Origin of the sequence: Gemmobacter aquaticus, from assembly GCF_007859075.1 — a bacterium.
Taxonomy (GTDB): Bacteria; Pseudomonadota; Alphaproteobacteria; order Rhodobacterales; family Rhodobacteraceae; genus Gemmobacter; species Gemmobacter aquaticus.
The window spans coordinates 1-42,926 of sequence record NZ_VOAK01000006.1 but is presented as its reverse complement, the minus strand read 5'-3'; the positions used below and the strand labels follow the sequence as shown (position 1 = coordinate 42,926).

Annotated in this window: 33 protein-coding genes; 19 read left to right on the top strand and 14 right to left on the bottom strand. The window is 64.3% G+C overall.

Annotated features, from left to right (window positions below; genetic code table 11):
* Positions 1 to 238 precede the first annotated feature (238 nt).
* A complete protein-coding gene (locus FQU74_RS01730; RefSeq protein WP_146284729.1) occupies positions 239 to 1,360 on the top strand; it encodes a baeRF11 domain-containing protein in 1,122 nt (373 codons plus the stop codon).
* 176 nt (positions 1,361 to 1,536) lie between these two features.
* On the opposite strand, the gene FQU74_RS01725 is transcribed toward FQU74_RS01730, so the two are convergent.
* The 7 genes from FQU74_RS01725 to FQU74_RS01695 form a co-directional block, all read right to left on the bottom strand.
* The gene (locus tag FQU74_RS01725) at positions 1,537 to 2,595 is read right to left on the bottom strand and encodes a hypothetical protein (protein ID WP_146284728.1); all 1,059 of its coding nucleotides are present in this window, start codon (positions 2,593 to 2,595) and stop codon (positions 1,537 to 1,539) included.
* A gap of 810 nt (positions 2,596 to 3,405) precedes the next feature.
* Positions 3,406 to 4,785 (bottom strand): HlyD family type I secretion periplasmic adaptor subunit, encoded by a 1,380-nt coding sequence (locus FQU74_RS01720; protein WP_146284727.1) that lies wholly within the window; start codon positions 4,783 to 4,785, stop codon positions 3,406 to 3,408.
* Entirely contained in the window at positions 4,782 to 6,554 is a 1,773-nt protein-coding gene (locus FQU74_RS01715; RefSeq protein WP_146284726.1) for a type I secretion system permease/ATPase, read from the bottom strand. Before FQU74_RS01715 ends, FQU74_RS01720 begins: the two co-directional genes overlap by 4 nt.
* A 110-nt stretch (positions 6,555 to 6,664) precedes the next feature.
* Entirely contained in the window at positions 6,665 to 8,935 is a 2,271-nt protein-coding gene (locus FQU74_RS01710; RefSeq protein WP_146284725.1) for a calcium-binding protein, read from the bottom strand.
* 94 nt (positions 8,936 to 9,029) lie between these two features.
* Complete coding sequence (locus tag FQU74_RS01705; protein WP_146284724.1) at positions 9,030 to 9,569, bottom strand: hypothetical protein; 540 nt, start codon at positions 9,567 to 9,569, stop codon at positions 9,030 to 9,032.
* Positions 9,566 to 10,669, bottom strand: coding sequence for a helix-turn-helix transcriptional regulator (locus FQU74_RS01700; protein WP_146284723.1), 1,104 nt, complete (start codon positions 10,667 to 10,669; stop codon positions 9,566 to 9,568). The genes FQU74_RS01705 and FQU74_RS01700 overlap by 4 nt, the downstream gene beginning before the upstream one ends.
* Before the next feature lie 411 nt (positions 10,670 to 11,080).
* Entirely contained in the window at positions 11,081 to 11,977 is an 897-nt protein-coding gene (locus FQU74_RS01695) for a Crp/Fnr family transcriptional regulator (RefSeq protein ID WP_146284722.1), read from the bottom strand.
* 435 nt (positions 11,978 to 12,412) lie between these two features.
* Between FQU74_RS01695 and FQU74_RS01690 the strand changes: the two genes are divergently transcribed.
* From FQU74_RS01690 to FQU74_RS01680, 3 genes are all read left to right on the top strand, one after another.
* Entirely contained in the window at positions 12,413 to 13,147 is a 735-nt protein-coding gene (locus FQU74_RS01690) for a Crp/Fnr family transcriptional regulator (protein ID WP_146284721.1), read from the top strand.
* Positions 13,148 to 13,321: 174 nt separating this feature from the next.
* Positions 13,322 to 14,716 (top strand): phosphomannomutase, encoded by a 1,395-nt coding sequence (locus FQU74_RS01685; RefSeq protein ID WP_146284720.1) that lies wholly within the window; start codon positions 13,322 to 13,324, stop codon positions 14,714 to 14,716.
* On the top strand, positions 14,716 to 16,143 hold the full coding sequence (locus FQU74_RS01680; RefSeq protein ID WP_146284734.1) for a mannose-1-phosphate guanylyltransferase/mannose-6-phosphate isomerase: 1,428 nt from the start codon (positions 14,716 to 14,718) through the stop codon (positions 16,141 to 16,143). Before FQU74_RS01685 ends, FQU74_RS01680 begins: the two co-directional genes overlap by 1 nt.
* A 132-nt stretch (positions 16,144 to 16,275) precedes the next feature.
* Here FQU74_RS01680 and FQU74_RS01675 read toward each other — a convergent pair whose 3' ends face one another.
* Both FQU74_RS01675 and FQU74_RS01670 read right to left on the bottom strand, forming a co-directional pair.
* A complete protein-coding gene (locus FQU74_RS01675; RefSeq protein ID WP_146284719.1) occupies positions 16,276 to 17,253 on the bottom strand; it encodes an alginate O-acetyltransferase AlgX-related protein in 978 nt (325 codons plus the stop codon).
* 99 nt (positions 17,254 to 17,352) lie between these two features.
* Positions 17,353 to 18,516, bottom strand: a complete 1,164-nt coding sequence (locus FQU74_RS01670; protein ID WP_146284718.1) for a nucleotide sugar dehydrogenase — start codon at positions 18,514 to 18,516, stop codon at positions 17,353 to 17,355.
* A gap of 337 nt (positions 18,517 to 18,853) precedes the next feature.
* On the opposite strand from FQU74_RS01670, the gene cysD reads away from it, so the two are divergent.
* The 4 genes from cysD (at position 18,854) to FQU74_RS01650 (ending at position 23,955) form a co-directional block, all read left to right on the top strand.
* Positions 18,854 to 19,786 (top strand): sulfate adenylyltransferase subunit CysD, encoded by a 933-nt coding sequence (gene cysD, locus FQU74_RS01665; protein ID WP_146284717.1) that lies wholly within the window; start codon positions 18,854 to 18,856, stop codon positions 19,784 to 19,786.
* Positions 19,786 to 21,714 (top strand): sulfate adenylyltransferase subunit CysN, encoded by a 1,929-nt coding sequence (cysN, locus tag FQU74_RS01660; RefSeq protein WP_373289062.1) that lies wholly within the window; start codon positions 19,786 to 19,788, stop codon positions 21,712 to 21,714. The genes cysD and cysN overlap by 1 nt, the downstream gene beginning before the upstream one ends.
* A gap of 102 nt (positions 21,715 to 21,816) precedes the next feature.
* A complete protein-coding gene (locus FQU74_RS01655; protein ID WP_229704486.1) occupies positions 21,817 to 22,599 on the top strand; it encodes a sulfotransferase family 2 domain-containing protein in 783 nt (260 codons plus the stop codon).
* A gap of 24 nt (positions 22,600 to 22,623) precedes the next feature.
* Positions 22,624 to 23,955, top strand: coding sequence for a polysaccharide pyruvyl transferase family protein (locus FQU74_RS01650; protein ID WP_146284715.1), 1,332 nt, complete (start codon positions 22,624 to 22,626; stop codon positions 23,953 to 23,955).
* A gap of 6 nt (positions 23,956 to 23,961) precedes the next feature.
* On the opposite strand, the gene FQU74_RS01645 is transcribed toward FQU74_RS01650, so the two are convergent.
* Both FQU74_RS01645 and FQU74_RS01640 read right to left on the bottom strand, forming a co-directional pair.
* Positions 23,962 to 24,618 (bottom strand): ABC transporter ATP-binding protein, encoded by a 657-nt coding sequence (locus FQU74_RS01645; protein ID WP_146284714.1) that lies wholly within the window; start codon positions 24,616 to 24,618, stop codon positions 23,962 to 23,964.
* A gap of 19 nt (positions 24,619 to 24,637) precedes the next feature.
* The gene (locus FQU74_RS01640) at positions 24,638 to 25,909 is read right to left on the bottom strand and encodes a KpsE/RkpR family capsule polysaccharide export protein (protein ID WP_229704482.1); all 1,272 of its coding nucleotides are present in this window, start codon (positions 25,907 to 25,909) and stop codon (positions 24,638 to 24,640) included.
* Positions 25,910 to 25,992: 83 nt separating this feature from the next.
* Here FQU74_RS01640 and FQU74_RS01635 point away from each other — a divergent pair, with 83 nt between their 5' ends.
* The 5 genes from FQU74_RS01635 to rfbA all read left to right on the top strand — a co-directional run bounded on the left by FQU74_RS01635 (position 25,993) and on the right by rfbA (position 30,229).
* The gene (locus FQU74_RS01635) at positions 25,993 to 26,820 is read left to right on the top strand and encodes an ABC transporter permease (protein ID WP_146284713.1); all 828 of its coding nucleotides are present in this window, start codon (positions 25,993 to 25,995) and stop codon (positions 26,818 to 26,820) included.
* Between the two features lie 79 nt (positions 26,821 to 26,899).
* Entirely contained in the window at positions 26,900 to 27,454 is a 555-nt protein-coding gene (gene rfbC, locus FQU74_RS01630) for a dTDP-4-dehydrorhamnose 3,5-epimerase (RefSeq protein ID WP_146284712.1), read from the top strand.
* 3 nt (positions 27,455 to 27,457) lie between these two features.
* Entirely contained in the window at positions 27,458 to 28,507 is a 1,050-nt protein-coding gene (gene rfbB / locus FQU74_RS01625; protein ID WP_146284711.1) for a dTDP-glucose 4,6-dehydratase, read from the top strand.
* The gene (gene rfbD, locus FQU74_RS01620; protein ID WP_146284710.1) at positions 28,504 to 29,352 is read left to right on the top strand and encodes a dTDP-4-dehydrorhamnose reductase; all 849 of its coding nucleotides are present in this window, start codon (positions 28,504 to 28,506) and stop codon (positions 29,350 to 29,352) included. The genes rfbB and rfbD overlap by 4 nt, the downstream gene beginning before the upstream one ends.
* A 1-nt stretch (position 29,353) precedes the next feature.
* Positions 29,354 to 30,229: a glucose-1-phosphate thymidylyltransferase RfbA gene (rfbA, locus tag FQU74_RS01615; RefSeq protein WP_146284709.1), complete on the top strand. Its 876-nt coding sequence runs from the start codon at positions 29,354 to 29,356 to the stop codon at positions 30,227 to 30,229.
* Here rfbA and FQU74_RS19540 read toward each other — a convergent pair whose 3' ends face one another.
* Positions 30,230 to 31,471 (bottom strand): DUF2793 domain-containing protein, encoded by a 1,242-nt coding sequence (locus tag FQU74_RS19540; RefSeq protein WP_229704483.1) that lies wholly within the window; start codon positions 31,469 to 31,471, stop codon positions 30,230 to 30,232.
* Positions 31,472 to 31,550: 79 nt separating this feature from the next.
* Positions 31,551 to 32,609, bottom strand: coding sequence for a replication initiator protein A (locus FQU74_RS01605; RefSeq protein ID WP_146284708.1), 1,059 nt, complete (start codon positions 32,607 to 32,609; stop codon positions 31,551 to 31,553).
* Between the two features lie 425 nt (positions 32,610 to 33,034).
* On the opposite strand from FQU74_RS01605, the gene FQU74_RS01600 reads away from it, so the two are divergent.
* Positions 33,035 to 34,429, top strand: a complete 1,395-nt coding sequence (locus FQU74_RS01600) for an AAA family ATPase (RefSeq protein ID WP_146284707.1) — start codon at positions 33,035 to 33,037, stop codon at positions 34,427 to 34,429.
* A gap of 131 nt (positions 34,430 to 34,560) precedes the next feature.
* Positions 34,561 to 35,616, top strand: coding sequence for a ParB/RepB/Spo0J family partition protein (locus tag FQU74_RS01595; RefSeq protein WP_146284706.1), 1,056 nt, complete (start codon positions 34,561 to 34,563; stop codon positions 35,614 to 35,616).
* Positions 35,617 to 35,778: 162 nt separating this feature from the next.
* On the opposite strand, the gene glf is transcribed toward FQU74_RS01595, so the two are convergent.
* On the bottom strand, positions 35,779 to 36,954 hold the full coding sequence (glf, locus tag FQU74_RS01590; protein ID WP_229704484.1) for a UDP-galactopyranose mutase: 1,176 nt from the start codon (positions 36,952 to 36,954) through the stop codon (positions 35,779 to 35,781).
* Positions 36,955 to 37,067: 113 nt separating this feature from the next.
* On the opposite strand from glf, the gene galE reads away from it, so the two are divergent.
* The 4 genes from galE to ilvD all read left to right on the top strand — a co-directional run bounded on the left by galE (position 37,068) and on the right by ilvD (position 42,648).
* Positions 37,068 to 38,054: a UDP-glucose 4-epimerase GalE gene (gene galE / locus FQU74_RS01585; protein ID WP_146284730.1), complete on the top strand. Its 987-nt coding sequence runs from the start codon at positions 37,068 to 37,070 to the stop codon at positions 38,052 to 38,054.
* Positions 38,055 to 38,146: 92 nt separating this feature from the next.
* The gene (locus FQU74_RS01580) at positions 38,147 to 39,778 is read left to right on the top strand and encodes a glycosyltransferase (protein ID WP_146284705.1); all 1,632 of its coding nucleotides are present in this window, start codon (positions 38,147 to 38,149) and stop codon (positions 39,776 to 39,778) included.
* Between the two features lie 6 nt (positions 39,779 to 39,784).
* Complete coding sequence (locus FQU74_RS01575) at positions 39,785 to 40,678, top strand: glycosyltransferase family 2 protein (RefSeq protein WP_146284704.1); 894 nt, start codon at positions 39,785 to 39,787, stop codon at positions 40,676 to 40,678.
* Positions 40,679 to 40,809: 131 nt separating this feature from the next.
* The gene (ilvD, locus tag FQU74_RS01570) at positions 40,810 to 42,648 is read left to right on the top strand and encodes a dihydroxy-acid dehydratase (protein ID WP_146284703.1); all 1,839 of its coding nucleotides are present in this window, start codon (positions 40,810 to 40,812) and stop codon (positions 42,646 to 42,648) included.
* The last annotated feature ends 278 nt before the right edge of the window (positions 42,649 to 42,926 follow it).

Genomic DNA, 42,926 nt, shown 5'->3' with positions numbered 1-42,926 from the left:
CGGTAGCTCGTCAGGCTCATAACCTGAAGGCCGCAGGTTCAAATCCTGCCCCCGCAACCAAAAAATGCAAAATGTATCAGCTACTTGCGCAGCGCCCTACGGGGCGCTTCCTGCATTTGCAGCGCCGGGGTCTTCCCAGACCTCTTGTCGCAGCCATCCCTTCCCGCTGGATCGAACCCAAAGGGCCAGCTAGCCTCGTGCCCGGGCCAACATCGCCCGGCGCCAGAGGAGAGCTGCCATGCTGCATATCGACCTGCCGACCCGATCCGAGATCCTGAAACTGCTGCAAACGCGAGGCGGGCCTTGCGTGTCCATCTATCTCGCCACACCCCCCCTCACGGAGGCCGCGCAGAAAGACAGGCTCGCCTTGCGCAGCCTCGCCAAAGAGGCCGTGGACCAGCTTTCGGCTGCAGGCGTCGAAAAGCGCAGCATCTGGCCCATTGAGGCCGCCGTGGCAGAGATCGAAGGGGATGATGCCTTCTGGGCCCATCAGGCAAACAGCCTGGCCTTGTTCCTGACCCCGGACAGCCTGCGCAGCTTCCGCCTGCCAAACCGTCTTACAAGCATGGTGGAGGTCTCTGACCGCTTCCACATCAAACCGCTCTTGCGCGCGCTCACCTTCCCGCAGGATGCCTATGTCCTTGCAATCGGCATGGGCGCCGTGCGGTTGATCGAGATCTCCCCTGACCTGCCTCCGCATCCGGTAATCGTCCCGGATCTGCCAAAAGACATGGCCAGCGCGCTCGGCCGGCGTAGCCATACAGAGCGCACAGGTGCAGGGCAAAGCGGTGAAAGCACAAGCGAACATGCCCTCATGACGCGATACGCCAGAAAAGTCGATCAGGCACTGCGCCCCGTGCTCTCGGGGCATGAGCGGCCGCTCATCATCGCAGCGGCCGAACCAATGGCCTCGGTCTACCGTGCGGTCTCGAGCTATCCCCATACGGCTGACGAAGTCATTGCGGGTTCAGCCGACCATACCCCTGATCACGAACTCGCCGCAGCGACCCGTGCTGTACTGGATCGTCTCTATACGGCCGAAATTGCGGCTTTTGCGGATCTGTATGCGGAACGTGAGGCTCAGGGCAGGGCAACTTCTGATATCGCCCAGGCTGCCCGCGCCGCAACCTTCGGCGCGGTGGACACGATGATTGTGGACATCGACGCGGTGATCCCGGGCACAGTGGCCGACAGCGACGGCGCGGTCAGCTTTGCCGAGGTCGCGGATGCCGGAAATTACGGCATCGTCGATGAAATCGCCGCCCGCGCCCTGAAATCTGGCGCACGTGTCATAGCCGCACGGCACGATGACATCCCCGGCGGCGGCGCCCTTGCTGTGGTCTTGCGCTATGCGATTTGAGTGAGACCCTGGAATGGATCGTCCCAGGACGACCCATTCCAATTCGTACCTATTGCGTGCAGAGAGCACGCTTGAACACAGACAGTGCCTGAGCCTGGGCCATTATACTATCTCCTGACAGAGATTAATGTTTTAGGAGACTCCAGAATCTGGCATTTCTGCCTTCCAGAAGGTCATCAACAGGCCGACATTGCAAGCTTGTATTCCTTGATCATTCGATCAAATCGGGCGTTGCGGATACACATGGCCAGCGTTCGATCGTCATCATATGATGCCACCTCGAGAAGATCAGCTATTATCTTTCTTGCGGTATCGTGGTTTGACATGTCTATCGGAGAATCCTGCCTTGAGAGCGCGGCATTGTAATCTATATCCAGTTCATTTTTGAAATTGTCGCCTCCAAGGATGCGATCAACTTCGATCGCATCGCTGACATGCGCCTCATAAAATTCTGAAGCCTTTGTTCTGTCTATTGTAAGCTTGGTGCGCTTGGCTGTTGGAATCGCTTTGTTATAAAGATACTCGAACTCATATCCAAGCGCGTGCCGGAGTGCGCGAAGCCTGCCAGTCAGATGAGACTGTAACGTTCGGACATACGTGGTTCCTTCTGCGCAAAGCGACGCATTGACTTGTGATGGAGATGACCAATTTGCGGGGATAGTGCCCAGTGTTGCTGTAAAAAAGTCTGCGACAACGTCCTGATTTACGAGTACATTCCTGGACATTATCCGTACGTTATAGGCTGGGCCGAATACGTCCCTCCATTTCTGGATCCTGCGCGCAGAATGGTATCGCTTTTCCTGAATGGCAGCATCCAGAAATTCAGGCAATGATAGATCTGTGGATCCTATCTTCACTTGCTCGGCATAGGCCGAGACCGCGCGGCCAAAATGTGGCCTTATATAGTGAATTATAGAGATCTCGGAAACAAGATCGCCAAAGCAATTCGATAGTGTGCGCTCTATTGATTCCGGAGGTATTGTCGAAAACCTTTCTGCAGAGATGACGCTTATATCTGCAGTCGAATGTTTCTTCATGGATCTACGAATCTTCTTGATTCTCAGGGCATCGGCGGTTGCCCCTGCACGGAATAGAGGTTCAAGAGAGTTATGGTTCAGGGAATCGCAGGGATAATGCAGTGTCAGTCCCGTTTTCGGTACCGTACCTGCGGCGAGTGCTGTCTGTATCGAGGTGCTTCCGGTCTTGATTTCCCCGATATGAACAACGAGCTTCATGGACTTCCCTTTGCTTTCCGTTCGCTGCCTCGCTGGTGTAAGGCGGGGCTGACTTGGTGGTCAGAATCTCATTTTACCCCTACGGTCGCAATGATCATTCCCCGCAACATCGTCATAAGGGTGCAGTAGGTGTTCTACGGGTAACGGTTGCGACGATAGGATTCTTCCCTATCTTCGCGTGGAGACGCGGTGATCTGGCCTCTTCCTGGCGCCATGTATCATGGTGGCGCTCAGTGTCAGATATCAGGCGGGAATTTCTGTTCCACACTTTGACTGCCGCGCCGGGACTGGCGCTCCACCCATGAAAGGGGCCGCCCTGGGGCGACCCCTTTCACTTGGCGCCGGTTGTGCGCCGTCCTGCATCGGGCCTGATGCGGCTCCCCTGCGGCGGATCGTTCAACCCTGTGGCGCATCCCGGATCGCCCGGGGCAGAGAAGCGCATGTCCGCAGTGTGGTGGCCCTGACTGGTGGGTGGCTGTGAATCGGGGGCAGGCGGTCGCGCTTCATCTATTGTTGACGCTATCGCAGCAAGTCCGGGGCGGCATTGATGCTTCTCATCGAATACGGAAACAATGTGGGAGGTGAAGGGGCGATCGGCGTGGATCTGCCGATGACCGGCCTATGAAGGGTGGTGCCGACGGAACCAGCGCAGGGGCGATTGCGCGGCTCCGTCGACACCGGCCTGGCGAGGGGGCTGGTCAACGGCGGGGTTTCCGGAATGGAACGAGGGCACCATGGAACCGGATTCCGTCGGGCTCGGACGCCAGGCTTTGCGGGGGCGGGCGCCCATGAGGCGCGCGCCGGATCCCGTCATTCGTTCTCGCTCAGCGCGACCTCGATGCCCCCCAAAACCGGGCGCAGCAGATAGTCGGCCAACGTCTGCTCTCCCGTGGCAATCATCACCTGCGCCGGCATTCCGGCCAGCATCTCGACGCCGGGCAGGTGGGTCATCTCGGCGGCATCCAGCGTGATCTCGGCCCGGTAGAAGGGGGCGCCGGTCTTGGGATCGCTGAAGATATCGGGCGAGACATGGGTAAGCCATCCGCGCACCATGGGCGTTGTGCGATAGTTGTAGGCCGTCAGCCGCACCCGGGCCTCGCCACCCTGATGCACCTGATTGATGTCGGCCGGGCTGACCTTGACCTCGACCACCAGCGGGCTGTCGGCAGGGACGATCCCGGCCAGAACCTGCCCCTCACCCAGAACGGCGCCAGGGGTGTTGACCTGCAGCCCCATCACCCGGCCCGAGGTGGGCGCGGTGATCCGCGTGCGATCCAGCGTATCCTGCGCGGCCGCGATGCGCTGGCGCAGGTCGAAGATCTGTTCCTGTACAGCATCGCGTGCCTCGGCGATCTTGTTCAGCCGGTCACGGCGGACCTGCAGCTTGCGGGCCTCGACCTCGGCGATCTGCTGCAGGGTGGTCTGCAACTGCGTGCCCGTCACCGCGATATCGCCGGCAATCGCCGCCTCGTCGCGTTGCAGGGCGAAGTACTGGGCCTTGGTGGCCAGCCCCTTGCCATAGAGGGTCTGTTGCGAGCCCAGCTCGTCGCTGAGCAGCTTGTGCTGCGCAGACAGCGTGGCGACGCGATGGCGCAGGCCCTGGGCCTGTTCGTTCAGCTGCCGGACCCGGTCATGCAGGATCTGCACCTGTCCGATATCCAGCTGGCGCCCGGCGTCAAAGACCTCGATCTGGGTCTTGAGTGCAGCCCCGAACGAGGGCTCGGCCGCGATCATCGCCTGCAACTCGTCCGGAACCCTGATGGACTCGGCGCGCTCCATCTCGGCCAGAAGCCGCGCCTCAGTTGCCAGTGCCCCGGCCAGCTGGTTCAGCAGGATGTCGAGGCCCGCGCGGGCGCGGGTGTCATCCAGCCGGAACAGAAGGTCGCCCTTCTGGACGATCTGGCCCTCTTTTACCGCGATCTCGTGCACGATGCCGCCTTCGAGATGCTGCACTGCCAGGTTTTCACCCTGCACGCGAAAGAGGCCCGAGGCGATGACCGCGCTGCGCATGGATGCGGTGGCGGCCCAGGTGCCCAGCACACCGAAAAAGGCAACCCCAAGGAAGAACAGCCACAGCATCAGGCTGCGGGTGCCCTGCGGGGGTGTTGCCGGCAGGGCGGTGGCGGGCAGGCGGTCGGCCAGCACCATCGGCTCCAGCGCGCGGCGGGGGGAAAGCTCATGTCCGGTCATGCGGCACCTCCGGTCCGGGGCGCGGCCCCGGGCGGTTGCGGGCGGGGGGCGCGGACGACCTGAATCGTCTCTGCGCCAGCGGAATCGGCGGGTGTCGTGCGTCCGGCCATGGGCTGCACGCCACCGGGTTGCAGGATTTCGGCGGCGCGGCCGAACCGGGCCAGCCGGCCCTGATCCAGCACTGCGACATGGCTGACGCGCCGCAGGATGTTCATGCGATGGGTCACGATGACCACGGTTACGCCGCGGGCATTGGCGGCCTCGACAGCGCGGGCCAGCGCCTCTTCGCCTTCGGGGTCGAGATTGGCGTTGGGCTCATCCAGCACGATCAGGCGCCGCTCGCCGTAAAAGGCGCGCGCAAGTCCGATACGCTGGCGTTGCCCTGCCGAGAGCCGCTCGCCCATCTGGCCGACCTCGGTGTTGTAGCCCTGGGGCAGGGTAAGGATCAGCTCATGCACCTCGGCGCGGCGGGCGGCCTCGACGATGGCCGAGGGCGCAGCCTCGTCATCCATCAGGGCGATGTTTTCCGCGACCGTGCCGGCGAACAGCTCTACCCGCTGCGGCAGGAAACCGATGTGGCGCCCGATCTGCTGGGCGGGCCAGTCGGTCAGGGCGGAATCGTCGATGCGCACGGCGCCGCGTGCGAGCGGCTGCAACCCGACCAGCGCGCGGGCCAGCGTGGTCTTGCCCGCCCCCGACGGCCCGATCACCCCAAGCGAGGCGCCGGGCGGCAGATCGAGGCTGATGCCGAAGAGCAGGGGCTGTGGGCGGTCGGGCAGGATGACCGACACCTCGTCCAGTGCCAGATGGCCAAGGGGGGCTGGCAGCTCCATCCGGGCCGCCGCCGCATGGTGGCGATCCAGCACCGTCTGCAGCCGCTGCACCGAGGCGCGGGCCGACAGAAGCATCCGCCAGCCGGCAATCGACTGCTCGACCGGCGCGGCCGCCCGTCCCAGCAGGATCGAGGCGGCCATCATCAGGCCGGGCGCCAGTTCGTTGTTCATGACCAGCAGCGCGCCCCATCCCAGCATGGCGATCTGCAGCGCCAGCCGCAGGAAACGCGCGATCGAGGCCAGCGTGCCGATCCGGTCAGAGGCGAGCGTGCCCTGTACCATCGCGACCAGCGACCGCCCCTGCCAGCGCCGCACCATCGCGGGGCTTCCCCCCATGGCATGCAGCAGGTCGGCGTTGCGCAGGGCCTCTTCGGCCAAACGGTTCACCTTCTGCGTCGCCTGCTGTGATGCCCGGTTGGGCTTGCGGCCGAGGATTTCCGACAGAACGCCCAGAACGAACAGCGCCAGCACACCGGCCAGCGCGATCAGCCCCAGATCGACGTGGAAGAGGAAGATGACGCCCACGAAGACGATCGACCAGGGCGCATCCAGAAGCGCGGTGAAGAAGCTGCCGCTGACGAAATTGCGCAGATCCTGAATGTCGCGCAGGGGCTGTACGCCCATCTGCTCGCGCAGCGTCACGTCCTCGACCAGCGCGGTCATCACCGTGGGGCCAAGGGCGGCCTCAAGCCGGGTGCCAAGGCGGCTGGCCAGCCGCTGGCGCAGCGCATCGAAGGCCAGGAAGAACAGAAGGCACAGACCCGCCCCGATGGTCAGCGCGATCAGCGTGGCCACATTGCCCGAGGCCATCACATGCGTAAACAACTGCGTCATGTAAAGCGGGGTGGTCAGGATCAGCGCGTTCACGAACAGGCTGGCCAGGAAGATTGCAAATACCAGGCCGCGTTGGCCCTGAAAAACAGAATGAATGCTCATCAAACGCCCCTTCATGAAAGCGGGGCCGGGCCGGGGGAAATCGCCCCCTTCCGGCAAGGGGGGCCCGGCCCCGCGGTATCACGGGGCCGGGCGATCCTGTGTCTTCGCGTTCAGACGATCACGATGTCGATGGCTTCATAGAGATAGTTGCCATCGCTGAAGTCGTTGATGCCTTCCAGCGAGTCGAAGTTGAACGGATGGTTCGCCGAGACATTTAGCAACCGCAACGAGGCCCCGCCGACCGAGATGGTGGTGTTGGTGCCATTGTCGGTGACCGTCGCCGCCGCATTCAGGGCATTGAACAGTGCCGTTGCCGAAACACCATCCGCGCCGTCAATGACGAAGGTGACGACATCGGCGTCATGATCCATGTCGAAATCATAGACCACGTCGCTGCCATCGGAGGAGGTGAAGCCCTTGCCATCCCAGGTCAGGTGCACCTCGAAGACGTCCTTGCCGTCGCCGCCGGTCAGCTTGTCGTCGCCGGCACCGCCATGCAGGAAGTCCTCTCCGTTATTGCCGTTCAGCACGTCATCGCCGCCGCCGCCGTTCAGATCGTCGCTTCCGGTTCCGCCGCTGATCGTATCGGCACCGCCGCCACCGTTCAGCACGTCATGGCCCGCATCGCCGAACATCACGTCATCACCGGCGTCGCCGTTCACGGTGTCGTTGCCGTTGCCGCCCGACATCCAGTCGTTGCCGTCATCACCATACTGGAGGTCATTGCCGTCGTCGCCATAGATGGTGTCATTGCCAGCACCACCCGACATCCAGTCGTTGCCGGTGCCACCCGACATCCAGTCGTTGCCGGTATGGCCATACATGGTGTCGTTGCCGGCATCGCCATACATGACATCATTGCCGGTTCCGCCGTCCATGGTGTCATCGCCATTGCCGCCCGACATCCAGTCGTTGCCATCGTTGCCCGACAGCAGGTCATTGCCGTCGTCGCCATAGATGGCGTCATTGCCGTCGTTGCCTTCGGCGGTGTCGTTGCCGGTGCCGCCGTGGATCGTGTCGTTGCCGTCGTTGCCTTCGATCAGGTCATTGCCAGCATCGCCATCGATCTGATCGTCGCCATCGTTGCCGAAGATCGTGTCCTGGGCCTTGCCGCCATAGATCTCGTCATGGCCACCCTGGCCGTAGATCAGATCGTTGCCGTCTCCGCCAAGGATCAGGTCGTCGCCATCCGGGCCGCCATCCTCGTCTTCCGAGGCGCGCACGCAGGTTTCATTGTCAACCTCGACAAGCCGCGCGCGGCGTTCCGCCGAGGTGCCCTGATCGCCGAAGATGACGTCGTCGCCAGCGCCGCCGCGCATCCAGTCATCGCCCGAGCCACCGCGCATCAGATCGCCCGCCTCGTCGCCCATCATGGAGTCGTCGTCCGCGCCACCCGACAGATAGTCGGCGCCACGGCCACCGAACATGCGGTCTTCACCGGATTCCCCATAGAGGAGGTCGGTCGCCGCACCACCGTCCATATAGTCGCCGCCGGTGCCGCCGAACATGATGTCCGACCCGCCCGCAAACTCGAACTGCGTGCCACCGGTCCAGGTATCCGAGCCGATGTCGAGGTCGGTCGCCCGGCCCTGACGCAGGTCGCCGAACATCTCGTCATCGCCATCGCCGCCATCCATGAAGTCATGGTCGAGGCCGCCCGACATGCGGTCATTTCCGGCGCCGCCGGACATGCCGTCATTGCCTTCGTTGCCATACATGGTGTCGTCGCCGTCTTCGCCCCACATGCAGTCATTGCCGGCCTCGCCTGCCATGCAGTCATTGCCTGCACCGCCGTAAAGCTTGTCATGGCCGTCATCGAGCGAGTACGCGTCGGCGTCGTCGCCGATGATCACGTCATTGCCGCCACCGCCAAAGACGGTGTCGTCGCCTTCACCACCCAGGATGCCGTCATTGCCTTCGACACGGTTGGGGCTGTTGGTATCGGCCGGATCATAGTCGCCATAGATCAGGTCGTTTTCGGTGCCACCGTCGATGCGGTCGTTGTAGCCTTCACCAAATATGGTGTCGTTGCCCGCGTCGCCATCGAGGCAGTCGTTGCCTTCGCTATTGCTGCCATGGCCGTCATCGCCATAGATCAGGTCCTTGTCATTGCCGCCCTTGATCTTGTCGCCGCCGCCCATGCCAAAGAGGGTGTCGCAACCGTCCGAGCCGAGAAGCTTGTTGTTGTCGCCATTGCCGATGATGAAGTCATCGCCTTCGCGGCCGTTGTAATTGTCGGCCGAGCCCCGCAGCCGCAGGTCGACCTGATCGTCCCCTACGGTACCCGTTCCGGTGACCTGGTTGTTGCCGCCGGCCCTGGAAAGATCCACGTCGCATTTGGGCACTTCACATTCGTCCCATTCAACAAATCTGGTTGCCATAGTGATTTCCTCCTATCGGATGGGCCGTGAAATATCTGGCCCGTTTTCGCCCCGGGAATTCGGGAGGTGCGGAATGAAATTTCCGCAGCCTTGGTCATTTGAGGTGATTCCCACGGGCTTCGCTGCCCCCATTCGGGGGCGAAATTGGCGCAATATCGCCGGATGATCCTGCAAAAATAGAATTTATCGCACTAAAATCATATGTTCCAGATTCATAAAATACTGATGCCGCCACACCCAGGGCAAAGGCCAGCGGGATCGAAAGGCCAAGAACCAGCCCGCGTGCCAGACCCGGACGGGCAGGGGGTGCCGCCGCGATCTCTTGGGCGACGATCTTTCCGATCATCGGGGCCAGCTCGATCCGCAAGGCCCCCTCGACCGAGTCGAGCCGCCGGTCAAGGCGCGCGGTCCGGGCTTCTTGCGCGGCGTCTGTGGCGGCTGCGCGGTCATCCAGGGCCGCAGTCAACCTGCGCATGAGCTCGGCCAGATCGCGCCGGCGCACCACCGCGTTTTCGCCCTTGATCAGCGCATTGGCCAGCGCCTCGATATCGCGCCGCGTGGCAAGGGGTGGCGGCAGGGGCAGGGTCTTGTCGTCGACGCTCTCGGCCGTGCCGGGCTGGAAGGTCTGGTTCATGGCTCGGTTCCCCCGTGGGTCTGCCAGGTCAGCATCTGGGCCATTTCGGCACGTGACCGGACGTTCAGCTTGCCAAGCACGCGCTTGGCGTAGGTCGAGAAGGATTGCTCGGTCAGCCCCAGACTGGTCGCGGCGGCCCGGTTGGACAGCCCCGTCTGCAACATGGCCGCGACCCGCGCCTCGGCGGCGGTCAGGCCCAGTTCGCGGGCGATGCGTTCAACCCGTGCGGGTTCGGGCGGCTCTGGCAGCAGCAGGGTGACAAGATCGGTGGGCGCCCCGTCATGCACATAGCGCGCAAGCGTGACCGGCACGGCCGGGCCGTCGCCCTCGGGTCGCAGGAAAAGGATCCGCCCATCCCGGCCGATCGGGCCACGGGCGCAAAGGCTTATCGCTTCTCGCAATTTTCGGGTCTGTTCAGGGCATCTGGCATGCAGGCCACCGTGCCCGCGCATCAGCACGCGCCCCTCGGCCATCATGCGGCGCGCGGTGCTGTTCATCCGCAGGATCAGCCCCCGCGGATTGACCACCAGCGCCCCGATATCGATGCGCGCCCGCATCAGCCACAGCAGCGCCTCGTCGCAGTGATCCTCGCCGTGGCAGGGCTCGGCCTCCTCGTCGGTCTCGCTGCGCAGGGCAGGCCAGATCAGCCGGAGCAGGGCTGCGACGGCGCGGGCATGAAAGCGGGTTGCGGGAAGATGCACCAGCACCAGATCCGTCGTGCCGCACTCAAGACGGCAGCGAAAGCCGTGCCAGCCGCCCTCGGCGGGCCCGGCAGGCAGCAGCCGGTCAAGCTCGGCCTGGGGCAGGGCTGCGACGGGCAAGGGGGCCACCTCGGCGCGGGCGGTGCGCTGTGCCGTCCGGGGTTCGGCCTGCATGGCCTCGGGCGCCATCGCCTGTGCCAGCCCCCGCAGCGCAGGCGCCAGTGCGGCGTCCGGTAGTGCAGCGACCGGTAGGGGGAGATCGAACCCTGCCAGCAGTCGGGGATGGTGTGGGCAATCCAGCAGGGCGAGGGCCCGGGGCGCCACTGCCGAGAGAATGCGCCCCAGAACCGGCGAATGCCGAACCGGGAAACTTGTAACAGACATGCTCTGGATGTTCATTCAGGCCTCCCGGCCAGATCGATAAATCCTTCAGTCCCTGCCCTGGTTTTAGCCGGGGCAGGGAGCTGACAATTTTTGAAAAGACTCAGAACTTGTGGCGCCATGAAAAGGCGGCACCCTGGAATTGAAATGCGATGAATAAAAATATGCGGGTGGCCCTGTTCAGATCCACCACCCGACGGCGCCGCTTGATGCAGCACCTGCGCCCCATGCCTCCTTCAGAAAACATGTCCCACCCCAAGGGACAAAGGCATGTTCTTCGGATTCGAACCGGGATTCATTGATGATTATCACTGGCGGCGAATTATCGCCCAGATATTTCAGCGATGTTTCGCCTTTTCGCCTGCAGGAAAAGGAAAGGCCCGCCCTTCTTGCAGGGGCAGACCGGATATCTGTTTCCGATGGGCGAAATCAGTTCAGCGCAAGCCGCACGGGCGTGATGGCGGCCCCGGTGCCGCGCAGGCGTGGCAGGGAGGCCCGTTCCGGCGCGCGCCTCTCCCCCACCAAGGTTGCCTCGATCCGTCGCGCGGCATCCTGCAGCGCTATGGGCAGGGCAGCAGCCGAGGTGGGGTGACCGACCTGGCAACCCTTCTGGCCCAGCCGGTCCAGATCGCGGATGCGGAACTGGCGGGCGTTGATGATCTCGATGATGCCGCAGGCCGCGAGGCGGTTGGTCACGCGGCTGATGGTTTCGACCGAGGTTCCCAGCAGATCGGCGATATCGGTCCGCGGCAGATCGATCGTCAGCATCAGCGTGCCGTCGGGCAGGGGGCTGACCGGCATATAGTCCAGCGCGGCCAGCAAAAGCGCGCAGATCCGCTCTTCGGCATCCAGCGCGCCCACGGCCCATGTCAGCCAGCGCAACTGGTCGCGCCGGGCGATGCACTGCCGGTGCACCAGCCGGCGCAGGTCGGCGTCTTCCTGCATCAGGGTGGCAAAGCCGCGCTCGGTCACCCGGCAGAGACGGGTTTCGGTGCTGGCCTCCAGCGTGTGACGGGCAACGCGTCCGGGCAACTCGCCCACCAGATCGCCCGCGCGCAGCAAGGACAGGATCTGTCGGTGACCGTCGCGCCCATGGCATTGCAGCCGCAGATAGCCCGAGATGACAAAGCCGATCGGCCCCGGCCGGTCACCCGCGCGCCAGATCACCCGGCCAGCCGGCACCACCTGCAGGCTGCAGATCGCGGCAAGTCGCTTCAGGCTGGTTTCGGGCAGTTCGCGCGCAAGGCTGTCGACAAAGGCGCCAAGCAGGGCGGATGGGGCTGCGGGCGAAAACGGTCCGCCCTCCGGGACATATGCGGAAGTCATCTGTTCCTCCGGTCCTTTGGGGGCCGTCTGCAGCCGCACCTTTCGGGCGGGGCCCAGGACGGCATCCCGGGTCAAAATCACTCATCAAATCATTGGCCCCGCCCGTCGGGCAATGCCGGGGGCGAAACCGTGGTCTGGCCAAAACCGGCCCCATATGCGCCGCAACGATCCACGCGGGCCTTGAAAACACCCGCCGTCCCGACACCTGAAAACAGAAATGACGACCCGGCCCCCTGTACAGACACCACCCTGAGGCCGGCTCTCCTCAAAAATCACAATCACTTTCGGCTGGCATCCCCGACCCTGTCATTGACAGCTATCAATGCGGTGTCAGGCTTGCCCCGGTAGCCTTCATTCTGCCGGAAGTGCCGGCAACTGGCGACGACTTTTCAGAACCTGCTGATTTGCGACATTTTATCCCGTTCAGGTTGTGGCATGGCAGATCGCGATCATCCATTGGGGGCAATGGCGCACCCTGGTGCAGGGGTCTTGCGCCATATGCCGGAATGTCTGGCCCTGCCTGCGTCGAAACGGGCCGCGCTGATCGATTCGTCGCGCCTGATGCAGATTGCCGCAGGGGCGCCCTTGCCAGATGGCGTTGACGTGGCCTGCCTGCTGTCGGGGCGGCTTGCCGTATTGAAGCCGATGCCCGACGGGCGGGGCCATATCGTGGGTCTGCCAGGGGCGGGGGCGGTTCTGGGCTGGACTGCAGGGGCCGGGAATGGTGCCGCGACCAACGGCTATGACATCACCGCACTGGAGCCTTGCGAGCTGGCGCTGCTGGATCGGGGCCTCTTCTGCGACCTCTTGCAGACGCTGCCCGATCTGGAACAGCGGCTGATCGCGCAGGTGCTGGATGAGGCCGAGGCCGCGCGCGACTGGCTGCGCCTGCTCGCCCAGCCCAAGGTCACCGACCGGTTGGCGGGGTTTCTCATGATGCTGGGGCGTGAACTCATGCCCGGCGACGGGGTGCTGCATATTCCCTTCCGGCGGGCAGATCTGGCCAGCTATCTGGGCACGCGCAAGGAAACCCTGAGCCGCGCCTTCCACCAGCTGGAGGCAGAGGGCGCGATCCGCATCCTTGATCCGGCTGCCGTGCAGATCCTGCAGCCTGCCCTGCTGGAGGATATGGCAGGCCTCGACGCCGAGGACCCGCCGGCCCCGATCTGACCCCGCCCCGCTGCGATGGATGCGCGGGTGGAAACGGTTTTTCCACGCCGCCGTTTCGGCTTGAGACTTGGGGCATGGTTCCGCATAGTCAGCCGAAGTTTCAGAGCGCGATTTTCCAAGGAGAGTGCCCCGTGCCCCCGTTTGCCTTTAACGCCGTCTGCTGCCGGGGCTGACATGGCACCGAAGTTCGGAACCAGCGGGCTGCGCGGCCTTGTGGTGGAGTTGACGGCGGATCTGGTCGCCGATCACGTCCGGGCCTTTCTGGGGGCCTCTCCTGTGGGTTCGGGGCTGTGGGTCGGGCGCGACCTGCGCCCCTCGTCGCCCGACATCGCCGAGGCGGTCATCGCAGCCGCAGGGGATGCAGGCGTCCCCGTCACCGATTGCGGCGCGGTGCCGACGCCTGCGCTGGCACTAGCCGCGATGCAGGCGGGGGCGGCCTCGGTCATGGTGACCGGCAGCCATATCCCGGCTGATCGCAACGGGCTCAAGTTCTACACACCCTCGGGCGAGATCACCAAGGCGGACGAAGCCGCGATCCTGGCCCATCTGGGGCAGCCACGGGCGGGCAAGACGGCGGCGCGGGCGACCTGCGCAACCGCGGGCGCCGATTGGGTGGCGCGCTATGTGACAGGCTTTGGCGCGCAGGCGCTGGCAGGTCTGCGCGTGGGCGTCTGGAGCCATAGCGCGGTCAGCCGCGATCTGCTGCTTGCGGCCTTCCGCGCCCTTGGCGCCGAGGTGCTGGAGCTTGGTCGCTCTGACCAGTTCATCCCCGTGGATACCGAGGCCGTAGCGCCCGAGGCCCGCGCGCAGATCGCCGCCTGGGTGGCCGAGCACCGGCTCGATGCGCTGGTCTCTACCGATGGCGATGGTGACCGGCCGCTGCTGGCCGACGGTCAGGGACGGCTGGTGCCGGGCGATGTGCTGGGCCAGATCACCGCCGCTGCCCTTGGGGCCGATACCGTGGTCACGCCCGTCAGCTCCAACACCGGTGCGGAAGCTGGCGGGCGGTTCGCGCGGGTGATCCGCACGCGGATCGGCTCTCCCTTCGTGATTGCCGGGATGGAGGCGGCGGGCGGTCGCGTGGTGGGCTATGAGGCGAATGGCGGCTTCCTTCTGGGCTTTACCGCGCAAGGTGCCGCCGGTCCCTTGCCTGCGCTCATGACCCGCGACAGCCTGCTGCCCATGGTCGCCACGCTGACCGAGGCACAGCGCGCCGGCGGCCTTGGCGCACGCCTTGCCGCCGAGCCCGCCCGCTTTACCGCCACCGACCGTCTGGAAGAGATCCCGACGGCGGTTTCGGCGGGGTTCATTGCCGGTCTGAACGATGATGAAATCCGCATTTCCGCCTTCATAGAGACGTTTGGCGAGCGTCTGGCCGGTATCGACCGCACCGACGGGCTGCGCATGACCACCACCCTTGGCCGGGTGCTGCACATGCGCCCCTCGGGCAATGCGCCCGAGTTCCGGCTTTACGCCGAAGCCGAAAGCCGAAGCCTTGCCGACGACATGCTGGCGCGCGGGCTTGCGCGACTGGCCGCCGAACTACGCCCTGCAGAGGAGAGCCGATGATGATTACCCCCGTCCTGCTGTGCGGCGGCTCTGGCACAAGGCTCTGGCCGATCTCGCGCAAGAGCTATCCCAAGCAATTCGTGCCGCTGACCGGCGAGAAAAGCCTGTTCACCGCCTCGGCCGAGCGGCTGTCGGGGCCTGATTACGCGCCGCCGGTGGTGGTGACGGGGTCGGACTTCCGCTTCATCGTCACCGAACAACTGATGCAGGCCGGCGTCGATCCCGGTGCCATCCTGATCGAGCCCGAGGGGCGGAATACCGCCCCCGCCGTGCTGGCGGCCACCCTGCATGTGGCGGCGCAGGATCTGGATGCGCTGATCCTTGTCGCGCCCTCGGATCATGCGATCTCTGACCCGGCGGCCTTTCGCGCGGCCGTCGCGCGCGGGGTGCCCGCAGCGCAGGCCGGGCGGATCGTGACCTTCGGCATCACGCCCACCCACCCTGAAACGGGGTATGGCTGGCTGGAACTGGCCGGGGCCGCCGGGACGGATCCGGTGCCACTGACCCGCTTTGTCGAAAAGCCCGACGCCGCGCGGGCCGAGGCGATGCTGGCGGCCGGAAACTACCTGTGGAACGCAGGCATCTTCCTGTTTTCCGCCCGGTCAATGCTGGCGGCCTTTACCGCCCATGCGCCCGATCTTCTGCCCCCTGTGCGGGCGGCGCTGGAGCAGGCGCGCCCGGATCTGGGCTTCCTGCGGCTTGACCCCGGCGCCTGGTCGAAGGCGGCCTCGATCTCGATCGACTATGCGGTGATGGAGCGGGCAGGGAACCTCTCGGTCGTGGCCTATGATGCGGGATGGAACGATCTGGGCGGGTGGGATGCCGTCGCGCGCGAAATGGGGGCGGATGCGGCAGGCGTTTCCACCGCCGGGGCTGTGACGGCCATCGACTGCGCCCAAACGCTGCTGCGGTCTGACAGCGAGGGGGTGGAGCTGGTCGGCATCGGGCTTTCCAACATCATCGCGGTCGCCATGAACGACGCGGTGCTGGTGGCCGACCGGACCCGCGCGCAGGATGTGAAACAGGCGGTAGAGATCTTGCGCGCCAAAGGCGCCAAACAGGCCGAGGCCTTCCCCCGCGACCACCGCCCCTGGGGCTGGTTCGAGACGCTGGCGCTGGCCGACCGGTTCCAGGTCAAGCGCATCGTGGTGCATCCCGGCGCCGCGCTGTCGCTGCAAAGCCACTTCCACCGGTCAGAGCACTGGATCGTCGTCTCGGGCACCGCGCGGGTGACGATCGATGACACGGTGCAACTCGTGACGGAAAACCAGTCGGTCTATATCCCGCTCGGCGCCAAACACCGGATGGAGAACCCCGGCCGCGTGCCCATGGTGCTGATCGAGGTGCAGACAGGTGCCTATCTGGGCGAGGATGACATCGTGCGCTACGAGGACGTCTATTCCCGCGGCCAGGGCGCGAAGGGGTGAGGGTTGACGGGCGTTAGCCCGGCGCGACATGCCAGTGGCATGTTGCGAAGCCCGAAGCGCAGATCCGTCTCTGAGCCGCCAGTTCCGTGCATGAAATCAATAGCTTCAGAGTTGTTCAGGCCGGAACAAGTATCACGCAGGTTCCATCGAACACAAGGCATCTGCTGCATAGGCCGCATTTGCAGCAGATTGCCGTTTGCCCAAATCCACAATGGTTCTTTGTCGTGCTTCCTCGTCAAGCATTTGCAGCTTCTTCCGCAAATCGGTCCTGTAAGAATACTCGTGAATCCGCGTAGGGACCGACCTCAAGAATCGCTCTATCGTAACCGAAAGCACGATTTCCGGTCTTTCGCGAAACACAATCTCTCTGTCGATGGAGTTGGTATGCAGACGGACGAGGCGCCGCGCCCTATGCGCCAGATATCTTACAAGTGCGCCCGCGAAACTGTCGCCGAAAAGCAGGATAGACGGGCCGTCCGGATTCCCCCCTTCCCAGATACTAACATGTCCGTGATTTGTAATCCGGTTATCAAATGTGCAGCGGGCAAGCGTATTACGGAGGCTCACCCTGGGGCTGCCAGTGCTAACGGCTTGATCGAACTTGATCGACAGGTCACCAACATGCGTTTCCGCTTGGCGGAAATGGACCTCATCCTCCGAAATTGGCCTGATCCCTCCAGGAATCTCCAGCCCTTTCATGATGTGGTTTACTACATGCCATGCACCATAGGCGTTCCAGTGTGTGTCCCCCTTGTCATAGAATGACAAGCGCGCAGCCTGCCCAAGAATGAACCGCTCTAGGAACATCCCGTGCACGTTACCCTTTGCGGCGTCTTCAACCTGATGAACCAGCCGGAAAGGAGCCTTCCGCATCTCGGACGGAACCTTGTCCGGGGCGATACACTCCTTGTTCGGGGCGACGATAAACCTGTAATGGATGTTGTTTTTCCGCATGAAGGCGCCACGCTGCGCCAGCTCTTGCCGCCATTCAGCTACGTCGCCGTCGCTCAATAGCAGGCGACCCTCATACTGGTCCCAAGTGCGATTGGTATCATTCGTAAGAAAAATCCAGCCATCTTTGCCGATGATGGCTTTGGGTGGCATGCTCATACCGATTCCCGTCAGAGTAGATAAATACCGAATATCGTGAAATGTTGTGGGGCAGCATATACCGGATGTAAAGACCCGCTCCCACTCGCCCGGACCCGATCAATCCGCGCCAAAAAGGTCTCGGGTAAAGACCTTGGCGGCGACGTCCTGCAGCTCGGGGACCATGCGGTTGGCGATGATCACGTCGCTTGTCGCCTTGAAGCTGGCGAGGTCGCGCTCCACCGGCGAGTTGAAGAAGTGGTCCTCGGTCAGCTGCGGTTCATAGACCGTCACCGGAATGCCCTTGGCCTTCACCCGCTTCATGATGCCCTGGATAGAGCTGTCGCGGAAATTGTCGGACCCTGCCTTCATCACCAGCCGGTAGATCCCGACACGGGCCGGGTTCAGCGCGATGATGCGGTCGGCGATAAAGTCCTTGCGGGTCGAATTGGCCTCGACCACGGCGCGGATCAGGTTCTGCGGCACGGCGTCGTAATTGGCCAGAAGCTGCTTGGTGTCCTTGGGCAGGCAATAGCCGCCATAGCCGAAGGAGGGGTTGTTGTAATGCCGCCCGATGCGCGGGTCGAGGCTGACGCCTTCGATGATCTGGCGGCTGTCGAGACCATGGGCCAGCGCATAGCTGTCGAGTTCATTGAAATAGGCCACCCGCAGCGCAAGGTAGGTATTGGCGAAGAGCTTGATCGCCTCGGCCTCTTTCGCCCCGCACAAGAGCACCTCGACCGGATCGAGCGAGGATTCGCGCAGAAGGCCTGCAAATCGCTCGGCCGCGGGCGTGGTTGCGCCCACCACGATGCGCGAAGGGTGCAGGTTGTCGTAAAGCGCACGGCCCTCGCGCAGGAATTCGGGGGAAAAGATGATGCGGTCGGTGCCAAGGCGGGCGTTCAGCGCATCGGTAAAGCCCACGGGAATGGTGGACTTGATGATGATCGCCGCCCCCGGTGCAAGTGTCAGCGCAGCCTCGGCCACCGCCTCGACCGAGGCGGTATCGAAACGGTTGCTCTGCGGGTCATACGAGGTGGGCGTCGCGATCACCACGAAATCGGCCCCCGCCATGGCTGTGGCCGCATCGGTGGTGGCACTCAGCCGCAGCGGCTTTTCGGCCAGGAACCTCTCGATCTCGGCATCCTGGATCGGCGAGCGGCGGGCATTCAGTTGCGCCACGCGGGCCTCGTTCACATCAAGCGCCACGACCTCATGCCGCTCGGCCAGCAAGACAGCCATGGAAAGCCCGACATACCCGATACCGGCAACCGCAATCTTCATGATCTTTTCCAATGCATTCTGACGAGGTCTGTCTAATCGGCGGGGCCTGACGCGTAAAGGGCGAGGGTTGCGCCCGCCACGCGCCCCGAAAATCACCCAGAATGAAGATTATGTTACATATGCGCGCGCAGCCTGAAATAAGAACCATGTTCCATGCGCTGCCGCCCGCTGCGGAGATTGATCCCCGGCACGCCCCTTCGGCAGGACGGCGACAAAGGCCCGCCTGCGTAGAAAAGAGGCTTTTTTCGCCACAACCCGAGCGAAACACCCCTCTGCCCCTTGGAGCAGAGCGAAAAATTTGCCAAAGCGCCAGCAGCCAATTTTGAAGGGGTCCTCCATGACGACGAGCAGCGCCACGGCCGGGATCAGCCAGGCCACGCTGACCCACCTGCAACGGCTTGAGGCCGAAAGCATCCACATCATGCGCGAGGTGGTGGCCAATGCCGAAAACCCCGTCATGCTTTATTCGGTGGGCAAGGACAGCGCCTGCATGCTGCATCTGGCGAAGAAGGCCTTCTACCCGGCGCCGCCGCCCTTCCCGCTTCTGCATGTCGACACCACCTGGAAGTTCCGGGCGATGTATGACCTGCGCGACAAGGCCGCCAAGGACGCCGGGATGGACCTGATCGTCCACCACAACCCCGAAGCGCTGGAAAAGGGCATCAATCCCTTTGACCACGGCCCGCTGCACACCGACATGTGGAAGACCGAGGGGCTGAAGCAGGCCCTGACGAAATACGATTTCGACGTGGCCTTCGGTGGCGCGCGCCGCGACGAGGAAAAATCCCGCGCGAAAGAGCGGGTGTTCTCGTTCCGCTCGGCCAACCACCGCTGGGACCCCAAGAACCAGCGCCCCGAGCTGTGGAAGCTGTACAATACCCGCAAGTCCAAGGGTGAGAGCATCCGGGTCTTCCCGATCTCGAACTGGACCGAGCTTGACATCTGGCAGTACATCCATCTGGAAGGCATCGAGATCGTGCCGCTTTACTTCAGCGAGCCGCGCCCCACGGTGGAACGCAATGGCCTTCTGCTGATGGTCGATGACGAGCGCTTCCCGCTTCTGCCCGGCGAGACGCCCGAGATGCGCTCGATCCGGTTCCGCACGCTGGGCTGCTATCCGCTGACCGGCGCGGTGGAGTCGAATGCCCGCACCCTTCCCGAAGTCATTCAGGAAATGCTGCTGACCACGACCTCGGAACGCCAGGGCCGCGCCATCGACCATGACCAGTCGGCCTCGATGGAGAAGAAGAAGCAGGAGGGGTATTTCTGATGACCACCGAAATGAACGCTGGCACACAAAACCCGGTCTATGTCACCGACGCCCTGATCGCCGAGGACATCGACGCCTATCTTCTGAAACACCAGCACAAGACCATGCTGCGCTTCATCACCTGCGGGTCGGTGGATGACGGCAAGTCGACGCTGATCGGGCGACTTCTCTACGACACCAAGATGATCTTTGAAGATCAGCTGGCAAGCCTTGAGAAAGACAGCAAGGCCGTGGGCACGCAGGGCGGCGAGATCGACTTTGCGCTGCTGGTCGATGGCCTTGCGGCCGAGCGCGAACAGGGCATCACCATCGATGTGGCCTACCGCTTCTTCGCCACCGAAAAGCGCAAGTTCATCGTGGCCGATACCCCCGGCCATGAACAGTATACCCGCAACATGGTGACCGGCGCCTCGACCGCCGACCTCGCGGTGATCCTGATCGACGCGCGGCAGGGCGTGCTGACGCAGACGCGGCGGCACAGCTATCTGGTGCAGCTTCTAGGCATCCGCAATGTCGTGCTGGCCATCAACAAGATGGACCTTGTGGGCTATTCGCAGGAACGCTTCTACGAGATTGTGAAGGATTATTCACATTTCGCCAAGCAGATCGGGATGGAGGCTTTCCTGCCCATTCCGATTTCTGGCCTGAAGGGTGACAACATCGCGACCAAGAGCCATGAAATGTCATGGTATCAAGGCCCTACCCTTCTGCAGCACCTGGAGGAGGCCCCCATCAACGACACGCGGATGCTGGACCAGTCCTTCCGCATGGCGGTGCAATGGGTGAACCGCCCGAACCTCGACTTCCGCGGCTTTGCCGGCCAGATCGGGGCGGGCGTGGTGCGGCCGGGCGATGCGATCCGGGTCCTGCCCTCGGGCAAGACCACCACGGTCAAGTCGATCCCCACCTTTGACGGCGATCTGGATCAGGCCATCGCGGGCCAGTCGGTCACGCTGACCTTTGCCGACGAGATCGACTGCTCGCGCGGGGATGTGATCGTGCAGGCCGATGCCCCCTGCGAGGTCGCCGATCAGTTCGAGGCGACCGTCGTCTGGATGGACGAGCATGCCATGCTGCCGGGCCGTCCCTACCTTCTGAAGATCGGCACGCAGACCGTGACCGCGACGGTGACCGAACCCAAGTATGAGGTGAACGTCAACACGCTGGAACATCTGGCGTCCAAGACCCTTGGGCTGAATGCGATCGGCGTCGTGAACATCTCGACCGACCGGGCGATCCCGTTTGAAGCCTATGCCACGAACCCCGACCTTGGCGGCTTCATCCTGATCGACCGGATGACCAACGCGACGGTCGCCGCCGGCATGATCCACTTCGCCCTGCGCCGCAGCCAGAACATCCACTGGCAGGCCGTCGACGTGAACCGTGAGGCACATGCCGCGCTGAAAAACCAGAAGGCGCGCGTCGTCTGGTTCACGGGTCTCTCGGGCTCGGGCAAGTCGACCATCGCCAACCTGGTGGAAAAGAAGCTGCATGCCTTGGGCAAGCACACCTTCCTGCTGGATGGCGACAACGTGCGCCACGGGCTGAACCGCGACCTCGGCTTTACCGATGCCGACCGGGTGGAGAACATCCGCCGCGTGGGCGAGGTGGCCAAGCTCATGACCGACGCGGGCCTGATCGTGCTCACCGCCTTCATCTCGCCCTTCCGGTCGGAACGGCGGATGGTGCGCGACCTGATGGCGCCGGGCGAGTTCATGGAGGTCTGGGTCAACACGCCGCTCGAGGTGGCCGAGGCCCGCGACGTGAAGGGCCTGTACAAGAAGGCGCGGTCGGGCCAGCTGAAGAACTTCACCGGCATCGACAGCCCCTACGAGGCCCCCGAACTGGCCGAGCTCACCGTGAACACGGTCGAGCTGACCGCCGAAGAAGCCGCCGAGCGCATCGTGCAGGCGATCCTCGCGGGGTGATGCGGCGGGGAGCGGGACTTGCCCTTGCGTTGCGACTGGATTACCCAGCGGATGCGGTCAATTGATCGCGTCCGCCCTGCAGCCAGTGAAGCCGTGACCGATATGACCCAGGATAGCCGTGCCCTCGCCGAGGAATTTGACGTTCCGCATGCCCTGATGGAACGCTTCGTCAACCGGTTCTCGCCGAAGCTCGTTGCCCCGGATAGCTTCCGCGCCGATGCCGATACCATGTTGTTCGTGCATATCCCCAAGACGGCCGGCATGTCTGTCGGACGCAGCTTTCAGGAAACCTTTGACATATTCCGCGGCGTGCACTGGCAGGACGTCGTCAAATCCTTCCGCAATCAGACGCGCGAGGCGATCTATCTGCAATCACAGGGCCGGGCGCGGCAGGTGATCATGGGCCATTACGGCTGGCCCGAGCTGCAGGTCTGGCGCAACCACGAGATGCCGATGAAATGCGGCACGATCCTGCGCGATCCGGTGGCGCGAACGATTTCCAATTACCACTACAACTGCTCGGCCGCCCATCCCGACAACGAAGGGTTCCGCAACCGGTTCCCGACCCTTGATGCCTATGTGCAGCAGATTCCGTACGATGTGCAGGTCACGCAGGCACTTGGCATGGTGTGTTCGTTCGAGAACGTCCTGACCAAGCTGATAAATCACTATACCTTCCTTGGGGTGACCGAACATCTCTCAGCTTCGCTCGCCCATCTGGCCCGGTCACACGGGCTGCCCAAGCCACAAGAGTTCCGCGAGAACATCGGCAAGGCGTCAGAGGACGAAGCACCACCCGCCGACCTGATCAAGCACATCGAGGCGCGCTGCCACAATGACCGAAAGCTGCACAGCCTGCTGATGCGGCTTTATGCAACCAACTGAACCGAGCGGGACACAAAGCCACAGATGCGCATCCTATTTCATGCCCCTGGCCTCGCTGCCTTTCGCCCCGAAATGCAGATGCCGCGCCTTCTTGGGGTGCAGGCGACGGCGACAGATACGCTGGGCGGTCTGCAGGCTACGCACAAACTGACGGGCAATCGTGGCAACATCATCCATGCCGAAGCCCCAGTGAAGATCCTGCGCAAGGATTACACACATTCGGCTTATGGAAACCTGGCAGCTCTGAGCAAGGCACTGGCACCGCGTTTCCGCGAGGAAATGGCCGAAAACTTCGACATCATTGTCATTTCAATGGCCAATTTCATCCGCCCGGATCATGATGGTGCGGCACTATTCAATGCAATCAATGCATTGGACGGCGCCGTGAAGATCATTGTCCTTGGCGCAGGATTGCAGGGGAACCACCCGCTGTCGGCCATGATGCCCAGCAACCGCGACCTGATCGCGATCATGAACGAGAGGGCGGCGCTGTTCGGGGTGCGCGGCAACCGGACGGCAGAATGGCTAAGCACAAATGGCTTTACCAATGCCACGGTGCTCGGCTGCCCCAGCCTTTATGCCTATCCGCAGTCCATCCTGTCGATTGACGGAAGCGCGGCGCGGGCCAAGGGAGCGGCCGCCGACGTGATGACCGCCGGCCACCTGAGCGTTCATGACAAACGGATTGTCTCACGCGGGATCGAACTGGCGCGGGCCTTCAGCGGCATTGATGCCTCTTATGTGTTCCAGGACGAAATCTTTGCCTATGGCGATTTGCCCAATCAGGCTTTCCTCTACAATGAAGGCAGCAATGAATGTGCAGCCGGCCCGCTGAATAGCTGGCTCAGCCGGCTCTGCGGTATGCCTGTCGATTTCCGCCGATACTACTATTTCACCGAGGCCGGGTCATGGCGCCAGGCCGCCTTGCGCCATGATGTCTTCATTGGTGACCGGTTCCATGGTGGGGTTGCGGTCTTGCAGGCGGGGCGTCCGGCCATCTTCCTGAAAGAAGACAACCGCGTCGCCGAGCTTACCGAGCATTTCGGCCTGCCTGCAGTGTCAATCAACCGTTTTGCCCGTTGGGGGCTCGCCAAAACTCTGGATGAGTGCCTGAACGACGATGTCCTGAACAGGATGAAGCGCCGCTACCGGCAGCGCCACACCGAATTCTCTGCTGCGATGGCCGCACACGGGCTTGTGGTCGAAACCCGCATGCCCCGTCCCAAGCAGGTCATACAACAGGCGGGCGCTGGCCCACAGAGGCCGATCTCGCACCAGCCTGCGCCGCTGTTTGAACGTCTGGAGCATCAGGCCCGACGGGTCGCACGGGCGGCGCGCCGCCTTGTAAAGCGCTGATGGCGCCTACTGCTCCATCAAGCGCTTGTGCAGCCGGATCGCGGCATCCAGACGTTCGAAGTAATACATCCGCCCGTTTTCCAGCACGAGGCCGGCGTCGCAGAACTCCTGCAGTTCCTTCATGTTGTGGCTGACCATGATCGCGCCCGAGGTCTTCATCCGCTCGCGGAAGATCGCCTTGCTCTTGGCCCGGAAGCGCGCGTCGCCCACGGATGTGACCTCATCGACCAGATAGGTGTCAAAGGGGATGCCCATCGAGGCCCCGAAGGCCAGACGGGATCGCATGCCCGAGGAATAGCTGCGCAGGGGCATCTGGAAATGCGCGCCCAGCTCGGCAAAGTCCTGCACGAAGGCACACAGACTGTCGCTGTCGATGCCATAGATGCGGGCGATGAAGCGCACGTTCTGCGCCCCGGTCATGTCGGGGTGCAGCGCCCCGCCCAGACCGATGGGCCAGGAGATCGTACCGTCCGAGATGACGCGCCCGCTGTCGGGGGGCAGCGTGCCCGCCACGATCTGCATCAGCGTCGACTTGCCCGCCCCGTTGCGGCCCAGTAGCCCAAGCGCCTTGCCCGAGGGCAGCTCGAGGCTCAGGTCATCGATCACCACCTTGCGCCCCCAGGGGGTGGGGTAGCTTTTCGTCAGATGTTCGAACCGGATCATGCGCCCTGCCCCGGTGCCATCAGCGCCGGTCGCGCACGCTGTAGAAGATCAGCGCACCGATCGCCCAGGCGAAGGTCAGGAACAGCGCGATCATGCCGGTCAGGATGGCGCGCTGCGGGTATTCGGCGGTCTGCGGCAGGGTCGGGCGGACATAGGGCGCCAGATAGACGGTCTGCCGGGCCGCCTGTTCGCGCGCGCTGTCCTGTGCGGCGAGCGCCAGGCGATAGGTTTCCTCGGCATATTGCAGATCGACGGTCAGGCGCTCGAACTCGGCCAGAAGCTCGGGGTAGTTCTCGCCCGCAGCACCACCCTCGGTGGTGGCAAAGGTTGCCCGTTCCGAGGCGATGCGGTCACGGATCACCGCGATGCGGCGGTCGGTCTGTTCACGCCGGGGATCGTTTTCCAGCGTGGTGCCCAGAACGATGTCATTCTCGATCAGCGCCTCGGCCAGCTGCTGCTGCAGGTTTGCCAGAACCCCCATGCGGCCCTGGATATCGGCGGCCGGATCGACGATCTGGGTGCGGGTCCGGAAACGGCTCAGCGCCTCGCGCGCCTCCTTCAGGCGAACGATAGTCTTGTCCACATCCTCGTTGGCATAGCGCATGATGTCCTCACGCGCCGCCTGGTTGAGGTTATTGATCATCTTCTGGCTCTCGGCCAGGATCTCTTGCGCGATCCGCTGGGCCTGATCAGGCGCAAAGGCCAGCACGCGCAACTCGATCAACTGGGTCGCGCTGTCATACGAGATGCGCACCATCCGCTCCCAATGGCCGTGCAGAGCCTCGGTCGAAGGGTTGGGCCACAAGGCAAAAGCCGGATCGGCAGGCCAGTTCTGCGAGTAGATGTCTGCCAGGCCGATGCGCTCGTCAATGGCGGTGACGATTTCCTGGCTGCGGATGAATTCATAGAGGATATCGGTTTCCATCGAGCCACCGCCACCGGTGATGCGGGTCAGCCCACCCAGGATGTCGGTGGCCGAGCTTGCCTCTTCGCGCCGGACGGTGAAGCCCACGGTCGAGGCATACTGATCCTTGGCAAAGCCCCACAGATAGACGGCCGAGGTCAGGACCGGTAGCACAACCACCAGAACGAAGGCCCAGACCAGCCCGCGATGGCGTGCACGCACCTGCGCGGGCGCAGCCAGTGGCGGAAGGGGCGGAAGCGTGCTGGAGGGCCCTTCGGCGGCCAGCTTGGCGCGGGCACCGCCCGGCTTGCGGCCCCGCTTGGGCGCGGCCGGCTGCGAAACTGCGGGTTGCGCGTCCTCCATGCTAGGGCCGGTCTGATCCGTCACTTTGGCTCCTCGGCGCACAGCCGTTTGATATCCTGCCCGCGTTTCTACATAATGGGCGGGTTGAATGCCAGTCCGGACCGCCCATGCCTGAAAGCCCCCTGCCCGCCTTGCCCGCCGATCCGCCCCGGACGGCGCGGCCGCATCGGCGGCGCTTCGCCTCGGGACGGGTGATCCTGGCGCTGATGCTGCGCGAGATGTCGACCAGCTATGGCCGCACGCCCGGGGGCTATATATGGGCCCTGCTGGAACCCCTGGGCGGGATTTTGATCCTCTCCATCGGCTTTTCGCTGCTGGTGCGCAGCCCGCCACTCGGCACCAGCTTCATATTGTTCTACGCCACCGGCCTGATGCCGTTCGACCTGTTTCGTAAAGTCAGCATGACCACCGCGAAATCGTTGCGCTTTTCGCGGCAGCTTCTGGCCTATCCGGCAGTCAGCTGGATCGACGCGCTGCTGGCGCGGTTTCTGTTGAACACGCTGACCGGGGTGACAGTCAGCTACATCCTGCTCAGCGCAATCCTGATCTTCGGCGGCAGCCGGAGTGTCGTCGATATCTGGCCGGTGCTGACGGCGATGAGCCTTGCAGCCCTTCTGGGCCTTGGGGTGGGGAGCGTGAATGCGGTGCTGATGGGGTTCTATCCCACATGGGAGTCGATCTGGGCGATCATCACCCGCCCGCTCTTCATCGTCTCTGGCATCCTGCTGCTGTATGAGCATGCGCCCAACACATTGCAGGACATCCTGTGGTGGAATCCCCTGCTGCATATCGTGGGCGAGATGCGGAGCGGCTTTTATCCGATGTATGACGCCAATTACGTCAGCCTCGTCTATGTTCTGCTGCTGTCGATGGCGCTTCTGGCCTTCGGGCTGCTGCTGCTGCGCCGCTTCCACCGCGAGATCCTTGACGACTGAGCGGCGGCGGTTCTTGGTGGCGGCACAGCCGTGACCCTTTCCCTCCTCCTGTGATCCGTGTTTCAGAAAGGCCCTTTTCTTGCAGATCGAGCAGACCTCCCTTCCCGGCGTGGTGATCCTGACGCCCGCACGTTTCGGCGATGCGCGCGGCTTCTTTTCCGAAAGCTGGAGTCGCCGGCGTCTGGCAGAGGCCGGCATCGACATCGATTTCGTGCAGGACAACCATTCGGTCTCGGCGCGGGCGGGTACCCTGCGGGGGCTGCACTTCCAGTCCCCCCCCCATGCCCAGGCCAAGCTGGTGCGCTGCGGGCGCGGCGCGCTGTACGATGTGGCGGTGGATATCCGCCGCGGCTCTGCCACCTATGGCCAGTGGGTGGGGGTCGAGCTTTCGGCCGAGAACGGCCGGCAACTGCTGATCCCGGCGGGCTTCCTGCACGGATTTGTCACACGGGCCGACGATACCGAGATCGTCTACAAGTGCAGCGATTACTATGCGCCCGACTGTGACGGGGCGGTGGCCTGGAACTCGGTCGGGATCGACTGGGGGCTGACGGGCGAGCCGGTGCTCTCGGCCAAGGATGCCGCGGCGCCGGCCCTGGCCGATTTTGTCACGCCGTTTGTCTGCGAGGGCTGAGAGATGAAGATTCTGGTGACCGGGGGGGCGGGCTTCATCGGTTCGGCCGTGGTGCGGCAGGCAGTGGCGCGGGGCCATCATGTGGTCAATGTCGATTGCCTGACCTATGCCGCCTGCCTTGAAAACGTGGCAAGCGTGGCGTCGAGCCCGCTTTATGCATTCGAGCGCGCCGATATCCGTGACCGGGCGGCACTGGACCGGATCTTTGCCGCGCATAAACCGGATGCGGTGATGCATCTGGCCGCCGAGAGCCATGTGGACCGCTCGATCGACGCGCCGGGCGCCTTCATCGAGACCAATGTGAACGGCACCTACAACATGCTCGAGGCCGCGCGCGCCCATTGGACACGCGCGGGCAAGCCGGTCGGGTTCCGCTTTCACCACATCTCGACCGACGAGGTCTTCGGGTCCCTGCCGGCCGACCCGTCGGTGAAGTTCACCGAAACCACCCCCTATGACCCGCGCAGTCCCTATTCGGCCTCGAAGGCGGCCTCGGACCATCTGGTCCGGGCCTGGGCCGAGACCTATGGCCTGCCGGTGGTGCTGACCAACTGCTCCAACAATTACGGGCCCTACCATTTCCCCGAAAAGCTGATCCCGGTGATCATCCTCAATGCGCTGGCCGGAAAACCGCTGCCGATCTATGGCGACGGGTCGAACATCCGCGACTGGCTTTATGTCGAGGATCATGCCGATGCGCTGCTTCTGGTGCTGGAAAAGGGCGCCCTGGGCCGCAGCTACAACATCGGCGGCGAGAACGAGCGGACGAACCTTGAGCTGGTGCAGACGCTCTGCGCGATCCTTGATGCGAAGCGGCCAAAGAACACGGGCTCTTATGCCGACCAGATCACCTTCGTGACCGACCGCCCCGGCCATGACGCGCGCTATGCCATCGACCCAAGCCGCATCCGCGCCGAGCTGGGCTGGCAGCCCAGCGTGACGGTGGAAGAGGGGCTGGAGCGCACGGTGCAATGGTATCTCGACAATGCCGACTGGTGGCAGCCCCTGCTGGCGCGCAAGGGCGTGGGCGAACGGCTGGGAACCTCGGCATGAGGGTGCTGGTCTTCGGCCGCACCGGCCAAGTGGCGACGGAACTGCAGCGCCTTGCCCCGCAGGCGATCTTTCTGGGGCGCGATCAGGCAGACCTTGCCAGCCCCGACACCTGCGCCGCGGCGATCCGGACGCACCGCCCCGATGCGGTGATCAACGCCGCCGCCTGGACGGCGGTGGACCGGGCCGAGACCGAAGAGGATGCGGCGGCTCTGGTGAACGGGCAGGCCCCCGGCGCCATGGCCCGGGCCTGCGCCGATCTGGGCGCACCGATCGTCCATATCTCCACCGATTATGTGTTCGACGGATCGGGCAGCCGTCCCTGGGCCCCCGATGACCCGACCGCCCCGCTTGGCGCCTATGGCCGCACGAAGCTTGCAGGCGAAGCGGCGGTGCGGACCGCAGGGGGATCCCATGTGATCCTGCGCACCTCATGGGTGTTCTCAAGCCATGGTGCGAATTTCGTGAAGACCATGCTGCGGCTTGGCGCTGACCGCCCTACCTTGCGCGTCGTGGCCGACCAGATCGGCGGGCCGACGCCTGCGGCCGATATCGCAGCGACCTGCCTTGCGCTGGCCCGCGCCTTGCGCGACGGCGCCACGGGCGGCACACATCACTACGCAGGCGCGCCAGAGACCAGCTGGGCCGGTTTCGCGCGCGAAACATTCGCGCAGGCCGGGATGGCGGTCACGGTCGAGGATATTCCCTCGGCAGCCTATCCCACACCGGCGCGCCGCCCGCTCAATTCCCGCCTCGATTGCTCCGCATTGGCGGCGGATTTCGGGATTACGCAACCGGACTGGCGGGCCGGCCTGGCCCGGGTGATTTCAGAACTGAAGGGCATTTGACATGACGGCACGCAAGGGCATCATCCTGGCAGGCGGATCGGGCACACGGCTTTATCCGATCACCATCGGCGTCTCAAAGCAGCTGCTGCCGATCTATGACAAGCCGATGATCTACTACCCGCTTTCGGTGCTGATGCTGTCGGGCATCCGCGAGATCGCGATCATCACCACCCCTCAGGATCAGGACCAGTTCCGCCGCACGCTGGGCGATGGCAGCCAGTGGGGGCTACACCTCAGCTATATCGAGCAGCCCTCGCCCGATGGTCTGGCGCAGGCCTATCTGCTGGCCGAAGATTTCCTGGCCGGCGCGCCCTCGGCCATGGTGCTGGGCGACAATATCTTCTTCGGCCATGGCCTGCCCGAGATGCTGGCCCGCGCCGACGCCCGCGCCACGGGGGGCACGGTCTTCGGCTATCGCGTGGTGGACCCGGAGCGCTATGGCGTGGTGGGCTTTGACGCGGACGGCCGGGTGAACCGCATCGTTGAAAAGCCCGCCAAGCCGCCCTCGCATTACGCGGTGACCGGGCTTTATTTCCTCGACGGCACCGCATCTGCCCGGGCGCGCGAGGTTCAGCCCTCGCCCCGCGGCGAGCTGGAGATCACGACGCTTCTGGAGATGTATCTGGCCGAAGGGCTGCTCTCGGTCGAGCAGATGGGTCGCGGCTTTGCCTGGCTCGATACCGGCACCCATGCCAGCCTGCTGGATGCCGGGAACTTTGTGCGCACGCTGACCGAGCGGCAGGGCCAGCAGGTGGGCAGCCCCGAAGAGATCGCCTTTGCCCAAGGCTGGATCACGCCCGACCAACTGGCAGCGCGGGCGCGGCTTTTTGGCAAGACCGCCTACGGCAGCTATCTGGCCGCGCTGCTCGACCGCTGATCAGAACCAGCGCCCCACGGCCATCAGCCGCATGGGATCGGCCCGGCGGGCATCCAGCTTGTCGCGCACCGAAAGACTGGCGGCCGAGGCCGAGGGGGCGCTGTCCAGCATGACACAGGCAAGGACCGCAGCCTGCGCCGTGCCGGTGACACAAGGGGCGGCGGCAAAGGCCATGGGATAGGTCCAGCCGACCGCGGCCGAGGTCGAGCCCGTCAGGGTTGCGGTGCAGATCTGCGTACCATCGGCAAAGCGGACATAGTCGCCACCCCCGTTGCTGCCGCGCTCGATCACCGCGCCGGTGGGGGCGCCCGCGCTCTGGCTGACCGTGCCCAGAAGGTTCCCCTGCCGGTAGAGCGTGGCATCGAGCTGCGGCCAGCCCGCCCCCACCCGCAGCACCCGGCCCGCCGTTGTATCCGTCGCACTTGCCGTCACTGCGGCGCCGGTCAGCGGCACGTCAAGCTGCAGCGCCGTGCCGCCGAGAAGCGCGCGCTGCACCCCGCCTGTCGCAAAGCCCATCTGCCCCGAAGCCGGGCGGAAAAGACCCACGCCACTGCCATTGTCAAAGGCCAGCGCGGGGGTTTCCGCATCGCCATCGGGCAGGCGCGCGCCGCCGGGCAGGCGCAGCCGGCCGGTCGTGCGATCCGCCACCAGCGCCTCGGCCCAAGTGACACCATCGGCGCTGACCTTGACCGAAAAGTTGTCACCCCCCGCGAGCCCCATCTCGGCCCGGCCCGACCAGTCGGTCTGATAGAGCAGAGAGGCGGTCTGGCCCGGCCCCGCCTTGTTGATCTTCAGCTGATGCCCCCCGCCCGCATGGGTCAGCAGCGTGGCGGGGCTGGCCACCGACAGCCGGTTGGTGGTGTCATAGACACTGGCAATGCCCAGACCATCGAGGTTCTGCAGCGGCAGGCGGTCCCATAGGGTGCCACGCCAGACGCGCAGCTCGGCCTCGGCCCGGCCCCAGGCCCGCCAGCCCTCCAGCGGGTCGATGAAAACCCAGTCCCCGCCGATCCGCGCGGCAAGCCTGCGCCCCTGCCCTGCCCATGCCCCGCCGGGCGAGGGCCCAAGCGCCCAGACCTGCCCGGCGGCGGGGCTGGCGGGCGGCGTCGTGGCGCCAAAGGCCTCGACCGTCAGCTGCACGACGGCATCCAGCAGCTGCAGCGCCTCGTTATGGGTCACGTGCTTCTGCGCCTGACTGGGCATCAGATAGGGCAGAACGAGGTTCGGCGAGGTATCGGGCATTGCGGGGCTCCTGCGGGATGCGGTCGGCCCGACCATCCGCAGGCGCGGTTAAGGCCCCCCCTAGCCCGCGCGCGCGCCCTTAACCCTTTGGCAGCATCCGTGCCCGCACCCAGCCAAGGAAGGCCCGGTCGGGCGCCGACAGCCGTGGCCGCCCCGAAGCGACCCAGAAGGCGCGCCATTCGGCCTCGAGCGCATAGACATCGGCACCGGGGGCCAGCGCGCGGGCGGCATCGAGGGCGCCGGGGTCCATGCGGGGGGCGCTGAAGTCGGGGCCGTCCTCCTCGATCACGCCGGCGCGGGTGAAGCGGATCATGTCGCCCGGCTCCTCGGTCATGGCATAATCGGGCAAGGGTGCCTCTTCGATCATCTTGCGGATCGCGGCGCGGAACACCCGCACGGGCGCGGCAGAGCCGGACTTCTTGTGCAGCGTGCCGACCGAGATCCGCCATTCCGGTTGCCGCCCGCAATGTTTGCGCGCCAGTTCATAGACCCGCCGCTCCAGCGGTTTCCTGAGCCCGAAATACTCGGGCGAGAGCGTCAGCACCGACCGGCCCAGAACCGCGCGGAACAGCCATTCCGAAAGCGTGACCATGACCGAGATCATCCGTCCGCCCCGCGTCTTGCGCAGGATCTCCCAGCTTTCGATCAGGCCGAAGCCGCTGGTGGCCTCGATGCCCCCTGTCACGATATTGGTGGTGATGCGGGTGCCGGCCAGACGCTCGAAGGCCTCGCGCAGCCGCAGATAGCTGTCACCCCCGGTGTCGCGGCGCGTGGCCAGCAGCAGGTCATGCGCCTTGAGCTGCAGGGTGCGGCTGACCTCGCGGCCCGCGTTCAGCCCCGCCATCAGCTGGCTGATGCAATAGATCAGGATGTCCTTGTCATGGATCGTGGCCCGTCCCTTGACCGAGGGGATGACCTCGACCTGCGTGCCGTTGTGTTCGTATTTCAGGATGCGCCGGTCGGGCTTGGTAGAGAGCGAAAAGATCGGATGTTCCATCGTGCCCAGATCGTCCTTCGGGCTCGCCCCGAAGACGTCACAGATGAAAAGATCGCCGATCGCCGCGGGGGTGGATACGCCCCCCCGACCGATACCCGGTCTGCGGACGGGGATGCCCCCCGCCACCGCCTGTCCCGCCATGACTGCCTCGATGTCCGCCCCCGTTTTCTATCGGGGTTTCAGTGACACCCAGCCTAGAATTATCCACAGGCCGCGTCCAGCACGCCGATTGGCGGATCAGAGTCACCTCAGCGGCGGATCAGAGTCGCAGGATCGGGGGATCAGAGTCGGTGCAGCAGAAAGGCACCCGCATTTGACCAATGAAAACAAGACGCTGCAGGAAAGCCTTGGCTCCCGTAACAAATAAGATAACATCGCTCTAACAAAAAAAATCCGCACATGACTTGCGGAGGATGGCAAGCTTGCGTCCATAAGCACCCCCTGCCCTATGGGGTCACCCAGCCCAAGCCACAGAATCAGCTGAGAAAATCCTGCCGTGTGATGTCTTTTCTTCCATATGCCACGTTTTGCGGTATGATGAGAAAAACACAGCACATGAGGCGCAGATGAAGCCCGAGGCAGCAGCACCCCTTCCCCCCTATTTCGCCATCGACCCCGATGCGGCGCTGGCGGCACTTGGAGCCCCCACCACGACCGAGAGCTTTGGCCAGATCGCGCGGGCCTGCGAAACCGGTCGGGCCGATCTTGCGGGGCGCGGGCTTGATGAGACCGGCAGTCGGCGGCTGCGTCTCTTCTCCACATGGGAGATCACGCGCTACCTGATCCCGGTCGGGCAGGCGCATTTCCGGCGCGTGCTGAAGCAAAACCCCGACCTGCCGCAGGGCGCGTCCGAAACCGATGGCGGGGCCAAGTGGTTCACGCTGGATGAGGTTCTGCGGCTGCGCGCTTTCTTTGCGGCCGAGGGGTCAAAGGCCAAGCCCTACCTGCCCTGGCGCCCCAAAGGGCTGCCGGCCAAGATGCTGGCGGTTGCGAACTTCAAGGGCGGGGTCGGCAAGACCTCGACCTGCGCGCATCTGGCGATGTCAGCCGCGCTCGATGGCTACCGGGTGCTGGTGATCGACCTCGACAGCCAGGGGTCGATGACCTCGATCTTCGGCGGGCGGGTCGAGGATGAATGGCAGACCGTCTTCCCGATGCTGGCCCGCCATTACGCCCAGCATCTGCGGCTGGACAACCAGCGCAGGCTTGACCGGGGCGATGCGCCGATCCCGTTGGACGAGACGCTAACCGAGGCGCTGACGGTCAAGGCCGAGAGCCTGATCCAGAAAACCCACTGGCCCAACATCGACCTGATCGGGGCACAGCTGAACCTCTACTGGGCCGAATTCCAGATCCCGGTCTGGCGCATGCAGTCGCGCGGCTGGAAGCTGTGGGATGCCCTGACCGAGGTTCTGGCCGCCGACGGCGTGCTTGACCAGTATGACGTGATCTTCCTCGATACCCCGCCCGCGCTTGGCTACCTGACGATCAACGGCCTTGCGGCGGCGGATATCCTTCTGGTGCCGATGGGGGCCTCGTTTCTGGAATTCGACAGCACGGGCCGCTTCTTCGACATGCTGCATTCGACCTTCCGCTCGATCGAGGAGGGCGAGAACATGGCCGCTCGCGCGCTTGGCCGGCCTGAGCTGAACTTTGAATGGGACGCGGTACGCGCGCTGATCACCCGCTATGACGGGGCCCAGCAGGCCGAGCTTGCGGCGCTGATGCAGGGCTGGATGGGCAAGACGCTGTCGCCGCACCGGCAGGACTTTACCGCGCTGATCGGCCAGGCGGGCGAGCAGGTGCGCGGGATCTACGAGGCCGACTATCGCGACTTCAACCGCGAGACCTATGCCCGCGGCCGCGAGACCTTTGACGAGACCTGGGCCGCGGTGAAGGCGCTGATCCTCGGCAGCTGGCGGCGGGATGAGCTGGATCTTGCGAAAGAGGCCGCACAGTGACGTTTTTGAGGATGTATTTGGGGACTGTTTTCGCCTGTGCGTTTCGCGCGCGAAACATCACCGTCCGCCCACGCAGGGATGCGTTCATGCCCCCTGCCCCATTCTGTCGCCCCCTCAAGCGGAGCTGATCCATGGCCAAACGCAAACGCCTGTCTGCCTTCGGCGCCCCCGAAACCGCCCTGGATGCCGGTGACGAGATGCCGGTTCTGGAAACCAAATCCTTTCCGACCTACCCCATGGGCTATGCCGGCGGGCATACCTATACCCGGCCTGAGGGGCGTCCGGCCCCGATTGCCGATATGGCCGGTGCCGCCGCCGCCACCGCCGCGATGGAGGAGATGGCCGAGACCCTGCGCCGCGCCCGCGAGAATGGCCGGATGGTGCTGCAGCTGTCGCTGGATCAGGTCGAGGCCGGCTATCTGGTGCGCGACCGCCTCGCGACAGACCCCGAGGAAATGGCGGCCCTGACCGAGAGCTTGCGCGCCCGTGGCCAGCAGACCCCGATCGAGGTCACCCAGATCGGCCCGGACCGCTACGGGCTGATCTCTGGCTGGCGGCGGCTGCGGGCGCTGGCCAGCCTGCAGGCCGAGACCGGCGAGGCGCGCTTCGGCCATGTCCTCGCCCTGCAGCGCAGGCCCGAACAGGCCTCGGATGCCTATGTCGCGATGGTCGAGGAAAATGAGATCCGCGTGGGCCTGTCGTTCTATGAACGCGCCCGCATCGCGCTGAAGGCGGTCGAGGCCGGGGTTTATCCGGATGACCGCGCGGCCCTGCGTGCACTCTTCGCCACCGCCTCGCGGCCCAAGCGGTCAAAGATCGGCTCGTTCCTGACGGTGGTGCGCGCGCTGGATGGCGCCCTGCGCTTCCCCGAGGCGATCGGCGAACGGCTGGGCCTGCAACTGGCGCAGGCGCTGGAGGGCGATGCGGGCCTCGGCCCCCGGATGCGCGCGGCTCTTGCAGACGCCAGCCCACCCGATCCTGCCGCCGAACAGGTGCTGCTGGCCCGCCTGATGGCACCCCCGCCCAAAACCCCGGATTTGGCCGTGTCAGAGACTGTTTCGGCCGCGGATATCGCCCCCGGCATCAGCCTTTCCGCACTGAAGGGCCATCGTCTGGTGCTTGAAGGGGCAGGGGTCGACGCCGCCTTCCGCGCCCGGCTGGAGGCCTGGCTGCGCAATCAGGCCTGAATGTTTCGCGCGCGAAACACTCCAGTTCTTCTTTTCAAAAATATCCTCGGGGATGAGGCGCACCCGGAAAACCATCCGGGGGATGGTTTTCAGCGCCGAATGCCCGGCACGGGCCGGAGGCGGGGGCAGACAGCCCCCGTTTTTTTGGCCCCCGCGTTTCCCTTAAAGCGGGTTCACGGTGAAGGCCGGCATCTTCTCGCCCGTCTCCAGCGTGGCCAGATAACGGCGGCCGCAGTCCAGCGCCTCGCGGATGGTCACGTCCATGTCGAGATAGCGATAGGTGCCAAGCCGGCCCACGAAGGTGACATTGTCCTCGGCGCGGGCCTTGTCGACATATTCGGCCAGCAGGGTTTTCTCGGCCACCTGGCGGATCGGGTAATAGGGGATGTCCTCAGGCCCGCAGGCGCGCGAGTATTCCTTGTACAGCACCGACCCTTCGTGGCTTTCCCAGGGGGCAAAGTGCTTGTGTTCGGTGATGCGGGTGTAGGGGACGTCCACATCGCCGTAGTTCATCACCGCGCAGCCCTGCCAGTCGCCCTGATATTCAAAGCGCTCGAAATCCAGCGTGCGATAGCCGAGGCGGCCAAGGTCATAGCCGAACCAGCCGTCGATCGGGCCGGAATAGAAGACGTGATCGTAGTCGGCCGCCTGATCGCGCGTCACGGTGGTGCCAAGCGTCACCGTGATCCCCGGATGGTCGAGGATACGCTCCACCATCGCGGTATAGCCGTTTTCCGGCATGCCCTGGAATTTGTGGAAGAAGTAGTTGTCGTCATAGTTGAAGCGCACCGGCAGCCGCTTGAGGATGCTTGCCGGCAGTTCGGTGGGCGAGCAGCCCCATTGCTTGATCGTATAGCCCTTGAAGAAGGCCTCATAGAGATCGCGGCCCACAAAGCGCAGCGCCTGATCCTCGAAGGTCTGCGGATCAGAGATCGAGGTATCGGCCTTGCCCTCAAGGAAGGTCTTCGCCTCGTCGGGCCGCAAGGTCTGGCCGAAGAACTGGTTGATCGTGTGCAGGTTGACGGGGAGAGAGTAGACCGCGCCCTGCGAGGTGGTCTTCACCCGGTTCTTGTAGGGCTGGAACGTCTCATACCGGTTCACATAGTCCCAGACCTCGGCATCGTCGGTGTGAAAGATGTGGGGGCCATAGACATGGACCATGACGCCGGTGCCCGCGTCGCGCAGGGTGTGGCAGTTCCCGGCGATATGGTCGCGGGCGTCAAGCACCGTCACCTTGTGGCCCGCCTCGGCCAGCATCCGGCCGATCACCGCGCCGCTGAGGCCCGCGCCCACCATCAGGCAATGTCTGGTCTTGGGGCCGGTCTTGGGGTCGGTCATGGGAAAATGCTCCGCGGAAAGTTGCGCCCGCCCCTCTCTAGCAGCCCTTCCCCCGTTGTAAAGCTGAGGCCAAGCCCGTAGCAGAAGGGGGATTGCTGGGAATGGGATTGATCATGTCGGATACGGTTCTGGTAACGGGTGGCGCGGGCTATATCGGGGCGCATGCCTGCAAGGTGCTGGCGCGGGCGGGGTTCACCCCGGTGACCTTCGACAACCTGAACACCGGCTGGGAAGAGGCGGTGAAGTTCGGCCCCTTCTTCAAGGGCGACCTGATGAACCGCGCCGATGTCGATGCGGCCTTCGCGCAGTACAAGCCCGTGGCGGTCCTGCATTTCGCGGCCCTCTCCCTTGTCGGCGAAAGCATGACCGACCCCGGCAAATACTGGCGGGTCAATGTGATGGGCGCGCTCAACCTGATCGAGGGCGCGCTGGCGGCGGGCTGCCGGAACTTCGTCTTCTCCTCGACCTGCGCCACCTATGGCGATCAGGACGGGGTGCTGCTCGATGAAAACTCGGTGCAGCTGCCGATCAACTCCTATGGCGCGTCGAAACGCGCGATCGAGGACATGCTGCGCAACTTTAGCGCAAGCCATGGCCTCAATCACGTGATCTTCCGCTACTTCAACGTGGCGGGCTGCGATCCTGATGGCGAGGTGGGCGAGCAGCACACCCCCGAGACCCATCTGATTCCGCTGATGCTGGATGCGGTGGCGGGCAAGCGGCCGGCGCTGACGGTCTTTGGCTCTGACTATCCCACGCGTGATGGCACCTGCGTGCGCGACTATGTGCATGTGATGGATCTGGTCGAGGCGCATGTGCTGGGCCTGAAATGGCTTTTGGAGGGCAAGGGAAACCGCGTCTTCAACCTTGGGACGGGAACCGGATTCACCGTGCGCGAGGTGATCGAGGCCAGTCGCGCCGTCACCAACCAGGAGGTGCCGATCATCGAGGGCAGCCGGCGGGCGGGCGATGCGGTGGCGCTGGTTTCGGGGTCGGCCCGCGCGGCCGAGGAACTGGGATGGGAGCCGCAGCGATCCACCCTGCGGCAGATGATCGGCGATGCCTGGAAATGGGCGCAGGGGCCGGGTTTCGCCAAGTGATCCACGCAGGGTGGGCCGCATGACCCCATGCGGCTTTCCATTTCCGCGCCGGTCGTCTAAATCCGCCGCACCGCGACAACACAGGACGTGACATGCAGGACAGCACGACCGTGAAGCCCCATATCATGGAGCGGCAGGCCTATCTGCAGAAGGAAGTCGCCGAGATCAGCGCGATCTATCGGCGGTGTTTCCCCGGCCATGCGCTCCAACTGGTGGTGGAAGAGGGTGATGACCCGGCCAGGACCGACCCGGTCGTGCTGGATGCCGGACAGGCTGTGCAGGCGCAGCATCTGTCGTCGCAATATCTGGGTCGGATCGACCTGCCGGGCCCGCATCCGGATGCACCGGTGATCCGGGCAGTCCTGCGCATTCCGCGCACCCCGACCAAGGGCGAGATTGCCAATGCCGAGGCCCCCTGGCGGGCCCCGCGCGTGCTGCGCCCGCTGTTTCGCGTGGCGCCGGGGGCTTATGAATACATACGCTATACGGCCGAGCGCTTTCGCGCGGGTCGCATTCGCCGTCATAACTGGAAGAAGCTGCCCTTCGGCAAGGGCTCACCGATCCTTGTGCCATCGGTCCAGCCCGATGCCGCGGCCCGGCCCGCGATCCTGATCGGGTTTCACTGGCTTGAGGTGGGCGGGGCCGAGAAGATGGCCTTCGATACGGTGAACTGGGCCTTGGCGGCGGGCCTGCGGGTCTTTGTCGTGGCCTCTGTCCCCTCGATCCAGCGTCTGGCCGACCGTCTACCCGACCACCCCGATGTGACCTTCATCCGGCTGGACCGCTATCTGCCGCCGCGCCTGTGGCCGCTCTATCTGGAGCGGCTGGCGATCGAGGAGAACATCCGCCTCATCCATATCCACCATTGCTCGCATCTTTACGCGTCGCTGGCGCATCTGCGGGTTTCGGTGCCGTGGATCCGGGTGCTCGATTCCACCCATATCGTGGAATATGTCGATGGCGGCTATCCGCGGATGTCCGGGGTCTGGTCGAACTACATCGACCTGCATCATGTCATCAGTGGCGAGCTGGTGGACTTTTACCGCGACCGGTTCCATGTGCCCCACAGGGTGAAACTGGGCCGCATGCTGACGCGCCATGACGGCGAGGTGGCCTTGCCCGCGCTGAACATGACGGTGGGTGCCAAGGTGCTGCGGGTGGCCTTCATCGGGCGGTATTACTATCAGAAGCGCCCCATCGTGATGGCCCGCACCCTTGGCGCGCTGGCCCGCTGGGCCCGCCGCAACGGGGTGGAGTTGCGCGCCACGCTGGTGGGCGAGGGGCCGTTCCGGCGCGAGGTCGAACAGCTGGTGCGCAGCTATGGCCTGGGTGATGCGGTCGAGTTTCTCAGCGCCTCGGCCGATGTGCCGGGGCTTCTGCGCAAGTCGGACATCCTGCTTCTGCCCTCGAACAACGAGGGGCTGGCGCTTGTCTGCTATGAGGCGATCGAGCAGGGCTGCATCCCGATTTCCACCGATGTCGGTTCGCAGCGCGAGATCGTGCCGTCGGGCCTGCTGGTGCCGCATGACCCCGGCGCGGCCGTGCGCCGCAGCGTGGCGATCGTGAACCGTCTGTGGCGCGACGGGACCTTCCTTGCCGAACAGGGGGCGGCCATGCAGGCCTGCTATCGCCGCCTTGCAGCGGACCCGACCGCTGAAGAGGTGCTGATGCCGATCTACCGGGCCGCCGCCACGGGCGCGCCCGCCCTCGATGACATTCTCTGAGGTGACATGTCCGTCCTGACCAATACCGCCGCCGTCATCGTGACCTTCAACCGCTCGGCCAAGCTGGCGCGGGTGCTCGATGCGCTGGCCGCGCAGACGCTAAAGCCCGACACGATCTATGTGATCGACAACGCCTCGACCGACGATACCGAGGCGGTGGTGGCGGCCAAGGCCATGCCCTCGGTGCGCTATGTGAAGCTGCCGAAGAACGTGGGCGGGGCAGGGGGCTTTCACGAGGGGATGAAGATCGCCTACGAACAGGGGGCGAACTACCTCTGGATTTCCGACGACGACGCCTATCCCGAACCCGACGCTCTGGAGAAGTTGCTGGACGGCATCCAGGATTTCGAGACGCGCCACAAATGGCGGCCGAGCTTTGCCTGTTCGCGGGTGGAATGGATCGACGGCACGCTCTGCGAGATGAACACGCCGATGCCGGTCTGGGACTGGCCGCGCTTCCTGCGGGCGGATTCGCTCTATGCGCTGGTGGTGTCGTGTTCCTTCGTGTCGGTGCTGATCCCCCGCTGGGCGGTCAAGGAGCATGGCCTGCCGATCGCCGACTATTTCATCTGGTTCGACGATGCCGAATACACCCGGCGCATCGCGCGGTCCTATCCGGGGATCTTCGTGCCCGAAAGCCGCGTCACCCATGACACGCCGGAAAACAAGGGTGTGAACTACAGCCTTGTCACGGAAAAGAGCCTGTGGAAATTCGCCTATGGCGCCCGCAACGAAACCTCGTTCCACCGGCGCGAGCGCGGGATCGTCGGTGTTCTGGGCTTTGCCAACCGGGTCCGGACCGAAATGAAGCGCGGCAATGTGCCATGGTCGATCCGCCGCCGCATCTTTGGCGCGATCCTCAAGGGCTGGAGCTTCCGTCCACCGATCGTCCAGGTCTGAGGCCGCGCGCCCGACCGTATCCCGGTGTGCGAAACAGGGCGGGTGTTTTGCAAAACCGGGCCGAGAGCGGTTGATTTTTGTCGCCCGAAGGCGCACTCATCTGCCCCGACAGCCAGCCTCGGATGAATATCATGCCCGCATACCGTTCCCGCACCTCCACACATGGCCGCAACATGGCAGGGGCCCGCGGCCTCTGGCGTGCGACCGGGGTGAAGGATGGCGACTTCGGCAAGCCGATCATCGCCATCGTCAACTCATTCACCCAGTTCGTGCCCGGCCACGTCCACCTCAAGGATCTGGGACAGATGGTCGCCCGCGAGGTCGAGGCGGCCGGCGGCATCGCGAAAGAGTTCAACACCATCGCGGTGGATGACGGCATCGCCATGGGCCATGACGGGATGCTGTATTCGCTGCCCTCGCGCGAGCTGATCGCGGATTCGGTTGAATACATGGTGAATGCCCATTGCGCCGACGCGATGGTCTGCATCTCGAACTGCGACAAGATCACCCCCGGCATGCTGATGGCGGCGATGCGGCTGAACATTCCGGCGGTTTTCGTGTCGGGCGGGCCGATGGAGGCGGGCAAGGTCACGCTGGGCGATGGGCGCACCATCGCGATCGACCTGGTGGATGCCATGGTGGCCGCGGCCGATGACAAGGTGTCGGATGCCGATCTGGCCGCCATCGAACAGGCAGCCTGCCCGACCTGCGGGTCGTGCTCGGGCATGTTCACCGCCAACTCGATGAACTGCCTGACCGAGGCGCTTGGCTTTTCGCTGCCCGGCAACGGCTCGACCCTGGCAACCCATGCCTACCGCAAGGCCCTGTTCCTTGAAGCCGGGCGCCGCGCGGTCGACCTCTGCAAACGCTATTACGAGCAGGAGGACGCATCCGTCCTGCCGCGCAACATCGCGACCAAGGCCGCTTTCGAAAACGCCATGGCGCTGGATATCGCGATGGGCGGGTCCACCAACACCGTGCTGCACATCCTTGCCGCCGCGCAGGAAGGCGGGGTGGATTTCACGATGGACGATATTGACCGGCTGTCGCGCAAGGTGCCGTGCCTGTGCAAGGTGGCGCCCAACAAGGCCGATGTGCATATCGAGGATGTCCACCGCGCCGGCGGCATCATGGGCATTCTGGGCGAGCTGGATCGCGCAGGCCTGATCCACCGCGACTGCCCGACCGTCCATGCCCCCACCCTGGGCGCCGCGATTGACCAGTGGGATATTGCGAAGTCGAACAACCCCGAGGCGCGCGAGCTGTTCCTCGCCGCCCCCGGCGGCGTGCCGACGCAGGTGGCCTTCAGCCAGTCGTCGAAATGGGCCAGCCTCGATACCGACCGCGAAAAGGGCATCATCCGCTCGGCCAAGACCCCGTTCTCCAAGGATGGCGGGCTGGCCGTGCTGAAGGGCAATATCGCCGTGGACGGCTGCATCGTGAAAACCGCGGGCGTGGACGAATCGATCCTTGTCTTCACCGGCAAGGCCAAGGTCTTTGAGAGCCAGGACGCGGCGGTCTACGGCATCCTGAATGGCGGGGTCGAGGCCGGCGACGTGGTGGTGATCCGCTATGAGGGGCCGAAGGGCGGGCCGGGCATGCAAGAGATGCTCTATCCGACCAGCTACCTGAAATCGAAAGGTCTGGGCAAAGCCTGCGCCCTGATCACCGATGGCCGCTTCTCGGGCGGGACCTCGGGCCTTTCCATCGGCCACGCCAGCCCTGAGGCCGCCGCCGGCGGCGTCATTGGCCTCGTGCGCGAAGGGGATGTGATCGAGATCGACATCCCGAACCGCACGATCAACCTGGCTGTGTCTGACGCCGAGCTGGCTGCCCGCCGGGCCGAGCAGGATGCAAAAGGCTGGAAGCCCGAGGCCCCGCGCAAGCGCCAGGTCTCGACCGCGCTGAAGGTCTATGCCCAGTTCGCCTCCTCGGCGGACAAGGGGGCGGTGCGGGTGCTGCCCGAGTAAGCCTCGCAGTAATCCCGGAAGAATCGGAAGCCCGCTGTTATGGCGGGCTTTTTTCATGTGTTTGGTGGGGTGCTGTGTGTGGTTGTTGGGAATCGTGTTGTGGATTCGTGGGTGATTCCGTTGGGTTGGGGTTTTCGGGAGAGGCTAGGGTGGGATCTAGGGGTGTTTTCTTGTTGCTTGTGGTTTGTGCGGGTTGCCAAGGAAACAAGGGAAGTGCGACGGTGATGTGAAGAATTTTGGTGTTTTGGTGCATTTTCCTCTTGCGGGTTTTGGTTGGT

Bases quoted from the DNA above. Each gene is read 5' to 3' on its own strand.
- FQU74_RS01730 (WP_146284729.1), top strand. From the start codon at position 239: ATGCTGCATATCGACCTGCCGACCCGATCCGAGATCCTGAAACTGCTG.
- FQU74_RS01725 (WP_146284728.1), bottom strand. From the start codon at position 2,595: ATGAAGCTCGTTGTTCATATCGGGGAAATCAAGACCGGAAGCACCTCG.
- FQU74_RS01720 (WP_146284727.1), bottom strand. From the start codon at position 4,785: ATGACCGGACATGAGCTTTCCCCCCGCCGCGCGCTGGAGCCGATGGTG.
- FQU74_RS01715 (WP_146284726.1), bottom strand. From the start codon at position 6,554: ATGAGCATTCATTCTGTTTTTCAGGGCCAACGCGGCCTGGTATTTGCA.
- FQU74_RS01710 (WP_146284725.1), bottom strand. From the start codon at position 8,935: ATGGCAACCAGATTTGTTGAATGGGACGAATGTGAAGTGCCCAAATGC.
- FQU74_RS01705 (WP_146284724.1), bottom strand. From the start codon at position 9,569: ATGAACCAGACCTTCCAGCCCGGCACGGCCGAGAGCGTCGACGACAAG.
- FQU74_RS01700 (WP_146284723.1), bottom strand. From the start codon at position 10,669: ATGAACATCCAGAGCATGTCTGTTACAAGTTTCCCGGTTCGGCATTCG.
- FQU74_RS01695 (WP_146284722.1), bottom strand. From the start codon at position 11,977: ATGACTTCCGCATATGTCCCGGAGGGCGGACCGTTTTCGCCCGCAGCC.
- FQU74_RS01690 (WP_146284721.1), top strand. From the start codon at position 12,413: ATGGCAGATCGCGATCATCCATTGGGGGCAATGGCGCACCCTGGTGCA.
- FQU74_RS01685 (WP_146284720.1), top strand. From the start codon at position 13,322: ATGGCACCGAAGTTCGGAACCAGCGGGCTGCGCGGCCTTGTGGTGGAG.
- FQU74_RS01680 (WP_146284734.1), top strand. From the start codon at position 14,716: ATGATTACCCCCGTCCTGCTGTGCGGCGGCTCTGGCACAAGGCTCTGG.
- FQU74_RS01675 (WP_146284719.1), bottom strand. From the start codon at position 17,253: ATGAGCATGCCACCCAAAGCCATCATCGGCAAAGATGGCTGGATTTTT.
- FQU74_RS01670 (WP_146284718.1), bottom strand. From the start codon at position 18,516: ATGAAGATTGCGGTTGCCGGTATCGGGTATGTCGGGCTTTCCATGGCT.
- cysD (WP_146284717.1), top strand. From the start codon at position 18,854: ATGACGACGAGCAGCGCCACGGCCGGGATCAGCCAGGCCACGCTGACC.
- cysN (WP_373289062.1), top strand. From the start codon at position 19,786: ATGACCACCGAAATGAACGCTGGCACACAAAACCCGGTCTATGTCACC.
- FQU74_RS01655 (WP_229704486.1), top strand. From the start codon at position 21,817: ATGACCCAGGATAGCCGTGCCCTCGCCGAGGAATTTGACGTTCCGCAT.
- FQU74_RS01650 (WP_146284715.1), top strand. From the start codon at position 22,624: ATGCGCATCCTATTTCATGCCCCTGGCCTCGCTGCCTTTCGCCCCGAA.
- FQU74_RS01645 (WP_146284714.1), bottom strand. From the start codon at position 24,618: ATGATCCGGTTCGAACATCTGACGAAAAGCTACCCCACCCCCTGGGGG.
- FQU74_RS01635 (WP_146284713.1), top strand. From the start codon at position 25,993: ATGCCTGAAAGCCCCCTGCCCGCCTTGCCCGCCGATCCGCCCCGGACG.
- rfbB (WP_146284711.1), top strand. From the start codon at position 27,458: ATGAAGATTCTGGTGACCGGGGGGGCGGGCTTCATCGGTTCGGCCGTG.
- rfbD (WP_146284710.1), top strand. From the start codon at position 28,504: ATGAGGGTGCTGGTCTTCGGCCGCACCGGCCAAGTGGCGACGGAACTG.
- rfbA (WP_146284709.1), top strand. From the start codon at position 29,354: ATGACGGCACGCAAGGGCATCATCCTGGCAGGCGGATCGGGCACACGG.
- FQU74_RS19540 (WP_229704483.1), bottom strand. From the start codon at position 31,471: ATGCCCGATACCTCGCCGAACCTCGTTCTGCCCTATCTGATGCCCAGT.
- FQU74_RS01605 (WP_146284708.1), bottom strand. From the start codon at position 32,609: ATGGCGGGACAGGCGGTGGCGGGGGGCATCCCCGTCCGCAGACCGGGT.
- FQU74_RS01600 (WP_146284707.1), top strand. From the start codon at position 33,035: ATGAAGCCCGAGGCAGCAGCACCCCTTCCCCCCTATTTCGCCATCGAC.
- FQU74_RS01595 (WP_146284706.1), top strand. From the start codon at position 34,561: ATGGCCAAACGCAAACGCCTGTCTGCCTTCGGCGCCCCCGAAACCGCC.
- glf (WP_229704484.1), bottom strand. From the start codon at position 36,954: ATGACCGACCCCAAGACCGGCCCCAAGACCAGACATTGCCTGATGGTG.
- galE (WP_146284730.1), top strand. From the start codon at position 37,068: ATGTCGGATACGGTTCTGGTAACGGGTGGCGCGGGCTATATCGGGGCG.
- FQU74_RS01580 (WP_146284705.1), top strand. From the start codon at position 38,147: ATGCAGGACAGCACGACCGTGAAGCCCCATATCATGGAGCGGCAGGCC.
- FQU74_RS01575 (WP_146284704.1), top strand. From the start codon at position 39,785: ATGTCCGTCCTGACCAATACCGCCGCCGTCATCGTGACCTTCAACCGC.
- ilvD (WP_146284703.1), top strand. From the start codon at position 40,810: ATGCCCGCATACCGTTCCCGCACCTCCACACATGGCCGCAACATGGCA.